Below are 57,671 nucleotides of genomic sequence, written 5' to 3'. Positions count from 1 at the left end.
CTTTTCAATTCCATCCAGCTGCGATACATTAATCTGCTCTCCCGTGTCATTACGGGCTGGCGGTAAGATATACTTCAGTGTAACATCGAGCATATCCCTGGCTGTCATGGTGTTTGCAATTTCCGCTTCGATCGTCAGGTATGATAACCTCAGCCCGGCGAGTGGGTTCCATCCCTAGTTTGGGCATATGTTCTCCTTGCTTGTTTTATTTATACTGAACAGTCGGAATAAATAAAATGTACTTAATGATTTAGCATTTTGTCAAACCCTGGGGGGGATCATGAGTTAACTATTCAGCTGGACATATAGAAAGAGACCGCAATCCCAAGGAATGCGGTCTCTTTCCTAAGCCTGCGGTCATTGATCAATTATTTTTTTATCGCATGGAGATAATGAATCGTCTCAAAAGCAGACAAATAATCCGTCCGGTGACTGAAGAAACGGTCATTGATCTCAGCCGGTGATAGATGCTCGTAGATTAGTAAGCCTGCGCTCTCCAGCAGCTTCTCCATTTCCGCATACGCGAAGCCTGATTTCATAGGCTCTCCGGCTACCGAAGCCATTTTCACCATATTTTCTACTCTATTAGAACTCCCTTTTTCTTCAAACAGTCTGTCGTCTGCATAATCAAGGACTATTGAGCTGCCTGACGGGACGTTGGCAAATAAATGATGGATCAGGTTCGAAATTTCCTCTTTCGTTAAATAATAAGAAACTCCCAAGAGACTAAAGAACGTTTTTGTGCTGTCAAATCCCGCCTCTATCAGATGCTGATAAGAAAACTGTTTAGTAAAATCCATAGGAACAAAATGAAGATTAATAGGGATCGTTAAATTAGCTTCTTCCAACCTCTTCCTCTTCAACTCCTGTGTAGCCGGATGATCCAGTTCGAAGATTTCCACTTTGTTTTCCAATTCTGGATGCCGGAAACAAAAGGTATCTAGCCCGGCTCCAAGGATAACATACTGTTTTAATCCGAGTATCGCTTCATTCAGGAATACTTGTTCACAGTATGCTGCCCGTGCTAAAGGCGTTGGAGAAAGCTGGACTTGTGTAATCCATTTTAAAATTTCATCCGGGTCCTCTTGATATTTTTGAGCAATCTCCTGGTTAAAAAAGGATATGCCTTGGATCATATTCTCGCTGATGTCTGCAAATTCTTTGGCCGTAATTAAATCTTTGGCAATAAAATCATCGAAAATTTTGGGTGTGTCATATTTACTATGATAGGCTCGACCAAATGCTGAGATTAAGGAAGTTACACTGGACTCATTTGTCTTCATACAATCACCCTCCGCATAAACAAAAATAAGACTCCCCCTGGCCAGGAGAATCTTATTATAAACGTTAAATTCGGATATGTAAATTATAGCATAAATAAATTATTTTGTCAATGATAAATTTGATCATCCAAGTTTTAAGTTCAATCTATCTAGCAAATTTGATTATTGATAAAGAATATCACTAAATACGGCAACAATGCCCATGTATAACTCCGTAAGTATAGTACTATCTGAATCCTTGTTATGAGCAGCTTGACTTACACCTGTTGTGTAAAGGTAGAACAATTGATACGCCAAAGGTTTAGATATTTCATGTCTTCCTTTAGTGAATTTTCTTAGTGCCTCTAAAAAACCCAGTAGCTCTCTTATACTTTCTTCCGGCAACTCCCTATTCGTTCTTATATACAGAAGAATATTTAATATGAGAGTTGATATTTCCTTTTCTAATTGAATTTCATCACTCATAGAATCCACCCCACTTTCCAGTCATTTCAGCCGCGTACTCTTCCTCCATTGGTACATACACATTATCTAGGCATAGAATATATTAAAAATCCCTTATCGATTTGTGCGTATGTTTATACTGATTACTTGTCCTATATTTCCAATAATACCCTTTACAAAACACTTTGCAGGAACTGGAATCAACTCACCTCCGTTCAGCGTGGATTTGATCATTCTTTGTTTTGCCAAGTCATAAACAGTCACAAGAAAACCGTTCAGGAAAACCGCGGATCTACTGCCGTCATCACTCCAATGAATTTCAATAGCCTCACTATCTAATTGGAGATGGCCAGAATAACTGAATAAAACATCATTACACTGCTGTACCAAAGTAATCTCGTTCTCAACTGAAGACAATACAGTCCTCACTTCGGAACGGGTGTCTTCGACCTCGATAGCCCATTTCTCACCAGGAGACATCTCCATCTTAAGTATTCGTCCAGGTAAAACCGATGTATTCAAATCCATCCTCATATTGGACACTATAATGTTCATCAAAATTTCCATGGCGTTTATAGCTCTGTCGTTTACAAATATCTCATTGTTCTCTATCCTGATCCTTATAGACCCGGTTACTTGTGCATCTCCACTCAAGGAGTAACCTTTGGGCCCAAAGACCTTTTGAACCAAATAAACCAGCCATTCCACAATATTTACCGTTTGTTCACTGGAGGTCCATATGATTTGCTTACGATCTTTGGTTGGTTTCCAATGCAACCAGAGGTCCGGTTGACAACTGGGCGGAGCATTATAATCAACAACGGATGGATCTACGCTCTGTCCAGACTCTGGAAAATCTAATGGATTATAATAAAATTCGCCGTCAACCCCCATATCTTTATCTGGAACCATACTAGAAAGTATCTTGACATCTCTTTTCATTCTTCTTGTTTTTGCAAGGCCTTCCACTAAATGATAGGTCTCTTCATCCAGTTGCCGGTCAACGTTTATAGCTATCTTCACCATACTTCCCCTCCCATTCGAATAGAACAGCACCCTGAATTCATTTGTGGTTATAAAAAATTCAATGTACTGAAATATTTCGTCCTACGCCTACTGCTTTGTTTTGAATTTGGTGCAATAGACTGCTAAGGCTCTATTCACAGTCAAGGAATTCTGAGTAATTTGGCAAAAATGAACATTACACTAAAACTTCAAATGTAATCTGTCTACAATAAAAACTAAATATATTATTTTCATATTCATCAACTTGTTTCATGTACTCCTCGTAGGCTTCCTGAATTTTCTGCCTACATATACGTTCCCATAATTCTTTGAATTCAACTTCCATATTTTCATCTTTGTCAACAGGGAACATTTCGCCTCCTAATCCAATCCATGCTTTTGAGTCGGGTACTACCCCAAATTCTCCTGAGTAAGCAAGTTCATGCGGAGCATACGTATAACTAACATTCGGACAATTCTCAGATAAACAATGATATCCAGGGTTACCTATTCTATCTTTTCAACACAAAGAAGGTCGAGAAGTATTGTTTTCACAATATACTTCTAAAAGAACATGCCTAAGTTTCATTGAAACACCTCAATTATAATAATCATTGTGGGCTGTTATAACTTCTACCCCAGTTCATTCGGCACTGGGTGGGGGAAAAGAAAGACCTTGAGAATTGTCGCCCCAAGGTCGGTTATTATAGTAGTTCTATTTCGATATCAAATTACTTGCCCCTTAATGCTTCAAAAAATGCTTTTCCACAGTTCATAGGTTCAGTAATGCAATTATAGGGCAGAGAGTACATTTCGTAAAACCTCCGCTTTTTTTGCTCAAACGCTTTCTGACTCCTTCTTATTTGAAAGTCGTTTGTTAAGTCTATTTCCTCTTTCAGGCGCATATCAATAGTTTTCATTCGTAGCTGCTCATTCAAAACCTTGCAAATAAATACAGCCACTTCAAATGTTTCTTCATTGCTAGTTACCGCAAAACGTACCGAAATTTCCTCTATACCTTCCTTTTCAACTAATCCGGCGTTTATTTCGATCTCAACAATAGTTTTAACATCTGAATAAACATAATAACATTCCGCCTTTTTCCTTACTGTTATATCGGGTGGCACATATGCTCGAATCCCTTTTATAGATAAAATAGCTTCAACTGCTTTGGAAAAAGGGGTTCTTTTCCCTCCCACATAGTCAACAATATCATCTTCAATAGTAACTTGGGAGTCATGTGGAACTAATAACAAGTTGTATGATTCTAAACCCATTACAATCACCTTCCGTAATAATAATCATTAAGCAACTGATCTGGAGTTTTCTTATAAATGTCTCTGAGTTGCTGCTCTGTTAACATTTTAACTGGTACATTCTCAATGCCTGCTTGCCTTGCAGCTTTAGCCCTATGATGTCCATTTACAATAAAGTTTTTACCATTCATTTGATATATCTCTATTGGGTCGCCAACCCATCCGTTCTTTTTCATATTCTCAGTAATGTCTTTTAGATTCTTCTTTGATATTGCATCGCCCGTTCCCTCTAAATCCCAGACTCTCATTACATCACAACCAGTATTATGAACCCAAATCCCCAAATCACTTACAAAATAGGTATGGAAATTAGCAACCGTAAAGTTGTATACCTTAACTGGGTTATCATGCTTGACTATCTTGATATTGTCAATCATTAAGATATTTCCGTTGCTTTGCTGTAGCTTATCCCCAGCCTGCAAGTCAGCCGCAAGCACCCAACCTTTTCCTTCAACCCAGAAAGGATGATTGTCGGTTGTCTCAATGACCTGGTTGCCTATTGTAAGTTCATAGATGATTTCCTTGTCATTTCGATACAGATGTTTGACTTCCTTATAAGCCTGCTCTCCACTCTCTTCATCCTTGGAAAGAACCTTATCTCCGACCTCAATGTCTTCGATATTTTTCTCCCCTTCGTCTGTTTGAACCTTAGTACCCGCTACAAAGCAATTACATCCAGATGAAGATTTGCTCTTCGTCTTATTCTGGTTGCCTACACTGCCACGCATACTGACGTTTGTAGCAAATCCCATCGCCATAGCTGCGACATACTCTGCCTCTACTGATTCATAATACGCTCGTATTAACTCTTCTCTCGCCCAGCCTGCATTACCGGCACTGTTCGTGTAGGCACTTGTTCCCGTTAACAATCCATATAAGTAATTGTACTGGTTTTTCTTCATGAAAGAAGCAAAGTTGTAGTGATTCCATATGAAATCCTTGTACACCTGATAATTCTTATTGGTTGTACTGAATTTAGATTTCACCCTAGCTTCATCCACTATGATTCTTAGCTGCTTGACATTATAGGGTTCCCATGCCATATTCCCGCTAGGATCTGTATACCTCAACGGATTATTCTCCACATACGTATACAAATTAAAACTCAGCGGATCATCCAGTTCCCCTTCATACGTATCCTCACTAATAAACCGGCCAATACGAGAGTCAAAATCCCGCGCCTGCGCATGGGAATAGCTGCTGTAGTAATCATAGCCCAGGCTGGTGTAGCCGAACAAGTTGTCTGGACCGGACCAGTTCAGGTCGAATTTCTCCGGGTTTTCGGCTACGCCGAATTCGTCGTAACGGTACCGTGTTGACACGCTGCCGTCCTGGCCTTCCAGGCCAATCACGCTGCCCTGTGCATCACTCAGATAATAGAGTGTCTTCGGCGCTGTAGCCGCCGCTCCTGCACCACTGGCTCCATCAGCCGGTTCCCAATCGTTGCTCTCGTCTCCGCTGACCAAATAACTCATGCTGATCCGTTCTTCACCGGCTCCGTAGACGTAGGACTGCTTCCAGTTCTGGCCGTCAGCTCCGGTTGCCATAAGAGGCTGTGGAATGCTCATGGTGATGTCATTGGTAAAATAAATATCAATCTGCCGCTTCTTGTATTGCGGCTCCCAGCCATCCCGGTTCCCGGCAGGATTGCTTGAGAGATAGGCATCCTGAATTGCACCGTCACCAATGGTGGTCCGCATGGAGACCCGGTTCCCGTCACCGTCATACTTGTATGTGGTGATATCGCCGTACGCGTTGGTATTCCCGATCAGCCGGTTCGATGCATCCCAGCAGTTGCTCTCCAGCACCTGAGGGCCTGCAGCCTGTGCAACCTTCAGCAGCGCGTCAGGATTCAGGACTTTATCTGCCCCATATACCTCTTCCGTGACACCAGATTCAAGCTCTGCTTCCGGAAGACCGGATAATGAAGCTCCTTCAGCATCGGTTGGAATCGTTCCTACTGGACTTGAAGATGGAGTTGGAATCGATGACAGCGGATCTAACAGCTCCGACAATGCATCTGTATTGGTAACTGCATTTGCATTTGTATTTACGTCTGCGTCTAAGTCTGTGTTCCCGCCTGCTTCCAATCCTTTTACTTCCTTATCCGAATAGACACTTTCCGGCACTGTAACCTTCTGCGCATTGGCCTTCGCCGTGAACAAGCTCAAAACCGTTTCGCTGTCGATCCCGCTGACTTCCAGCAAATTGCCGCGCTTATCGTAGGCGTAGTCCTTGTAGTCGCTGCCTTTTTCGTAATGGGTCAGCTTGTTGGCCGCATCGTAGGTGTAGCTCTCCAAGGTGGCAATTCCGGATTCAGTTGTTTCTTTGCCCAGACGATTGCCTACGGTGTCGTAGGAATAGACGACTTTGGAACCATTCTGCTTCTGCACTTCAACCAGTTGGTTCAGCGCATCGTACGCATAATCCGAGATGTCTGCCGGTCGCTGTGTGCCGGCCGGATTATCCTCATCGCTGCCGCCTTCCTGGCGTTCTGTGCGTATTTTGTTCCCTGCCGGATCGTAGACATAGGTCAGCTGCTCCAAAAGCGCGCCGCCCGGTGCCTGATGCTTCATCTCCAGCAGTTGTCCAACCCCGTCATAGGTATAAGTGCTTTGACCGTTGTTCGGCAGCAGCTTCTCCGTCAGCCGGCCGCCTGCATCGTACTGATAGCTGGTCGTCTGGTTCTGCGCATCCGTTACCTGCTTGATGCGGCCCAGCTTATCGTACGCATAGTTGACCACTGAGTTATCCGGATAGATCACTCTGCTGCGCTGTCCGGTTGCGGTCCATTCATAACGCACGTTATTGCCGTCCGGATCAATGACCGACGTTGGCCGGTTAAGTGCGTCATAGGTATATCTTGTGTTTCCGGTACTGTCCGTCATCATCTCACGGCGTCCCGCGAGGTCATATTTGTAATTTACAGTAAGATCGTTACCGTACTTAATCTGCTCCACTTGATTGCCTTTATTATAAGCATACACGGTTGTATTATTGTCCGGTTCAGTAACCTTCTGCAGGTTGCCGTTCTTATCATAAGCAAGGCTGGTCTTCTCCTGCAGCGGATTCACTGATTCAATCACCCGGTTTAGTGCATCGTATTGATAAGAAGTCACTGCTCCCAGGGCATTGGTTTTGTCCAGCAAGTTGCCGGAGGCGTCATAATTGTAATGGGTGGTGCTGCCCTCCGCATTCTTCACATCTGTTAACCGGCCCAGCGGATCATACGTAAAAGCAGTTTCACGCTGATTCGCATCCACGATCTTCTCTACATTGCCTTGAGCATCATAAGCATATGAGGTTTCGTACCCGAGCGCGTTGCGTACCTGTGTACTGCGCCCCAAATCATCGTATTCGTAGGTGGTCTTCTGGCCTGCCGCATCGGTGAACCCGGTCATTAGTCCGCGTGCATTGCGGGTTACGACCGTTTCCTCATTCAGCGGATTGATTGTCCCTGCATCCAGACCTCTGCTGTCGTATTTGGTCTTCCAGATGGAATGATTAGGGTCGATGACGGCAATCTGATTGCCGTTCTTGTCGTACTGGTATTCCGTTACCCCACGTAGCGCATCTGTTACCTTCACCAGTTGTCCCAGTGCATTGTAGTCATAATAGGTGCTATTGCCCAGCGCATCCGTCTCTTTGATGGTATTGCCAGCGGCATCATAACGGTAACTCGTCTTGGCATCGAGCGGATCGGTCACACTCAGCAGTTCATTGCGTTTACTGTAGGTATAGGAGGTGAGGTTACCCTTAGCATCCTTCCGGGTGAGCATATTTCCGTTATCATCGTAGGTATAAGTGCTCTTCCCGCCTTCAGCATCGGTAACTTCCTTTACTTGTCCGATACTGTCGTAGCTGTAAGCCGTTGTCTCACCCGCCTTATCTTTTTGCTCTATCACGCGGCCAAGCGCATCATACGTATTGCTGGTACTATGCTCAAGTCCGTCCTTCGTGCCGCTTAACCGGTATACCTGATAAGAGCTGACGGTCTTTGTCCCGGCTTCATCCGTTTGCTCTTCCACATTGCCATTTGCGTCAAAAGTGACCGTGCTCGTCTGGCCAAGTGCGTCGGTAATGGAAACGGCACGGTCCTTCTTGTCATATTCGACACCTTGCAGCTTGCCCTCGGCATCCGCCACTTGGGTGGTGCGGTGCAGGGTATCACGCTCAATCACTGTCGTATATCCGCTCGGGTCCTTAATTTCCTGTGCGAACCCGGCAGCATCATTGATATATGCTGTGGTATGCCCTTCGGCATCGGTTACGGAGACCGGAACCCCTGCACTGTCTCTGACAATGCTGACAGTGCTGCCGAGGGCATCCGTACTTGTGACAAGATTGCCTGCGGTATCATAATCGTAGGTGGAAGGGTTACCGAGGGCATCGATCTTCTCAACCGCACGGTTCAAGGCGTTATAACGTGTGAGGGTGGAAGTACCATTCTCATCTGTCAGCTGAGTAACATTGCCGCGCTCGTCATATGCCAATTTTTCTTTATTACCGTTAGCATCTGTGATCGCGGTTACCCGGTCACTGCTGTCATAGCTGTATTTAACGATCGAGCCATTCGCCGCTTGCCGCTGAACGACTTGAAAATTATTGTTCCAAACATAAGCAGTATCTTGATGAAGCGCGTTGGTCCACGTTGTTTTATTCGCAGTAGTGGCGATGGAAGAAGCCAATCCGGCAGCACTCACCGTTCTGGCATTCCCGGAATTCACATCACTTGCCCCGCTCTCCGAATAGGTCAAAATGGTCTTGCCTGCTCCCACTCCCGTATGAACAACAGGAGTCTGGTTCGGAGTCATGTCTCCGCCAAGGACGAATAGACCGCCCGTCTGCACATTCAGATTATTGTTAACATTGACGTTGTCACGAACGAACAGATCGCCGCCGGACACGGTTAGATTCGCCGTCTGGTTGTTGGATACGATCCCGCCAACGACCATCTCCTGCGCGATGTTCATTTCCACCCTAGTGTTGATGGACAAGTCTCCGGCAATCCATATCCGCTGCGCATCAATGGTCAGACCGCCGCTGTTATAGGTCAAGCTGCCCGTTTGCAGCGTATCCCCCACAGTTACGGAAGAATCATTGTTGAGATGAATCGTTCCGCCGGACCACAGATTGCCGTACAAACCTTGAACCTTCTGCACATCCAGTGCAAGCTTGGTATTGGCATTAAGTCCCTGCTTCAGAATCAGCGTACCGTACACACGCACGGTAATATCCCGGTTCGTATTCATACCATCCACGATCAGCACCACAGGCTTGTTCGGCGACCCGAATGTTACGCTTTCTTCAAGATTTAAATGACCCGAACTGACAACTGCCGGGGATGTACTGCTGGCCGCAATTGCACTTTGGATGGCAGCAATCCCGCCTGGAGCGGCAACCGCAGAAGTAATGAAGCCATCCCGTTTGTTCTCGATGGCTCCGATGCTGCCCGCCAAATAGTCAGCGATGAGCGGCTTCAGCCCGGCAACCTGCCGGTATGCAGGTGCATGGGCAAGATTATGCATCGTACCGGACAAAATCACTTCATCCGAGTCCGGAATATCCCGTCCGTTTGCAGGATTTATCCCAGTCTCGCCGCCATCAGACACCTCTCCCCGAACTACTGGAGCTACGCGCCCTTCATAGCTGGATGAACTTGTCTGCCCGTAAAAATCGGTAAAGCCGGTCACGCGTTGATGGTCATCATAGGTCACACTCATCGTGGCGGTCCCTTTGGCATCCGTAACACTAAGCACATGGTGCTTGTTATCATAGGTAAGCTTGGTTATAGCTCCATCCACATCAGTAATCGAGGTCAGGTCCCCAGTGGCCGGGTGATAATGAAATGACATTTGGCGGCCGGTTGGATCACTTGCAGTCATCAGCTTTCCTGCTCCGTCGTAGCTTAAGCTCAGAGAAGCCCCGGCTGTACTGACCGTTGCCAGCTTCGTACCCTGATAAGCAAAAGTGATCTTATTCCCGTTCAAATCCGTAATGGACTGCAGCAGCCCCTCTGCATTGAACCGGTAGAGATCGCCTTGAGGTGATGATAGAGTATACGCCCCTGCTGACGGAGCACTCAGCGTCCAGTCCGTGCCGCGCGGTTTCAGATACTCTCCTCCCGACAAAGGTACGTACTCAAAACGCGAGCCATCCGGGCTCATCACTTCTACCTTGCCGTCTTCTACCGCAGTCAGCTTCCATTCATAGCTGTGATGCCACCCTAATCCACTTACACCTGTAAAAGGGTCACGGCTTAAATAGTTCAGGCCGAATTGCAGCGGCATCAACGCCTGCAGCGAGATTGAATCACTGGAGTAGACAAAATCTCCCCGGGCCGGATCAACCGGTGCCTGTCCGGACGGGTTCACAATCCGCAGCCGATCCTGAAGGGCCGCTTCCGTAAACTGCGGCAGATCCCCGCTGTTTATAGCCCGGCTGGTTTGCGGATTGGCCAAAAGAATGGAGGTCAGGCCGCTGATTGCTCCCGCAGAGGTTGCAGACTGATTCAATACTGCAATGTCCTGAGCCTTCTCCTGCATGGCCTGAACAGTATCCAGCTTATAATAATAGGCTGCCAGCGCCTCCCAGCTGAGTGAAAAAGCAGGCATAGGCGCACGCAGCACTGCGAGCGGCTCCGAAACTCCAGAGTACTTACCTTCCTCTTTCGCTCTTGCCGTGATATGCACGGCTTTGCCCAGCGTTAGCCCGATCTGTTCACTCCATTGTCCTGCGCTGTTGGCAGCAATATTAGAGTACAGCCGTTTTTCCCCACTGGACGGATAATAAAGTTCCACTTCCAGCTGGGCCCCTGGTTCAGCAGTTCCTGAAACCACAGATTGTCCTGCAGCAGCAGGTTTGATCTGCAAAGCTGCCGGAGGAGGCAATTCATCGCCCCCAAGGATTTCAAAGCTGGCGATCTGCCCGTAGTACACGCCAACACCGTTATACTCGGCAGGGGAGATACAGATGTTGTAACGCCCTTCATCCAGCGGTACACCGCCGATTTTCCCGTCCCATTCATACTCATGAACGATATATTGGCCGTTCAGCTTCGTTGGATATTCACCGCTCTTAATCAGATCCCCGAGGAGCGGGGACGATCCGTCCCGCTGCGGAGTACAGAGGCTGATATTCGTTTTATGATACTCCTGACCGTTGTCGGCCGCGTTGAAGCTAAAGGAGATTTTAACCGATTTTCCCGATTCCGGGTTAAGTTCACTGGGTTCAATCCGCATATTGGTAGCTGCATAGGCCGGAGAGATGAGCTTATCCAGACCTGGAAGGATGGGAATATAAGAAATGACCAACAGCAAAGCAAGCATGAGGTTAAAACGCGCCTTCAAGCTGCCGCCGCGCCACTTCCTTTTGAGCGCTCCGAATTTCATGATTTGATCTCCTATCCGTTGTAAGTTAGAGTAATTTCAGCTCAGCCAGCAGCTTGTACATCACGACCGCTGCTTCTGCTCTCGTTGATGAATCTTTAGGCTTCAAAAGCTGTCCGTTACCCTGCACCAGCTTCTTGCCTACCGCCGCAGCTACGGAATCCCTTGCCCAACTGCTAACGCTGCCGTTGTCCTTATATCCGCCCAATTCAGCTGCAAGCTTGGCAGATTCTGCAGCAGAAGCCCGGCTGCCGATAGTGCTGTCTATTGCCCGCATCAGCATCACCATCATCTGTTCACGGGTCAGCGGATCATTACCGTGAAAAAGTCCACCTTCTCCCGTTACGATTCCTGCCGCTGCAGCTGCTTCCACATAAGGGTAGGACCAGTTCGCAGCTGAAACATCACGGAAAGCCGGCGTCTCCGGCCGCTGCGGCTGCAATCCAAGAGTTGCTGCCAGCAGCTTGGTGAATTCAGCCCGGGTCAGGATCCCTTTTGGCGCATAAGCCGTTCCGTTCATCCCGTTTACAATCCCCCTAGCCCCCAGCACCTCTACTGCTTGCTGCGCCCAGTGGCCTGACATATCTGTGAATTCAGCTCCGCGTAGCATTACCGCATATAGTCCAGAAGCTGTAATTCTGGATTGAACAACGGCGTCTTCCGCCGCAGTCACTCCGCCAATATAGTTCCATATGCCTTTTGCCGGATCGTTGCTATAGATTCCAAGCTTCTCACGGCCTGTCGTCCAAGGCGCTTCCTTCGGGTACCTTACCGTCAGCTTGGCCGGCATCAGGAACGGAGCACTCGCTTGCACCTGCCACGCAGAACCTGCCTTCAGCAGCTTTTTGCCGGTTGCGTCGAGCAGTACTTCTTTCTCCAGCTCAGCTTGGGCCAAGCTTACAGTGGTATTGTCAGGGAAGGTTCCTGCTGAAATCTCCAGCCGTGCCCAGCCATTCAGTACAGACAAAGTACCTCCAGCACTTCCGATAACCTGACTGTCCTTGGCTCCGGTTACTACAGGGGTCTTCACTTCCGGGGTTGAACCCGGGTTCGGATCTGCGCCTGGATTTGGAACTGCACCTGGATTTGAGGTTGTCCCTGGAGTTGGAGTCGTTCCTGGGGTTGGGGTTACCGCTGGACTTGGAGTGGCTCCCGGACTCGGAGGGGTTGATCCTTCCTTCAGGTCAATCGACTCTATGTAGTCATCCTTCTTGCTGTAAAGCAGCTTATCCCCGGTAATGCCGATCAGCTTCGTTCCGGGCTCTATTGCTGGCAGTGATTTCACTGCATATGTAGAAAGGTTCACTTGCTGCAATGTGGCAGCACCGTCCCTCTCCTCTTGAAAAACTGCCTGCCCTTCACCTATCGACATGAAGGCATACTGGGTTCCTCCAGGCTTCATCTCGGTGAGATCCACAGGCAGAGCAGTCAGATCCTTGATATTCAGAATCACATATTTGCTCTCGGAAGACCCATTTTTTTGCTTAAACAGCACATCGCTGCCGTTAAAAACAAACCAGTCCACATAGCTTGCTCCGCCCAGACTAACAAGTGCACGCGTAGCTCCGCTTTTCAAATGGAGCAGACTGAGCCCCCCGTCACGGGCATTCTTATACACCACATTGCCGCCGGCCAGCACCGGGAAACGTCCTTCGCCAAGGTCGGCTTCAACACCCGTAGCCAGATCATGATAGATCATGCTGCCGTAATTTTTGCGCTCGTACCAGACTACACCGGCTCCATCCGTAGTCGGATTGCCATATGTGCCAGACTGTTTGTTAAGCTTTCTTCGGGTACCCGTCTCAAGATCGGCAGTGTAAATATCCCAGTTCAGTGAAGACTCCTGCTCTGTTCCTTTGTCGGCCCACACTGCAACGTTGCCGCTCACATAAGGCGCATCCTTGGCGGATGAACCCGATGTAAGAACAGTGCTGGCACCACTGGCCTGATTCATCGCGTGAACCTGCTTCACCCCATCGGCCCCTGCTTCCAGCCATACGATCCGGTTACCGGATACGTTATAGTCCGTTCTACCCGGATCGGTCCCGGCAGCCAAAACCTGCTTCATGCTAAGGCCGCCGCTAATCAGGCCCACAAGCAAACTCACCGCCACTGCGGAAACAACCATCCGCGAAAACTTCCCTTTCCTAATAAACCTCATTTACTTCTCTCCCCTAGCGCTATTTGTAGGCACGCCAAAAAACCAAGTGCCTTGAGCGGCCCGGCTGTCTTAACATCCTCCTTTGGATGAAGTAGACCCGTGGCTTTGCGTCTCCGACTTTCGTACGGATTTGCCTTTGTTTCAAACTCGGTTTTTCTGTCCCGTTATGGGTATACAAGTGTGACTTTAGATGTACAGGACTCTTTCTTTATCGGAATTTATCCCTATAAAATTAATAAGTCCTAGTTCTCCCTTACTTATATATCTTTTCCTTTTTTCGGAAATAGGCTTCGTTCTTCGGCATTTGTAAAGATTTACAACAAATATAGAAACAAAAAAACGGCATCTCTGCCGTTTAATTGTGTTATAGACTCTCAGGATTCGAACCCAGGACCTATATAAAGGATTTCACTAATTACTCCTGCTTTAAATGCTTGGCTGCGGCTGCAGGTGCAAACAGCGAGTTTGCAAGCAGAGCTACCGTTCCTTTATACACTGCGTGCGACGCTGCGACACTTCCCAAATGTCCTCCTATGTGCAGGTGAATCACTCCGTGAAGAGAGGACCAAATCGTACCTACAATAAATTCCGCATTTGAATCACCGGCGATTAGGCCTTGCTCTTGAGCGCTGACAATCACGGACAACAAGCGCCGCATAGCAGTAACAGTGCCTTTCATACTCTGCTCATCCGGTTTGAAATCGGCAAATGCTCCCCCAAACATCAATTTATAGTAGCTGGTGTAGCGCTGGCCAAATTCCCAATACACTTCTGCCAGATTAATTAAATACTGCTGCAGATCCTCTGACTGTGAAGCACTCTCAAATTCGCTCGAGAGTATTTTGCAGCCCTCCAGATATAATTGCTGGGCTAAACCTTCTTTATTAGCAAACAGACTATAGATGATCTTGGTCGAGCAACCCATCTTCTGAGCTACTTTTCGCACGGTGACAGCTTCCGGCCCTTCTTCCTGAAGAATAAAGGCTGCTGCATCAACTACGAGTTGACGAAGACTAGCTGTGTTCTGTAAGCGGGCTTCCTGGTAGGTTGTCAGCTTTCTATTGCTTGCGTCAGCAAAATTATTAGGTTCATTCAACTTAATCGCCTTCTTTATTTATGTTGTTATTCTCGGGAAACGCAGTTTCCAATCATATACCACGCATTCTATACAGTCGATTCCACAAAGTCAATCATACATACACATATCTTCTTGCAAATTTTTAAAAAAGAAGGTTTGACTTTCTCCAGCCAGCGGGTTACTATGATTTCAACAGGAAACAACGTTTCCTAACGAATACATCGTTTTAATAGGAGGAATAATTTTATGAATATTCAAGGAAAATGGTCGCTAGTCACGGGTGCCTCTTCCGGTATTGGCGAACAATTCGCAATACAGCTGGCTAAACAAGGAAGTCATCTGGTTCTCGTAGCCAGATCTAAGAACAAACTCGATGACTTGGCAGCGGAGCTCGAAAGAAGCTATAACATCAAGGTCAAAGTCATAGCTATGGATCTTACGGAAGCAAGTGCACCAAGCGAATTGTTCCAGCAATGCCAGCTGTTGAAACTTGAGATTGAGCTGCTGGTCAATAATGCCGGATTTGCCACTCATGGGAGGTTCGAGCAAATCTCAGGCCAGCGGCAGCATGAGGAGATTATGTTGAATGTTGCTGCCGTCGTAAATATGACTCATTTATTCTTGCCGGATATGCTGCGCAGAAGCTCTGGTACTGTGATCAATGTATCGTCCACCGCAGGATTTCAGCCGCTCCCCTATATGGCTGTGTATGGGGCAACCAAAGCTTTTGTCTTGTCCTTTACAGACGCATTATGGTGGGAGAATCGTGACCGTGGAGTCCAGTTCTTTGCACTTTGCCCCGGTTCTACAGATACAGCTTTCTTCACCGTCGTGGGGACGGAGGATGCTTCAGTCGGGAAGAAAGCAACTCCACAGCAGGTAGTTGAGACTGCGCTGCGCTCACTCGCGAAAAAGAAGATATACACTGTTCCAGGCTCGCAAAATTACCTCGGAGCACAGTTGTCCAGATTCGTTACCCGAAAGCAGAGTCTGCGGATTGTTGGAAACATGCTTGCCCCAAAATAGCGTATAATGAACAAAATAGAAAATTCACAGAAAGGGGGTAGGATACATGATATTGAGCATGAATTGGATTACACTCAGGGTGCGGGATCTGGAGGCATCCCTTAATTTTTATCACAGCATTCTGGGACTTCCGATTGACCGCAGATTCGAAAGCAGAGGAAGACAGATTGTAATGTTAGGCACGGAGGGGCAGCCCAAGATCGAGCTTATTCAGGGAAGCGACCCGGCTCTGAAGCCGGAATGCGGTGTGTCCATTGGGTTCGAGGTGGCGTCACTGGATGAGGCGATAGAGAGTTTCAAAAGCCAGGGTATCCCGGTAGCGCGTGGTCCGATCACGCCGAATCCACGCATATCATTCTTTTATGTACTGGATCCGGACGGTTTCGAGGTACAGATTGCAGCGCACAGCTAAGCCAGTGTTTTCGTCTTTTCACTATGGAGCAGAAGCAATAAAGCTGCACCCCGTCACAAGATTCATAAATTACCCGAAACGGGGCACGGCATTCAGACAAATTTGTTTCAGTGTCCTGCTAGGGTGTTAGTTAACTTTGGTAAACAACCACTTCTGAGCATCACTTCCATTGTCGGTCCATTGCTGGACCAGTGCCCCATCTGCCGTAGAAGATCCGGATACGTCCATGACCAACCCACTCCCTTTGGAAACAAGTTTGAAGTACCCGCCTCCCGCATCCACGATTCTCCACTGCTGGGCATTGGAACCATTATCGTCCCATTGCTGAAGCTGTACACCGGTGGAAGTACTTGAGCTTGGGACATCCAATACTTTTCCGCTATGCATTGCAGTAAGCTTGTAGTATCCATCACCTGTACTTTCTACCTTGAATTTCTGGTTATTGGCAGTGTAATTGGTCCATTGCTGCATTTTCGCTCCACTGGCTGTGGAAACGTCCACTACATCCAGCGCCTTGCCGCTCGCCTTGTTTGTTAAGGTATAAATACTGCCGCTTTCGATATTTGGCGAAGTGGATGCCTGATACACGCGTACATAATCAACCAGCATTTGTGCCGGGAATGGAGTTGAATTGTTGGGACTGCCCGGCCAATTTCCGCCCACGGCAAGATTGAGCAGTATAAAGAATGGCTTCTGGTATTCTTCCGTATTTCCAGTTCCGTTCTCAATATAGAAGGCATTATATTGGTTGCCGTCTACAAACCACTTAATATAATTTGCATCCCACTCAATGCTGTAGACATGGTACTGGGAAAAATCCAGATTGCCGGATACCTGTCCATACTCAGCATGTCCATTGGCATCCCAATGCACTGTGCCATTAACAAAGGCATTATTGTTTACACGTTCCATAATGTCGATTTCCCCGCACTGAGGCCAATGCGCCGAATCGATGTTCGTTCCAAGCATCCAAAATGCCGGCCATATTCCCTGCCCAGAGGGCAATTTGATTCTCGCTTCGATTTTTCCATAGGTAAAACTTTTTAATCCTTGTGTCTTTATCCTTGCAGAGGTGTAATTCTTTCCGCCATAGGATTCTTTGAGTGCAGTAATGACGAGATTCCCCCCGATAACGTTCAAGTTCTGCGCACGGTTGGTGTAGTACTGCAGTTCATTGTTTCCCCCGCCATCGCCGTTAACTTCGGCAGACCAATTGCCAGTATTCAGAGAATTCCCGTCGAATTCGTCGCTCCATACCTGATTCCAGTTAGAAGCTGCATTTGAATGCCCAGCGGGTACTAAAGAAATCAAGAGTGTGAACAGAAGTAATAGAACCAGAACTTTTCCCCTTCTCAACATCATCTTTCCCTCCTCTTAAAATGAAAGTTTTAATAGGACGCAGGAAAACAGACGCTAACAGTCTAACCATGATCAGTCCAGTAAAATCACCTCATTTATTTTCTTTTATTTCAATGCACGGCGCGCGCTCCGCACATTTGAAACCTGAATTAACCAGAGCATAATAAGCGTTCTCCACACTGTATAGGTACCGACGCCTTTGAAGGGGGCCGTCTAATCTGTTCACTTTATTGTTATTCAACCTGTTTCGTATATAAACACCTGATGTCTTCATTACAGTGGTAGTTTCACAGGAAATTATGTAAGCGCAAACATTTTGTATAAACCCATTATAAACCGGTTTCGGTTCATGAATCCACCTATATTTTGTCCAATTTTCAAAAAATTAGTGGATGTGATGTAGGTGCTCGCACAGCTTAGCAGTCTTGATGCTGAGACATCTTCACAACCCGGCGATAATAAACAACAGTGAGCACAGCGAACAGAAAATAGATGAGCGTATATACCGACATGGCAATAGCTGCCGGGAAGGTGAGGTTGGATAAGGACAGCGCAGAAGCCGCTTTTACGGAAAAGATGGAATGCAAAAGCCCGATCGCAAGCGGAATCGCGAATACAAACATCTGCTTGCGGACAATGCCGCCCATGATCTCACGCTCCCCGAATCCGAGCTGCCACAGAATCGTATAGCTATCCCTCTCCTGTTCTGCCTCTGTCATTTGCTTGAAATACAGAATACTGCCCGTGGAAATCAGGAAGATCAGGCCGAGAAAACCTGCTATAAAAATGATCAGCCCGAATTTTCGGAGCGCCCCTTTATAAAAGCTATCGAAATCGGGATTGCCTCCCTCTTCCTTGACATATTTCGCATAGATGCCAGCTGCGGCTGCACGCTCATTCTTATCCGCAATTTGGTAGGTGTCGATAATAATGGCTTCATATACAGGGGAAGTTGGTAATTGCTCACGAATAGCCTTTATCGAGGCCAGCGGCATCACCAGCTGATGGCCGTGTAAGCTGAAATTCATGGCATAGCGATCATTTCCCCGTGTTAATTGTATGTTGGTGTGAACCCCACTTGCCCCGAAATCAACAGCTTGTGGAAAAGTAACCGGAAACGGCTGCTTGCTTAGCGCCTTCTTGAGGCCGGTGTACCAGACGGCCTCACCCTGTCCTGGGACAATAATGTCTGCACCGCTTGCCTGCAATTGTTCTGCCGCGAGCAACAACAGGCTGCGTCCGTCCCCTTGCCCTTTACCGATCGTGCCAGACAGCCGGACTGCCTCAACCGGTTGATAAGCAAACGCAATTCCTTCCTTCTCCAGCTCAACACGAAATGATTTCGCATCCCGCTCATTATTGGCAAAGATAAAGTCGTAAGGCAGCATTGCTCTAGACTCACTCTCCGCCGAATAGTACAGCGAATAAGAGATGGCTACCATCGTCAGCGTTATCGCAGATAGAATGGTAATCAGGGTGAGCGAGTTCGCATTCCCCTTCATGCGATGCATGATCGGGGCTAGCGACAAACTGTTTTTTAGCCCGAGCTGTCCATCCTTCCCCTTTCGTATCCGGAAGAACAGCCAGCCTATCGTCACACGAAACAGCAAATAGGTCCCAAGTATGGTCGAGGCGAGAATCACAAGCACCTGCTGGAACAGATTCTGGCCGAGGGTTTGGCTGGAGAGCAGATAGCCTGTAACGATCAGTCCAATCCCAAGCAACCCCATCAAAGCGGACAGAACAGTCTTCGGCTCTCCCGGATAATCGCCCTGCTTGTCCGCCTTGAATAGATCGAGTAGCGTTGAGCGGTAAACCTTGAACAGCATTTGTACCATGGTAAGGCCGATAAGCACAGTAAATACGATGACGGTCTGCAAGGCGGCTCCACTCGAGAAAGAGAGGGTTACAACGCTTTCTATACCGATCAGTTTCATCAGAATAAGCATAAAAATCCGCGCCACAAGCGCTCCCCCAACTATTCCGGTCAGGAGCGCCCCCATCCCCAGCAGTGCACTCTCCGTGATGAGCAACCTTGCTACCGCGCTGTGCGTCAGGCCCACCAGCTGATACAGCCCGATTTCCTTGCTGCGGCGTTTCAGAAAAATGCTGTTCGCGTAGATCATGAATACAACTACAATCGTGAGCACCAAAATTCCGGCCACATCAAACACCAAAGTAAATGGAATATCGCCGAATGATGCTGCCATTACCGATGAGTCATTCTGCAATGTGGCAAACACGAAATAAAGGGCTGTACTGAAAATTAGTGCAAAATAATATAAGTAGTAATTTTTAATATTTTTCCGTACACCACGGATAATCAACTCAAACAGTGTCAATATGATCACCCCCGAGCACGGCCTGCACATTCAATATATCTTTGAAGAAAGCTTGCCGTGTCTTGCTGCCACGGTACAATTCGGAATACAGCACTCCGTCCTTCAAAAACACAACTCGGCTGCAATAGCTCGAGGCCACAGGATCATGAGTCACCATCATAATGGTAATATTGTGCTGCCCGTTAAGCTCCTCCAGCATTCCCAATAGAGAGGAGGCCGCCTTCGAATCCAAAGCACCTGTCGGCTCATCCGCAAATACGATGGAGGGCCGGTGGATTAATGCGCGTGCAGCAGACGTCCGTTGCCGCTGCCCCCCGGAAATTTCATTCGGATATTTATGGGCAATCTCCCCGATGCCAAGATCTGCAGCCATGGCCTGAAAATCAGCCTCCACCGCTGCTTTCTTCATCTTATCGAGGGAAAGGGGCAGCAGGATATTCTCTTTTACCGTCAACGTATCAAGTAAGTTGTAATCCTGAAAGATGAAGCCCAGCTTCCTGCGCCGAAAAGCAGACAATTCGCTATTTTTCATAATTGAGACATCCGTATCTTCGACGAGAATTTTCCCTTCCGTCGCTTTATCAATGGTCGCCAACACTTTGATCAAAGTCGACTTCCCCGACCCGGACGGCCCCATGATTCCGACAAACTCACCTTCCACTACACGCAGGTTGATGCCCTTCAGCACCTGCTGAACATTTCCCCTGACACCAAATGATTTACGGACTTCCTGCGCATGCAGTACGGTTCTCAGCCCATTGTTTTGATTCATCTCCATAGCCTCCACTCTGATATAACCTTCATTTTAGAGAAACAGGCCATGCCCGTCGCCCGTATCAGATGACAAACAGGAGGTTCTACGTGACAATATTATCATATTGAAGTCCGGACAGATTCGAACGCATTGATCGCGGTGAAGGTCATCTGAATAGCCGTTCCTGACTGGGACTCAGACTCTACCGTTAACCTAATCCCGATTTTGTCCGCAACAGTTTGAGCTAAATAGAGCCCCAGTCCAGTTGCCGCATTTTGCAGTCTGCCGTTCTCTCCGGTAAAGCCTTTGTCGAAAATACGCGGCAAGTCCTGTGCGGCGATACCCGGTCCTTCATCTCTAATCGTCAGTCTGACAGGCCCATCCTCTATGGCTGTAGTTGACAGTACAATCATTCCGCCCTCCGGGCTATATTTAACCGCATTCGTCAATATTTGCCTGATAATAAAACGGCACCATTTGCGGTCCGTTCTAACTAGGTTCTCTTCGCCTTCAAACTCAACAGCTATATTTTTCTCCATACACCAGGAGCTAAGCTCACGTACTTCCAGTGCAGCAAGCCGCTGAATTCCCGTCTGTTCCAACACATAATCAGCCTCAAGTGTCGGCAAACGCGAAATGTATAATTGCTGGTCGATAAGTAAATGAATCCGCAGCCATTCCGATTCGATTTTACGCATCGCCGGATGGTCTCTGTTGGCATCGATGGTTAATTTCACTGCAGTCAGCGGCGTCTTTACCTCATGCACCCAGGCAGCGATATAATCCTGTTCCATAGATCGGGCAGAATAGCTCTTCGATATTTTATGCCAGTACCAGTGGTCCACTGCCCGTAAGAGCTGGTTCGTCGCTTCCTCCTGATACAAATAAGTTGAAGGCAAGGTTTCAACCCAATCTTCATGGATTCCTTCAGCCAGTTCTGCCAGTGCTCGCGGATACCTCGTTTCTTTACGAAAACGCCACCCAAGGAAAACGATCATCGCCAGAATTAGCAGCAGGTTTAAATAGAGCATCGAATTGCCCCGGATGGAAATGCCATTATCGATCCAGATCAGCAAATCTACAAATAACAATGAGAACAGGAAGAACACAATCCAGCTTTTCCTGTCATACAGATAGCGGAGGAATAAACGTTTCCCGCTCATAACGTACACGCCATATATCCAAGCCCCTTTTTTGTTACAATTGCTTCTTCCAGTTGGAAAAGCGCCAGCTTTTGACGCAGCCGCGTTATGTTCGCTGTCAGCGTATTGTCGTTGACGAAGGTCTCATCATCCCACAGCTTGCGGATCAGATCCTGGCGTAAGATCACTTTATCCTTCTCCTTGACGAGCACCACCAGAATAAAAAATTCGTTCTTGGTCAATAGCACATCCTGCCCATCCTTACGGATCAATCCACGCTTCATATCAATAATGGTGCCGTTCCATTCGATAAGGTCATCAGCTTCCTCTCTGTAAGCATAGGTCCGGCGGAGAACCGCTTGTATTTGCGCGAGCAGCACGTCTATATGAAACGGCTTTTGAATATAATCGTCCGCCCCCATATTCATCGCCATCACCATATCCAGCGGATGATCGCGCGAAGATAGAAAGAGAATCGGCACTTTTGACACTGCCCGAATCTCCCGGCACCAGTGAAAACCATCATACATTGGAAGTTGTATATCTATGATGACCAGCTGGGGCTGCACTTTAATGTAGGTGCTCATCACATCATCAAACCGCTCCGGTCCCGTGACATGAAACGACCACTGCTCCAATCGTTCCTTTAAGGAAGAAAAAATGGCCTCATCATCTTCGATAATAAATATATTAAAATCCATATCGGCGAGCTCCCTTCCGGCTGTTGCTCCTTCATCATACCATTCCGCGCTTCCATACAAAAAGGGGAGGCAAATGAATCGCCCCCCACTGTAATGAACTTATTGCGGAAGCAGCATCGTGAACAGCAGAGCCGCCAGTTCCTGCTTGTTCAACGCCCGCTGAGAGCCGTAATCGAACATGCCGTTCGATTCGGTCACCTCCGGTCCATGCAGCTTCCAGATGACCGCAGAGCTGACAGCATCGGCAGCCCATTTCGACGTGCCCGGTGCAAGGACAGCCGTGGAATCCGGCATCCTAATTCCCGTTACAGTAAGTAAGCGGTAGACGATAGCCGCAGCTTCTTCGCGAAGAATCGGACGGTCCGGTTCGAACAATCCGCTCCCTGTTCCATTCAGCATACCGGCCTCGACAGCGGCTTGAATAGCCTTTCGGTAGGGAGAATTTTCAGTATCCTTGAATACAGACGGATTTGATGATTCAGGGATGCTCCATATCGCGTTAAAAATATGGATGAACGCTCCACGGGTGACCGTTTGCGTAGGCTCAAATGGCTGTGACAAATCATCCGTTAAGAACCCCAGTGACTTTAAGCTAAGAATGTAGCTGGCATACGGATGATCGGCCGCTACATCCGGGAATTCGGCTGGATCCTCCGGTATTTTGGCTGCATAGCTGAATAAATTAGAGTATTTCATATAGAGGATACGGCCCTCGGCATCCGCCTTGAAGGCTAGAGGATTCCCCTCCTCATCAACGAACAGCAGCTCACCGGTCTGCTTCAACTGGTGACGGCTAAGCATATCGCTCACCCTTAGGGTGCCATCTCCTGCCACTTCGACTTTGGTCAGTAGTTTAATCCGCAAATCGGAGTACAGGCCTTCAAACTTGGCAAGGTCTTCCGCCGACTGTACCTTGAATCCCTTCGCTTCATACGGCGATTTGCCACTCGCATAATAATGATTCATAAAAGCGGTAAACAGATCATTACGCAAATCTTGATTCGTATTGTAAGAAACGAAAACACCCGTTTTACGGTCAGGCAGAATCCACAGCAGCGAACTATAGCCCAGAATATCGCCACCTTTGGAGATCACAGCTTCACCCTTCGTTTTGGCCGGAAGAACAGGCGATTCAAAGCCATATGTCATATCCGGCAAATCCGGATGGATGGCCATCTGGTAAGCTGACATCGCCTTCACCGATTCAGGTGACAGGATAACCGTGCCGTCCGACGCACGGCCATCATTCAGAAAAGCTTTCATAAACAATGCCATATCGGAGGCGGTCGATAACATGCTGCCCTCCGGCCATTCACCCGGCGAAAACCCATACACCGGAATAGCATTGCCCTCCGCATCATAAGAAGTGACGAGCCGGCGGGTCAAATCTTTGGTCATGCTAAAGCTGCTTGAAGTCATACCGAGCGGCTTAAACAGATGTTTTTGCACATAACTCCCGAAGGATTCTCCACTTACCTTCTGCACAATGTATCCCTGCAGCCTGGAAGCAAAATTATCGTACATATAGGACGTTCCCGGCTTGCGAACAACAGGTGGGAACACATCGTAGATGCTTTCTTTTAATGAAATAGGTTTCTGGGAAGGGTCAAATAAATAGCTGGCATCCGTAGGTTCGCGAACTTCAAAACCGGTCGTATGCGTCAACAGATGCTCTATCGTTACCGGTGTATCGAAGGGATTTGTTACTTTATAACCATCCAGGTACTTTTCAATGTTGTCCTGAAGCGAAATTTTCCCTTGATCGACAAGTTGCATAATGGCTGCGGCTGTAAATACTTTAGAAACGGAGCCTATCCGGAAGGTACCCAGGCTGGCATCAACCCGTGCCTTCGACGTTTTATCAGCTACGCCATAACCTTTGGAGACAAGCACTTTCCCGTCTTGAACGACAGAGACCGCAGCCGATCCGGCTTTTTGCTTGATGGCATCCTGGGCAAAAAATGCGTCAAGAAACGCCTCAACCTCCTTCGCATCACGGGGCCCGTTCTTTAAATCTCCCGGGGCAGCGCTGCTGAGTGCGGCAACTTGTTGGACCGAGGCTAAATGATCTGATGGCTCAGACGGCTGAGCATACGCGCTTGCTTCAACGGCAAGAGTCAGCATCAGCAGAGCGGCCAGCATGCCGGACTTGCGGCGGGTTTTGTTATTCTTATTCTTATTCTTACTCAACGAAAATCCTCTCCTTGCTTTCCTTAAATTTGGGCTTAACCCAAGTCAGATCGAACAGGCAGTTTCAACCAACACATTTATTGTATGGTTAAGCGCAAACCCTGTCGTTCGATCCAGGTGATAAGCAGGAGGGGGTTTGTTACATTGTTGTCACTTTGGGAATCACTTTCTAGTTTTCTTGGAACATATCCTTGGCCACCTGTATTGCAGATGCGGCACGCGGCCACCCCGCGTAAAAAGCGAGATGTGTTATCGCTTCGATCAATTCTTCCTCGGATAGACCATTCTCCCGGGCCAGACGGATATGAAAGGGCAACTGCTCGGTAAGTCCACCAGCGACTAGCGCCGATACCGTTAGGAGACTGCGTTCCCGAAGCGATAATTGCTCTCTCCGCCATACCTCCTCGAAGAGCACTTCTTCTGAATAGCGGGCAAACGCTGGGGCAATCTCCCCAAAGGTTTCAAGGGCTTTCGATGCAATTTTACGATGCTTCATTCCAATCCCCTCCTTTCCTTCTATGGATGTTCAATCATTTGTGCGATGCCATTGCCAAACGTCCAGTCCTCAAATTCCGTATCGACCAGCACGACGAAGACGTCTTCTTTCCTGATGTGGAGGGTGTTCGACAAAAGTTGAGCCAACTTGCTGTAAAAACTCTTTTTTTGCTCTGTGCTTCTTCCGGATTTGAGCGTGATTTGAATAAAAAGCAGTCCATCCGTTCGCTCTATATTCAAGTAATTTGGACTATAGTAAAACTCACTTGCTTTGTGTGCATGGAATACTTGAAAAAAATCATCTTCCGGTACGTTAAAATGCTCAACTAGAGCACTCATGATATCACGGCTAATATTGGGTAATTGCTCTGCATCGTATTTATTTTCCAAGTAACTTACCCTGACGAATGGCATGTTCCTTCACTCCTTTAGCGATTTATCCTTATTGTACTCCCATCACTTATTCTGTATAATTGAATTAAATGATACAAAAATTCAATTTTTCCGATGGAGATATAGACTATGGACTTAAAGGAACTCACTACATTTCAGACTATCCTTCAAGAAGGAAACTTCTCCAAAGCCGCCGCAAAACTGAACTACGCACAATCTACGATTACGAACCAGGTTCAGCGGCTGGAGAAGGAACTGGGTATCAAGCTTTTCAAACGAGGCTGGGATTCAGAGCTTACCGCTGCCGGGCAAATATTTTCAACAGAGATCGACAAGCTGATTCAACATTGGAACTATGTAGCAGAACAGGCCAAAGCTTTGCAAAAAGAGGAGATCGGCACTCTCAGTATCGGAGGGCTGGAATCGTTAACAGAGCAAGTACTGCCAAACTCGCTGAAGCGGTTCCGCGACTATAAGCCCAATGTATCCTGCCACTTCGTAATCGGGAACACAACCACCCTGTCCCGTTCACTGCTTCAGAATGTATTGGACTTTGCCCTATGCGGAGAGCCTGCCGAGGCGGCTTCGTTTCACTTTGAGCCACTGTACAACGAGCATATCTCTTTCATCGCAGTGCACAACCACCCTTTGGCCGGGAGAGACGAAATCCCTTTTGAAGAATTACTGGGTTATCCAATCATATCCGGGGGAACTACCTGTTTATATTATTCGCGGTTATCGAAGCAATTTTCCCGTTACACTGAAACTCCTTTTCTGTATACAGTAAGTCAAATCTCAGCCATTGCGGGGTTCGTCCAGCAAATCCCTTCCTCCATAGGAGCCGTTCTCGATTCTACGCCATTACCGCCAAATGTTGTGAGAATCCAAGTTGAACTGAAGGATTCCGCCATTCCGGTCGGCCTGCTGCAAGCACGCAATGATGAATATATATCCTCATCCAAGAAACTTTTGATGCAATATATAAAAGAAGAGCTGGAGCTTGATCGACGCCGAAATTAAACGCAAAAAAACACGCCGTATTTGGCGTGTTTGGTTTGCTTGTCCGATTAGAGCAAGTGCTTTGGAGTCGCTTTGTATTCCCTGGTCCAAAGGATGCGGTCTATCTCTGCCTGTAATACCTTAAAGCCGCCGCCCTTAAAAGCGGCTATTGCCTAGAGAGTCGTGTTGACGCACGGCTCTCTTTGCATTGTACGTCTTTTCTATCCAAACAGCAGAAAAAACGGCATCTCTGCCGTTTTTTCTGTGATGGACTCTCAGGGACTCGAACCCTGGACCAATTGATTAAGAGTCAACTGCTCTACCAACTGAGCTAAGAGTCCAAATAGATGTCTAATTATTCGAATTCCACTAGACTGGTATCTTTCAAAAAAAGAAATCATCTTCAAAAGACGCTTTAATATCATATAACTTTATATTGCTTATGTCAAGAAAATCATTACTCGAGTTCTTTCATTATTTTAGAACTACCTGTTTTTGCGGGACAACACATAGTAGACCGGCAGTCCGGCCAGCGTAATGCCGATACCCACAAGAGAACGCAGCGGATCACTGACAATTGTGCTGGCCAGAATATAGATCCCGCCTGCCACCCCTAGAATAGGGGTAACCGGGTAGAGTGGCACACGGTAGCGTCCTTTCTCCGGCGGCAGTTTTTTACGCAAGATGAACACACCAAACACACCCATTGTAAAGAAAATCCACAACACGAACACCAGTAAATCCGTCAGCGTATTAAAGGTTCCCGAGAAAATATAGATGACCGCCAGCACACTTTGAAAAATGAGCGCATTGGCTGGAGTCTGGAACTTGGGATGGATGCTTCGGAGTACCCGGGAAAAAGGAATCTGATTCTTCTCCCCCATTGCCTGAGGTACCCGCGCCGCGGTCATTAAATACCCATTCAGCGCACCAAGTACAGACACGATAATCCCCGCGGTAATGAAAGCCCCGCCGCCGCTGCCAAACAAAGCCTCTGCTGCATCAGCCCCAGGAGTCTGGGAAGAAATGATCTGGTCGTAAGGCAGCGCCTTGAAAATTGCAATATTGAACAACACATAAACGGCGATCACGAACATCACACCAATGGAGATGACCTTCGGCAGGGTCTTGGCCGGATCTTTGATTTCTCCTGCCATATTGGTCACGCTGATCCAACCGTCATAGGCCCATAATGTGCCCAGAACCGCCGCCCCAAAGCCTGCACCAGTCGCAGTAGCTCCAATCCCTCCAAAGCCGGGAGCCAAATCCGAGAATAAACCTACTCCTACGATACCTGCAACCGGAATCAGCTTCCCAACAGTCGCAACCGTCTGAATAATACCGCCGAATTTGGTCGCAATGACGTTCATGAGGAGAATGAATGCCAGAATGGACACCGCCAGCAGCTTCTGCTGCCATTGATTGAGCGGCAAAAAGTAGCCGGAGTATGTGGCAAACGCTATCGCCAGCGCCGCAACGGAGGCCGGATAGGAGATTACAGCCTGCACCCAACCCAGCAAATAGCCGAATACCCCGCCGTACAATTCACCTAGATAAGTATAGAGTCCTCCTGACTTAGGAATGGCGGCTGCGATTTCCGCCACGCTCAGCGCCGAAGCCAGCGTAATGATTCCTCCAATCCCCCAGGCCAAAATACTCATCCATGGCGTACCGGCATGATTCAGCACAATACCCGGCTTCAGAAAAATCCCCGATCCGATGATCATCCCCACCACAATGGCCAGAGCTTCAATGAATGTTACATTTTTTGTTAGCGGCTTCGTATTCATTGTGAAATTAAAAGTCCTTCCTGTCACGAAATTATAGATCTCCCGGTTGTATTATATGTATTGGGGAAAATTACGTATATATAGTTTACGACATAACAGCAAAAAACACATCCCGAAACCACGATGTGTGTAATAATGTTCTCTCTTGACACTCTATATGAAAACGCTTATATTGGACATATTATCAATACGTTATATAACGTTATGCATGTTGTTTATTAGATATCTGTGTAGAAAGGTTGATCTTTATGAAAGTTGTTGCAGTTGGATATAGCTGTATGGATGTTTATGACAATCTGGATAAGAGCTACCCTACAGGCAATGGTGTTGATTTTGCTATCAATATTAAAAAACAGGGAATCCCCGCCGCTGTTGTGAGCGCTGTGGGAAATGATTCTTATGGGGTACAGATGGCGGAGAGGCTGAAGATAAGCGGAATTGATACTACTCACCTCCGGGTGGATAAGGGCTCAACGGCACAAATTCATATGCAGTTGATTGATAACGACAGAGTCCACGGTAATTCTATTGATGGAGTTATGGCCAATTATTATTTGACAGATGACGATTTTGACTTTATTAAGCAGCATGATTACATTCATACAGATTACTTCGGACGTATTTATGGCTTACTGGCACAATTCAGACAAGCGGGCTGTAAGATCGCTTTTGATTTCTCTACATTTTTGGAGGATAAGGATTTTGAATTGATTATCCCGAATGTGGATTATGCTTTATTCTCATACCCGCAGCGAGATTCGTGGATTGAAGACAAAATGAAGTGGGCCTGTGATCAAGGAGTACAAATCGTAGTAGCTACTTTTGGAGAGTTTGGAAGCTTGGCGTACGATGGTAAACAGTTCTATTCGGGAAGCATTATAAAAGTAGAAAATATTGTAAATACAGTGGGAGCCGGGGATTCCTTTTTTGCCGGATTTATGGCTGGGGTGATCAAGGGTTTTCCGATAAAAAGCTGCTTGCAAGAGGGTGCAAAGCTGTCCGCTGAGATTATTCAAAAATTCGAACCCTATTAATTTACAAAGCTGAGGATATTGGAGGAGGAGAAAAAATGATTATTGATGCACATGTACATCCGATTTATTTTGATACGATTTGCGGGGATGATTCCGCCCTGAAATTCCGTTCTGAGCAGTTTGGTACCTATAAGCAGTCACCTTACAGTTATGAGGAAATTATAGCTGAAATGATTTATGGTAAGATCGACCGTTCCATTCTGCTTCCACTTGATTTAACAACACAAAGTGGCGGCTGTATTGTAAGTAATGAGGAGATCAAGAAGATCACAGATCTTCATCCCGATTCATTTATTGGATTTGCCAGTGTAGATCCGTATCGGAAGGATGCGGTGGAGGTTTTGGACAATGCCTTTGCCAATCTGAAGCTAAGCGGGCTAAAGCTGAATCCTTCCAAGCAGCGGTTTTATCCTGATGATAAGCTATTGTGGCCGATCTATGAGAAATGTAGAGAATACGATAAACCGATCATGTTTCATGCCGGCTTGAGTTGGGAGCCTAATGCGCTAGCCAAGTATGCTAACCCGATTCATTATGAGCAGGTAGCAGTGGAATTCCCGGAGCTGAGAATGTGCCTCGCACATTTTGCATGGCCATGGGTTAGAGAAATGATGATGCTGTTGATAAAATATCCTAATGTCTACACAGATACCTCAATGCTGTATATGGATTCCTTTAATGATTTTATGGAGCGTATTTTTATGAAGGAAATGGAACCGCAGACCCTTGAACGCAATTTTGCCAAGCAAGTGATGTTTGGTTCAAATACCCCGAGGTTTCGTGCGTTTAAATTAAAAAAAGCTATAGAAAATCTACCGTTTAGTGAACAGGTAAAGACGAACATTTTTGGGGGAAATGCACTTGCATTTCTAGGGGAGGAGAAATAAGCTTATGAACAAATTAGTTTCAATCTCATGTATGTCGAAGCAAGCGGTTCAAATGATAAATATTACGGAAGAAGTACACAAAATCGTTGCGGAATCAGGAATTACGAATGGCCTGGTCGCAGTAATTACGGCTCATACTACCACAGGAATTACAATCAATGAACCGCTGGAGTGTGTAGAAACAGATATATTACAACGGCTGGAGAAGCTCGTTCCTGATGATGATAAATATATTCACGCTCATTTTCTTCCAACCTATGGAGCCACAAGCAATAACTCGCCAGGTCATTTGAAATCGATGCTGCTGGGAAATAGCTGTATGTTTCCAATTCAGGGATCTAGAATTGTGTGTGGTTCTGCTCAACATATCTATCTTGTGGAGTGTGACGGTCCGCAGACTCGTAAAGTATACGTTCAAATGATGGGTGAGTAACTGGAAGATACTATACCGTTTCTAATAACGGATACGCTAACAACAATGCATCATCAACGGAGCTATTTTGTAAGCAGTCTTATCTGCTTGTGAAATAGCTCCGTTTTTACGCAACGATGATAATAGCTTAATACCAAAGGTCTAAATATTTGCTTATTTTTTAAGTAATTGTGTGCTAGTATATTCTGAGAAAACATCACCAGTCTCCATATCTATTCTGCAAAATTTGAGGGGGCTTCCTAACAATGCATGAGAAGAAGGTTTCTTGGCTAGAGCTTTTTTACGATTTGTTATTTGTAGCTGCTGTTTCCAAAGCTACCCATGTATTGCTACATGTCGAGCATAACAGTATTTCCGTTGAACATCTGGTGAAATTCATTCTGATTTTCGTTCCGATTTGGTGGGCTTGGGTAGGGCAATCCGTATACATCAACCGATTCGGCCGTGACAGCAATGCGCAGCGGCTCTTTATGATCGTGCAGCTGTTTTTTGTTTTGATCATGACCGCCAGTCTTGATGTGGACTTTGATGCAAATTATTTGCCTTTTTTTGTCGGATATATCGGTTTAAGGAGCTTAACCGCCGTCCAGTATGTGCTCTCTTCGCGGACAGAGGCTGCACATAAGCAGAAAACAGCCCGTTTCTTAGGAGCCTCCTTTGGGCTGGGGATCGTTATCTCCTGCGTTTCCCTCTTTTTCGACTCCTCAGTACGGTATTTGTTTCTATATGCAGGCATTGCTGTGGACATTATTGTACCTCTGCTCGGACGAAAGATTTTGGTCAAGACGCCTATTCATACTGCGCATTTATTAGAACGATTTGCTTTGTTTACCCTGATTCTGCTTGGTGAGTCGGTAGTCAGCATGCTGTCTGTCCTGCAATCCTATAAATTCACAGGATCTTCTGTTTTATTTGCAGCCCTGGCTTTTCTATTAGTGATCGCCATCTGGTGGCAATACTTCGAGAATGTGGAGAAGCACGTAGACAAATCGAAACAAACGGCAGGACAGAGCCTCATATACGGGCACTTGTTTATTTATTTTTCACTCAGTATGATTGCCGCTTCCATACAACTTCTCTTTATAGATCAATTGGAATACGTATTTATGCTTTGTTTTGCCTTCGGCTCTGTGCTGATCTATTATATTTCCGTGATGTTCATACTCTTTCAGTACAAATTCAATCATCTTAGACCCAGCTTCACCGTTGTTACTCTGTTAACCGGCATTCTTTGTGCCCTGTTTACCCTGGACCTATTTATAGCGGCTTCTCCACATCTTATAGTGGGCGAGTTGATGTTGTTCTTCATCATATTTGCCAAGGCAACGGCTTGAAATAGGTTATCTGTGTCCCTTTACAGATTATGAGATGCCCATGAACCGGATAAGCGCAAATGGCTTTTGTCATCCTCAAGACCAAATACATTCACATCGGATTGTTTTTGGATTCGCTCTACTGTAGTTCTTAAAGTTTCATGCAACAAAGCCTACATGGACCCCAGACCAGCGGTTTTTACAGGCCCGGCCGCAAGCATCCGAACCAGTTGCTCTGCCATATACCCCGCAGAATATTTCATATCGTTATTGACCCACCATTCGATAGCAGCCATATAAAGCGACGTAATTAATTCGAGGAACAGATCCTTGGAGATTAGGATCTGTTCCTGAAAACTCTTGTCCAGCTTTTCCTTTAACGTATTTTCCATTCGCCTGCGGATTCTGATCATTTCATTATCGCTCATTACAACTTTTACAAGCTGTGCGTCTTTTGCTACAACGCTTAATATGGTTTGTATCGTATCCACAAAACTGGAGTATTCCAATTTCCCGCCTTTGACATGAGCCTCCGGAGCCACCAGCGTCATTAGCTCTGCAATTAACTCATTCACCATCTGATCAAGCAGTTCGTACTTGTCGGTATAATGGTGGTAAAAAGTCGAACGGTTGATCATTGCTTGCTCGGCAATATCATTGACCGTGATATTCTTAAATCCTTTTTTTTCTATGAGGGTTACCAGCGCATCTCTGATCAGCCTGCGTGTTTTCAGCACCCTCAGATCTTTTTCATAAGACATTTTAACACCGCCTGTCTCGTAATTCTGTGTCAAGCAACAAAAGAGATCCGTCTGTTGAATAAGCAACGAAACCGCATTATCCAGTGATTGTGGCAGAGGTTCGGGTTCATTATAGTGAGTGTATGATAAAAAAAAACAAAAGGAAAGGAGCATTACAGATGATGAACAAATGGTCTACCCGCGATTTTCCCGTAGGACTTTATGACCTCCACCCGAATGTCAGCATCAATTTTCAAATGAACCGGTTTTATAATTGGACAAATGACGAAGACATGCTTCGCGAAATGCGTGAGGCCGCGCGCAGTATCCATTCATATGAGGAGCTTGTCCATTCCTTTATCCAACTCGGCAATCAGGCTTTGGAACAAGATAAAAAGCTTAAAGCGGCGTATTATTTCCGGGGAGGGGAGTTCTACCTGCCAGAGGGAAATCCGAAGAAACAGCAATTGCGCAAGCAATTCATTGCGTTGTCAACTGCCCATTACGGGATAGCCAAGGAGCAACACCACCTCATTCCTTACGAGAACAAGTTTCTGTCAGCTTACCATATCTCTGCGGACAATCCCAAGAGAACAGTTGTCTTTTTTGGAGGATTCGACAGTTATGTGGAGGAGCTTCTTTTGATGGTTATGATTTTTAAAGGTGCCGGATTTGATGTCGTTTGTTTCGACGGACCCGGACAAGGAGCAGCCTTAGAGGATTACGGGTTACCGTTTACCCATGAATGGGAAAGACCGGTGAGTGCGGTTCTTGATTTTTTTAGCCTGGACAATGTTACTCTGATTGGTATGTCCTTGGGGGGATTTCTGGCAGTGCGGGCTGCGGCGTTTGAGAAGCGAGTAAAACATGTTATTGCGTATGACGTTCTGACGAATTTTTTTGAAGTATTTATGCAGCAAGTTGAACCAGAAACCAGGGAAAAGCTTCAAACGCTGTTGGCGGATGGGCAGAATGAGCAAGTCAATACGGCGTTACAACAAATGGCGGGCAAAAGCCTGATGATTGAGTGGGGCTTGATGCAGGGGATGCATATCACCAGCAGCCAAACACCGGCAGAATTCATGAGAAAAACCATGCTGTATAACACGAAGGATATTTCCTCCTTGCTCACACAAGATGTTCTTCTTTTGGCAGGACAGGAGGATCATTATGTTCCTCTCAAACAGCTAAACGAACAAATCACGAGTTTGACCCATGTCCGTTCGCTTACTGCCCGCATGTTCACAGCAAAGGAACACGCGTCCAATCACTGTCAAATTGGCAATTTAGGCTTGGCGGCTGATGTGATGCTTCAATGGATCGGGCAATTCTAATCGACGGATGAAGCCTTTTCTCTTAACATGTTGTATTCAAATTATATACTCACCCGCATCCAGCATGAAGAATTTCGCTTTGGATTTTCTAGCCACAAGCTCCATGAGCGTAGGCCCTTCGTCTAGGGCAATCCGTATACATCAACCGATTCGGCCGTGACAGCAATGCGCAACTCCACATCTTATATTAGGCGAGTTAATGTTGTTCTTCATCATATTTGCCAAAGCAACGGCTTGAAATAGGTTATCACCTAAGCGGCGGTTGAGCGAAAGCAGCCGGTATCTCTGCATCCATATTGCTGTATAGAAATGTTCAATCTGAACGGTTATTAATAGCGATATTCTTATACAGATTATGAAATAGGGACTCGGAGCAAATCTCCTCCAGTGAAAAACCGTTTTTCCCCTGCTCTCGCATGTTCTCTGCAAATTTGGCTACCGTATTCAGGGCTCTTGTGCTCTGCACCGGGTAATGACCAACCGAGCTCTCAGCTGACAGCATCACGGCATCGCTCCCGTCCATTACGGCCTGAGAGACATCTGTTACCTCTGCGCGCGTCGGAACCGGATGATCGATCATGGATTGCAGCATTTGAGTGGCCGTAATTACATAGGTCTTCGACAGGCTGCACTCGCGAAGAATCGCTTTCTGAATAAAGGGGATACGTTCAAAAGGCAGCTCCACCCCAAGATCTCCGCGCGCAATCATGATTCCCTCGGACGCCTCCATGATGGATGGAAAGTTACGCACCGCATGAATAGTTTCGATTTTAGAAATAAGGCCAGGTTGACTATATTTCCCCAGTGAAGCTACAAACTCTCGAATTTCCTCCAAATGCGACGCCTCACGGATGAAGGAGCACGCAATCCAATCCACATGATGCTCCAGCAGAAACTGAAGATCCCGTTTGTCTTTTTCCGTAATGGCCGGCAAGTGAAGTACCGTTCCTGGAAGATTAACGCCTTTTCGGCTGCCGATCATTCCACCGACTATAACCCGTGTAGTGATCCTGGACGGATGTTTATCCGTCACCTTAAGCTTGACTTCCCCGTCATTGATTAAAATAGTTGACCCTAGTAAAATATCTTCCATTACACCAGGATTATCGAGCGCTGCGCGTTCCCGGCTTCCCGGTTCATCAGACTGGTCAAAGATAAACGTTTGACCCTCATCTAAGCGAATCGCGTCCCCTTTTATGCTCTTCAGACGGATTTTCGGTCCCTGCAAGTCACCCATTATCCGTACGGGCTGTCCCGATTCGGCAGCGGCTGTCTTCAAAGCCTCGATTACCCGCTCATGCTCTTCATGGCTCCCGTGTGACATATTGAGCCGGGCAATCGTCATCCCGCTCAGCAGCAATTCCTTGAGAACAGCAGAAGAAGAACTTGCCGGACCTATCGTGCAGATCAAATCAATACTCATGTGAACACACCTCTCATACTTGATTGGCTTCCCTGTCTTTTCCTTTAGTTTGCATTGTTCGTTTATTCTAACTAAACTATACATGATTGAAACAGTTACCATTCATTTTATGGAAGGGAAGGGGAAACGACCATGAATACGAAACAATTGGACGTGATCCACACGGGAAAGGGCTTCATTGCGGCTTTGGATCAAAGCGGTGGAAGCACGCCTAAAGCACTGCTGCAATACGGTATTCAGGAAGACCGCTATTCCAATGAAGAAGAGATGTTTGAACTGGTTCACGAAATGAGAACACGTATTATCAAGAGCTCAGCGTTTGATTCCAAGCACATTTTGGGTGCTATTCTTTTTGAGAACACGATGGATCGCTTCATTGACGGGCAATTAACCGCCGATTATCTCTGGGAAGAGAAAGGCATCGTGCCTTTTTTGAAAATCGATAAAGGTCTGGATGAACTTGAAAATGGGGTTCAGCTCATGAAGCCTATTCCCGGATTGGATGACCTCCTGAAGCGCGCAGTGCAGAAAAACATCTTCGGGACCAAGATGCGCTCGCTGATTAAGGAAGCAAATCCCGAAGGCATTCAAAAAGTTGTCGAACAGCAGTTCACTATTGCTAAGCAAATTGCAGGTTATGGTCTGGTGCCGATTATCGAACCGGAAGTGGATATCCACAGCGCAGATAAGGGACAAGCTGAGAAGCTATTAAAACATGAGCTCTCCACTCAATTATCCGCCCTTGGCAAAGATGTAAAAGTCATGCTAAAACTGTCCATACCGACTGAGGACAATTTCTACAGCGATTTAATTGAAGACCCGCATGTGGTACGGGTTGTGGCTTTGTCTGGAGGCTATTCCCAAGCTGAAGCCAATGACAAGCTGGCACATAACCATGGACTGATCGCCAGCTTCTCCCGCGCTTTATCGCAAGGGCTCAGCGATCAGCTATCGGACGATGAATTCAATGCTATGCTCGCAAAATCCACACAGGAAATCTACGAAGCCTCCATTACCTAAGGGTAGCTATCACACAAAATAAACCCCGGGCTTTTTGCAGCCCGGGGTTCATTTATATGGCAGAGCTGTGATTTACATAGTTGTTTCGTCGGAGCTTTGGCTCGATTATGATAGGGTAGTACCAATTATATGCTAAGGAGGATTCATGAATAGCATCCAGTATTTATCCCAGTTTAATCTTCTGAATAATCTGTCCACTGAGGACTTAATGGAGATGGAGGAGATGACTTCCATTACAGCAGTCCCGGCGAATAGGTTGATCCAGACACCGTCGACATTTACTGAAGGGTTGTTTTTTGTCAAAAAGGGCAAGATTCGTCTTTATCAGCTGAGCAGCACCGGCAAGCAATTCACGCTCGATATTCTGAGTGAAGGAAATGTTTTTGGGGAAATGGCCGGCATCTCGCTTGGGACAAGAGAGCTTTTTATAGACACGCTGGATGACTGCGATATTTGTCTGATGAACAAAGACCGCTTCGAAGGGTTCCTGCTGAGCCGGCCCCGTTTCATGTTGAACCTGATACAGACGTTAAGCAGCCAATTTAATGATATGGGCAGTCTGATGTTGCAGTTGGCACTTGGGGATTTGCGGTTTAGGCTTGCGCATATTCTGCTGCGTTTGTCCCGCAGGTTTGGCTGTGAAGAGCAGGACGGACTATCCATGATCAACCTGTCCTTATCCCACCAGGAACTCGCCAATATGGTTGGAGCCACCCGGGAGGCAGTAAGCGGCGTCCTGCGGCAATGGAACAGAGACGGCCTGGTCCAGACAGGCTTTAAAACGGTCCGCATCCATCCGGAGCGACTTGAGAAGTTGATATCAGATTGTCATTAAGCTGTAATCTGCATTACATCCTCCATGCGGTTGCTCAGGGTATTTTAAGGAAAGCAACCCATGAGGAGGTCCTTTTTTTGATGAACGAAACGGCTTCACTTCCCGCAGATATCCTTAATCGCAAAGGCGCCAAGAAGGCTGCGGATATTCCGCAAAATGTGTTGGAACGCTTAAATCAAGGTCTTATTGAGAGCGTCAATCTGACAGAATGGCTGGCAGTAGATCACCGGGCGTTATTGTCCATTGTGCTGAACACTTCCGGTCTTTCACATGAAGCAGAGGTAATGCTGCCTGCTTTAAATAAGCTTAAAGAAGACAAGCCGATGAAGATGATTCCGGCCATTGCAGCGCAGTGGCATCGCCTGCTGAGCGAGTTGCCCGAGACCAAGCGAGGCCAATTGTTCGCCATGCTGGCGTCACACCGCTCCGACAGCGTCCGTTGTTGGGCGGCTTATATCGTCGGAGTCACTCCAGATATGGATATTGCCGGCATACTGCAGCATATCCGCCCGTTTGCTGCCGATCCCCATTTTGGAGTGCGTGAGATTGCCTGGATGGCCGTAAGAGCCCATATCTCAGCCAATCTGGAGGCAGCCATCACCCTCTTGGCGAAATGGGTCCGGGACGATGACGCAAATATCCGCAGATTTGCCGTGGAGTCGACACGTCCCCAAGGCGTCTGGGCAAAACATATACAAGCCTTGAAAGAAAACCCGGCACAGGGGCTTCCGCTCCTTGAACCCCTTCGTTCCGATCCGGTCAAATATGTGCAGGACTCGGTGGCCAATTGGCTGAATGACGCCAGCAAAAGCCAGCCGGATTGGGTGCTGCAGCTTTGCTCCGACTGGCTGAAGGCCTCTGACACAAAGGAAACGAAACGTATTACTGAGCGGGCGCAACGGACCCTTACGCGTAAGTAAAGCGGTGACGCAGTTTGCTTTTCTAAAAGACATGATGCTCCTCTTCAAATTTAGTATTTTCCAGGTGTTAAGATAAATGTACTTCGCATTTGCAGATATTCTAATGTTCGAAAATGAGGGATACAAGATGGAACCCATATTAAATCATTCCTGGATTTTGACCGAAACGGAAGCAATAATATTACAGCAAAAGTTATCCTTAAAAGTAATAAAAGAAGATCAATTTGCTGAAATTCGTTATATCGCTGGAGTAGATGTGGCATATAGTGAACAACGTGACTTACTGATTGCCGCAGTAGTCATTTTAGAAGCAAGCTCCTTAGATATAGTAGAATCCGTGGTAGTTGAAGCTTCTGTTCAGTTCCCTTATATTCCAGGGCTGTTTTCATTCAGGGAGCTTCCCCCTTTAGTTAAAGCATTTAAGCAGATAAAGACCTCTCCTCAGCTAGTTGTCTGTGATGGTCAGGGGATTGCCCATCCGAGACGATTTGGTCTGGCAAGTCATTTAGGTGTTCTATTTGATATTCCTACAATTGGTTGTGGAAAAACCAGGTTATTAGGAGAGTATGAAGAACCCAATTTAACAAGAGGCTCAATTTCACCACTGCAAGATCAAGGAGAGATTATCGGAAATGTTCTTAGAACACAGAATAATGTTAAGCCTATCTTCGTCTCCACTGGTCATCGTATTTCATTAGATACCGCTTGTGAATGGGTTCTACATCTATCACCCGATTATCGTTTGCCAGAGACAACACGTCAGTCAGACCAACTTGTTAAAAAGGCTTTGGCAAGTATCGAATAAACTTTTACATCAACAAGTTGCTGATTCGGATAGACAGATCTTCCTTCTCATTTTCTGTTAATTGTTCACCTACATCATTTATATCGAACTGTTCCAGCTCTTTTCTGATTTCTACAAATTGTTCATTTCCCTTAATTTCATATCTAATTAGTAACTCTACAAGCGTAGTTTTAACAACAATATTTTCGCTAAGCGTATTCGTACATTCACGTTCAAAACGCTCCAATACTTTCTCTATCATTTCATTTTTATTTTCCACTTCATTAACAATGATCCCAAAGTAGTTCTTAACTTCTTTCTCCATTTCATGGTAATACCATCTTGTGTAGGGGCTATAATCTACTGGAATATTATCAATTTCATCCAGTACCATATCTCTGCGCTCTAATAGGTCCTTATATTCATCTGGAGTTGTTTCAATTTGAAGCTTATGTAAATCTAAAGAATTTAATACCTCAACTATTCTTTCTTTTGCTTTAATGAATATTTTTGAGTGCGTTAAGCAAATTCTTCCTTCTGAAATATATACAACAGCCTTCTCCATCTCGCCTCTGTTTTGCACACCAAAATATGCATCAGCTGTGCAGGCAATGGCTTCAGCATCGCTCATCCTCTCACTTTTATAATCAAAATATCTTTCATAAAAAGCACCAAATAATGCTTCGTAATTTCGTCTCACCTATCTGTCTCCTTTACCTCAACCCAAATTTCAAGTGGAGTAAGTCTGCCAGGCTAAATTTTGACCTGCAATGCTATGTATTAATCCTCAGGGAATAGATTTGGAAATCTGTCTTGGTCAAGATATTCCTTATTAAAATACACTTCTAACATTTCATAAAAATCAGAACCTATAAAAACTATATACATAAATTCATAGGAACCAGCAAAATAAAATTTATTAGAGTTTGAAATATAAATATCAAGTGTGCTCCTAGGAAAGAAACCTAAAGGTGTCAGCTTCCCACCCATTGTTTCCTCAAACTCTTTTAACTCTTCGAGAGTTACTTCGCCTTCACTTGGATCAAGTATTAAAGATGTATAATAATTCGAGCTTTTAGAGGGCAGCTTTAAATAAATTCCTCCAAATTCCTTCAATAGATTTAGCGCTAAAGGATTGGGCTTAATATTGAATTTTTGATACATGTCCTTATAAAGGGATATATCAATTTCCCTTCCTTCATACCAACCATTTTCCTCGAAGTAATTTTTAATCTTTTCGCTCTTGAACATGTTTACCTCCATAATGCCGTGTTGTGACTGTTATCGGAGCGGGCGGATTTTGGAATCAATCTGGCTGGTACAGTGAATTCACAAACTCACTAAAACTTGAAGATACTATTTTAATGAATTCGGGTCTCAACTCATTGTCCTCTTCGAAATAATCCATATCACAGAAATAAACTATTCCTTGATCCTCCTCATTAACAGCAAGACAAATAAGGCTATCTGCAGGATCTATCCCAATAGGAATAAAGTTAGGAGGGATTATTGCTCCACCATTATATTTTTTATAATAGTCTTCTAGATTACTCTCCGTTTCTTTGCTAAGTGGCAGAAATAACATAATAGACGATGTGAATTTCTGATCCTTTGTTTCAAATCTTCTTCGAACTGTCTTACCTCCATTATGATACATTAAAAAATTTTTATAATCATCTGGCAAGACAAGATTAGACGTTTCTTCAAAAGTTATTAGTTCTTGATGTTGAATTGGTTTAAATGTTGACTCAAATTCTATGTTCACAAAACTCCCCCCACTATTCTCATTCTTCACTAATTACCTTTAACTCTTTACTCTCACATAAATTATGTATAGCTTCATATATATTATCGCCGAATTTCCAAATATAATAATCATTCATAATGCCATATACTTTCCCTGTTTTAGACATAAACATAGTTGCATTCTCGTCATATGCCAATCCGATTACAACTAGCTCTTCTCCTATTATTGTTTCATACCTGCTATAGTGTTTCTTTTCGATGCCTGCCCTTAAAAATTCAGGACCTATCTGAAAGTCATCTGATTCGTCACTAGGCACTGAATACTCTAGTCCACCGAAGTGTTCAAATGCCTCCTTGGCAAGATCAAATACTTCAAACCCTTTTTCCACCAAAAAGTTTATTGTCGAGCTAACCTCTACTTTCCTTTCAGGATACCAGCCAGCATCCTTTAAAATATCAATAGTTCTTTGTGAAAAAGTCATAAGTTAACCTCACTCAATTTCTTGTTTAGGCAAAGTAAGCAATAATTCTTCCTTCGTCTGGATAATCACCATCCCAACCACATGGAAAACCACCAGCCTTATAGATTCTAAAAACTTGTTCATAAAAATTTTCAACCTCACCGTTTATTGCACGATTGATTGCACAGTTTCTCAAGTCCACTACAACAGTTTCAAAAAAATCGCGATAGGGGTCAGTTATTTGACTTCTAAGACCATCCGCTATTAATCCAGTTAATTCATCCAAACCACTAGGTTTTTGGGAAGAAGCTAATTTATATAACTTCCCCTTAACTTTTCCCATTTCAAGTTGTCTTATATCAGACCAAGTATATTCATCTTCACCAAAAACTTCTGTACTGGCTAGCCTTTTTGCCTCTTCATATTGATTAATTGTAACGATATTTTGGGCTCTAGCTGTTTTCGGGAATTCCATAATAGAATTAGAGAATTGAATAACTTCCTCAACTAAATTGCTGTATATTCCGTTCTTCATAACTTATCAAACCACCTTTGCCACAAGTCTATCTTTTCCCGGCGTTATACCTCTTCTGGTTTTCTAAATAAACATAGAGTATCTAGGGTCTAGTGCATCAATCACTGAATCGAATACTTGATACCCCATTGCTTCTAAAAACTTTACTGTCTCGGTTAAATCAGCCTTATTATTCGGGTTCCAGCCTGCTTGTATCAGTATTTCTCTCGTATCGTATGATAAGTTATTCAAATCGCAACATCCTGATAACCTACCTCAATTACTTTTTCATTCAATAAACGAATTCCCACTCCGTTCTCTGCATCCCATGTACAATCAAAAAGTATTCCGATATCTCGGCCTTCATAAATCCCTGCATATGAAACAACAATTCCAACCAAAGTAATCATCTCAAGAAGTTGGCTGGTTGTTTCAACTAAGGGATAATACTCATTAAATTCCATATCATAACCCAGTTCATATCGTTTTTGTTGGTAATAGTCTAAAATGGGTTGCAAGAAGCTTTGCTGTAATTGCTGCCAGTTTTGCATTAATGATTGATACGCCGTATATTGATCTTCATCAAACTTGCCATCTTCTTCACCATCGATCATCAATGCAATCTCAGTTTCTTTTCCAAAAAAATGAATCGTAGTATCCTTAGCCCAAGTATAGTTATACTCAAGTTCACCAAAAATCGGATCGTTTATTGTCATTTTTAAGTCTCCCCTTTTTATTTGCCGCTTATGATGATTCTGTAATCCTTACCTGTAATAATAAACTCGCTATTTAATTCAATGGATACGCCCTCATATTTTCCGCTAACTCTTATAATATCATTTGAATTTCTTTCAATATTGTTTATTTTGTATACTACTTTCTCAACATCCCCCTCCACCTTTGTATCATTACCGAACATTTCACCCAGTGTTGAGTAGTTTGGTTGTCCACCTATAAATATTTCCACCAACCCCACAACTAACTCCTGAAAAGAACTTTCTATAAATTTCACTTTTAACAATTCCCACGAGTTATCCACCATCCAGCTCATATCATTGAAATCATCATCACTATCGTCCAATACCCCAATAACTACAGGCTTTCTATAAAGAAACTTCGCATTAATGCTTTCGTCATTTTTTATAAATATTAAACTCCCTCCAATTTTCTGTGCTAGTTGAACTTTCTAAGACTTTTTATGATCCCATAAATTCTGATACATATAAAAAGGCTCACTCCTAACTCATGATTCAAGTTGGAATAAGCCTTTTAACGTCTGCCAAGTTTGTACGTTGTGTGTTCTGATAGAGGCTATCTTCATCTTGAATCATTCTCTTAATCGTCATCTAAATGAGGGGCAATCGGGTAACCTGACGGATCAAACATATATTCAACACACGCTTTTTCATCAGAAAAAACCAGACTTACCATATCACCCCCGCCATAAGGTGAAGGGGGTACGTTCATATTAATAATCCATGAGTACCCTTCAACATGTTCAAATTTCTCATAAAAAAATATTGACTCACCGTGATTAGGATGGATTACTCCCTCTAAATCATACTCGTCATTATAGCTTTGAGCAATTTGGAGTAATTGGTCAGTGGTTAATTTGGTGTGTATTTCAGGTAATTTATTTCTATCAATTCCTAATATCCAAAAAGAATAACTTGTTGTTCATCAGAAACAACCAAAAGCTCTTCAAAATCCCTAAAGTCTATCTCAACAATCCAAGCGCCGCCCGTCAATGCAAAAAAATCTTCATAATACTGAACAGATTTGTCTATGTCACTGTCAATGGTCGATGGAATGTAGTGTTTGTTATACCCCATGATGTGCTTGTTACGTTCATTGATGTACTCTTGTGCAATATTCAACGCTTGTGATGCAGAAAGTTTTGGACTAATCATCTAAACACCCCCTTTCAAAATTCTACATCAACACCTGTGGTTGTACGATTAAATAGGTGCTTGGCCTATGAGCGTTTGGCTGCATGGGTTAACGTTAGTTTGAAATCTCTATCAATAATTACAAGCTCATTGCTAACATTAACAAGTAAATCGGAATAGTTCTCCTCGATCCTGCATTTAAGTTCATTCATATGAGGCAGTACTTGCATATGTAAATAAATCTCTATGATTATGTGGCTATCAGGATGAAGAAACATTGTAACATTAGTAATGTCGTTTTCCTTCCGATTCACCTGATTAACAGTGTAGATAATCTTATTTTTGTCATCTACCCTCTTTTTTTCAATGCCGAACAGGCTACCTAAATTGATGTAATTGGGATTCCCTTTTCTAAATATCGAGACTAAATCAACCAACAAGCCGTCAAGAGGCTTTTCAAAGAAATCCTTTTGTAATGCTTCCCATTCATGATCCGTAAAGGTAAACCAATTAGGGCTTACCGCTGAAGTATCAATCATCCCAGGTTTTGATTGTTCGTATAAATCTCTTTTTAAACCAACTTCGTCATTATTTGAATACACTATACTTTCCTCCAACTTTGTTAGCTATGGCATCCATTAACGAATTATTTAGCAACCCATTCTTTTTTTTGAAATATATACCTATCTTTTATATACCTACGCTGTAAGAATTCTGTAAAAGTATCTGTAATCTTATAAAAACCATCCTTCTTTTTACTTTCTGAGTAAAAGTGGACAGGTGGATTTTCCCCTTCATCTAATTTAAAGAAGCAAAACATACAACCTTGACTCATCCAAAATACAAAATCGTTTGAAGTAAGTTTAAGAGGTACATTGTTTTCTTCTAACAATTCTGCCCCCCCTTCATTTAACGCTAACAATTCATCCATAAAACATGATTCACCACGCAAAAAAGTATGATCAGTGCCGTTTCCCATTGTTTCAAGAAATTCAATATAAGCCATCGGTAATATTTGATCGCTTATCAGTTTTCTCACATTAATTAAATCTTCGTTTGTACAAGGATTCATAGGAATGTTATCAATTCTAAATTGTGAGACTAACTCATTTAAATATTTCAAAATGTTTCACCCTCATTAGAGTCATTTACTTTTAGCTAAAATAATCATTTACTACTGCAGTTAATTGGTCGTTTCCTAACTCAATGTTAGTCAAATAACAAAGGAAATAATCTTTTACTTCACTTTGATTGAATAAACTCAGATATTGAAATGCAAGTAGTGTAGTATCATCTATTCCATAATTTTTTTCCAACTTTGTTTTTACATATTGAATCGCTTGATTAATGAATCTATTGTCTTTTGTCTTAAAGAGAACATTAAGAACGAATGTAATCTCATCCTCATTCTCTATTTCAAAAATCTCACGCACCTCATTCCCTTCTAATTCTTCTTGAAATAGCTGCTCCTTAACCAAGTTAAATATACTCAAAGCCTCTAATTCATCATTATAATAATCCTCCCAAAAACTTAGATAAGCAAATTGCTTCGGCAATAAAGCTGAGCTATTATTGGGCTTGTTCCACAATATCCAATCAGAGTTCACTTTATCGGATACAACTTTAAATAAAGAGATTGAATAAGGCACAATTTGATTGACATCATTCTCTACTCTGAAAAATTTCTCACCATTTTTACTGGTTTCCACAGAAAAAACTATATATATTTTATTCATTGATAGATTCTCTTTTTTCGCTAAATCCTCTTTAAGGCATACTCTCATTTAGCTTACTCCTATAATATTCAAATCGACATCCAATTCTATTATCCAGAATAGGTCGTTTTCATTTACTCTGTGATTTAACTTTTAAAAAACTTGAGATATTTAGTATTCTTTGGACTTCCAAAACATCTACCTTCTGATTTCCTATTGGCGATGCTGAAAAATTCCTTCGCTGTTTCTAAATCACCTAGGTCGTGTCTGAAAACTAAAGAATCCTATGGTATGATATGAGAAAAACGAATGGAGAAACAAGCATGATTCCAAGACGGTACCAAATAACCGATGAACAGCGGGAACAAATAAAGGACATGTTCCCGCCCTATCAAACAGGAAGACCGTCGAAATTAAGCATTCGTACGATGTTTAACGCCTTTCTTTGGATTGCCCGAAGTGGTGCGGCATGGCGAGACTTGCCGGAAGAACGTTATGGTTCATGGAAAACGGCCTACAGTCGTTTCTGCAGATGGAGAGACTCCGGACTCCTTATCGCCATCTTCCAAGCCCTTCACATCGAACCCGATTTTCAAAACTTGAGCATCGATTCTACATCGGTCAAAGCCCACCAACACAGTGTCGGTGCAAATAAAACGCAGATGGACACGAAGTAAACCAATACATCGGCGTCACTCGTGGCCGCAAGACGACTAAACTTCATGCCGTAGTCGATGGATTAGGCAACCCTCTAGCTTTTCTACTGACGGGTGGCAAGTTTATGATTCTGTTCCAGCGATCGAATTGCTTCAGGAGTTGGATATTACGGGAAGGCACATTCTTGGCGACAAAGCCTATGGCTCAGAAGCGATTCGGAACTGGATTACGACTAAACAGGCCACTTACACCACTCCGCCTAAAACGAATAGTCAACATCCATGGAAGGTCGATTGGTATCGGTACAAAGAACGCCACTTGGTTGAATGCTTTTTCAATAAAATCAAACACTTTCGCCGTGTGGCCACTCGTTACGATAAGTTGGCTAAGTCATTCCTAGCGTTTATATAGCTTCCATTTTTAAATTGACTCAATGATAGTTTTCAGACACGCCCTAAATGACAATGTTAAAAAAGTGGCGTAATGGCCTCCTCCTATGTAGGTGGGCTTAATAGTAGAGCCTTTATTCCGGTCATGAAGATCACGGCATGATTCAAGCGGTTCAGCGGGGTACCCTTACACTAGAGAAGCTGGAAGCTATGACCTTTGGTCGAATTTGGCGGCCTGCTCGGATATGCCCAGTTATAGCAGTAAACGGCATCAACTGCGCGAACTTCGTTAATCGTGGCGGACGAATCCCAGCTCCAATTCATAGCTTTAAGAATTAATTGAAACCTCAAACAGCAAGTCCCTATTTCACTTCACTTAGGAGACTTTCTGTTTTTTTGTGTTAGTTGGTCAGTCGTAGAAAAAACTTTAGCTGAATGAAGAGGCATATCATTTGATATCCCCCTTTATCCATCTTATTGAAATTACATCAAACAGTTTCCTTTTTATTTGAACTGGAACCAAGTTAAATTTGCAACTGTGGTTGAATCTGACTTAACAAAAGTAACATATACCGTATGGGTTCCTACCGCTGTCCCGGCATTAAGCGGGATATTCTTGACGGACCATGTTTGCCATCCGCCTGTGCTTTCTGCCGTCCAATAACCCAGCATAGTGCCTGTAGGGCTGTCTAAGTGGAATTCTATCCTTCCGCCGGAATTAGCAGATGCAACCTTCAAATCAATACTTGTTTTAGCTGTACTACCAAAGTCTACATTTTTAAATGCTATATAGTCGCCATTACTCCCTCCACCAACATCCAGCCCACCATCAGTGCTTGCCTCATAGGATATAACACCTGAACTAAGGTTATAGCCTTCCGCTTCAAATTTCAATGTGTTGAATTTTGGAGCTGCAGCATAGCTGTTAGTATCTGTTATTTTCAATTCTGCCAATGTAGTTGCCGCAACTCCACCGACGCGAACATTGTTTAATGTAACTCCGGAGACAGTAGATGTGTCACTCCAACCCTTCATTACTGAAACTTCACCCAAAGCGCGTAAATTAATATTATTATAGACCACATTTTTTATCGGACCGGTTTTTGCAGAAAGATCAAACCATCTGGAGTGAACACCGGATCTTGGCCAGAAACCTTCTACATCTATATTGTCAAATATGATGTTTTGTGCTGCTGGAGTCCCATAAAGATGACCTACCGCTAAAGCGCGCCAGCATCTGTATACATAAGAGTTTTTAACAACGATGCCATCCTGAAGCTGTTTAACTCCATCTCCAACCTTGAATGCTCCACATCTGCTCCAAGCCAAAGCATCATCCACAACTACATTTGACTGGTTTTCAGGGCTTCCAGGCCAGTTTGCAGCTATATCCGTAGTTGCTACATCCCATGTCTTAAATGAGTATGTGTCATCCTCCGATACTGCTACAGTGTGCTTTATTAGTACATTCTGGCTCTCTTGAATGTCTATTGCATCATTTTCATAATCAAGTTCATTGTTGTTGAAGTGCTTTGTATTCTGGAATGTTACGTTATTAGATCTTGTAACTATTGTAGCCCAGCCACCGCTGTCTCTTATTGTTATGCCGTCAACCGTGAAGTTGCTGCACTGCAAGGGTACAAGAATATTGTTCAAATAATTGTTTGTATTTCTCATATAATGGCCATTGCCGTCAATAGTCCCTCTGCCGTATATCTTAATATTGTTTGCATTTGTTTCGGTATAAATAAACCATGTTCCGTCCTTACCCAGAGAATTCTTATGAAAATGGGTAGTGTAATCGCTTGGATTTCCTGACCCCCTTATAACAGAACCACCCTCCAGATAAACCGAAACATTGCTTTTTAAAACAAGGTTTCCGCACTTATAAACTCCGGCTGGAACGTATACGATACCGCCACCTGCTGCGTTAGCCGCATTTATGGCGTTTTGTATTGCAGTTGTAGCCATAGCGGCACCGGTACTGTCGGCACCGTATTGAGTTTTAACATTGTATATACCTGTACCGGATGAAGCCGGAACATTGGTTTCAAGAGCATCTGCCGCAATAACCAGATCTTTCAGGTTATTGATTTTAACTATAAGATAACCTGGTGATGAAAGTGTAAATGTAAGTGTATTTCCGCTCTTTGTTGCAGTGATTCCCAAAGCTTTGGGAGAAATATTATAGGTATTGATTGTCTCGCTTGCTGTTATTGTGATTGTAGTAGTACCTGAAAAAGAGAAATTACAATAATTATAGTTTACAAATACTTCCGAAGTGTCGATTACCGGTATATTGGTAGAGTCTGCTGTTACCGTGTATTGACTGGTCGTGGTATAGCTCGACGGTAATGGATAGCTTACAATTGTACCCGCCGCTCTTGCTGTCAAAGGAACGACAGCTAAAAGACTGGCGAGCATACAAACAATTAAACTTAATAAGTTTAACTTTTTTAGCATAAATAAACACCTCTTTCATATTTTTAGAAAATACTCTGTCATCAGTGAATAATGATTTCACCAGTGATGCTCTATTACTCTTTTCATAAAGTTGACATATTCCTGTTCAGCTTCGGAAGTGGCAGAGTAATACTAACCTTTTCTGCATCAGCAAAGTTTCCTTTTAAAATACAGCCCCGGTTTTGTTGCACCTTGTGCAGGATTTCTGCGTTGGTCGCTACTACTGAGCTGTATTGTTGCATTTTATGCACAATCTCCCCACGGTCGCTGCTATTGATTTAGCATTGTTGCACTTCATGCACAATCTCCGCGCAAGCCGCTCCAATCATGGCACATGGCCCCACTGTTACTCCGCATTTCCGCCCTCAGCCTGCTTCCAATCTTATCTATGCTCCGGCTCCAGACAGAGCCGGAGCATATCGTCCACAGGGGCCGTTGCCAGACATTCCACCGTATCCGCAGAGCCGTAATAGATCTTGACCTCGCCGTCATCCTCCAGAATCATCCCTCCCGGAAAAATCACATGATTGCGGAAGCCCCCGCCAATCTCATAGTCTGTCTCCGGTGCTAGCAGCGGCTGCCTGCTCATGCCGTTCACCTTGCGGGGGTCCTACAGATCCAGCAGCATAATTCCGGCGGTATAGCGCTTCTTCCAGGTGTCCTCCCAACCTTGCTTGCCACTGGCCGGGTCCACATCCACCGCATGGATGGTGGTCAGCCAGCCCTTATCCGTCCGGACCGGAGGTGCGGCCGGGCCAATCTTGTCATTGGCAAACGGCACCTGCTCGACGGCGAGCAGTAGGCTGGAGTTGCCCCAATGCTTCAGGTCCGGCGACTCGGAGATCCAGGCATCGAAGCGGTCCCGGCCGCCGCGGCTGTATACCGTGAAGGGACGCTCCAGCCGGACATACTTGCCGCCGATCAACTCGGGAAACAGTACCATATTGCGCAGGTCCGGTGTAGACAGACTGAGCACCTCGAAGTGTTCCAGATCATCGGTAACCTCAGAGATGTTATTAGCATACGCTTCATCATTGGTAGTTCCCCCTTATATATCCCTTCTGTATTCGCTTACAACCTGATTATAGACGGATTGGCGCATCCGGATAAGGTGGGTAAGCCCACATTAAGGGCAGATTTCTGCAGCATCTTTATACAGAGAAGGGAGGCCACCTCCGCCCTGCGGACATGCCTCCCCTGCGCATTCTTATTCTTTTCCAAGATAATGCAGTTTGAAGTCGGACGGGGTCATGCCGGTATATTTCTTGAACACCTCGCTGAAATAGCGCCTGTGCTCATACCCGAAATCCTGGGCGATCTCCTGAACCTGCCGGCCGCCGATCAGCATCGCCTTGGCCTTCTCCATCTTCTCATACATCACATACTGCTGAAACGAAATCCCCTGCACCTTCTTGAACAGGTTGGAGAAATACCCCTGGCTGAGGTTAATCTGCTTCGCCACCTGCTCCAGCGACAGCCCCGTATCCAGATGGCTATCGATATAAGCGGCGACCTAGCGGATAATCCGCGTGGACTCCAGGGAACGGGCCTCCGTAACCAGCGCACAGGCCTCCCGGCACAGCCCGGACAGCAGGTCCCGGATATCCTGCAGGGAAGGTCAAAGACTGTACCAGGAGTTGCATAAATTGCTTTAAATCATCAGACGTCATTTTTGGGTAATCTAAAATGATATATTGGAAGAATGTATAGTTTCGATTTAGGATGTAATAGAAAGTCATTAAGCCGAGTGCTATAGCGAAAATGGTTCTTATAATATCTAGGATGTGTCTGAAAACTAAATAACATGGTAAGATTTGAGAGAACGAATGGGGCGTCAAGCATGATTCAAAGACGGTACGAAATAAGCGATGAACAGTGGGAACAAATTAAGGGCATGTTTCCACCCTACAAAACAGGACGTCCGACAAAATTAAGTGAAAGAACCATGTTTAACGCTTTTCTATGGATCGCTCGAAGTGGTGCTGCCTGGCGCGATCTACCGGAGGAACGCTATGGTTCATGGAAAACGGTCTACAGTCGCTTCTGCAAGTGGCGAGATACCGGACTGCTTGTCGCGATCTTCCAAACTCTTCAGGTCGAACCTGACTTTGAAAACTTGAGGATTGATTCTACATCGGTCAAAGCCCATCAACATAGTGCTGGTGCTAAAAAAACGCCCCAGGACACGAAGTGAATCAGCACATCGGCGTCAGTCGTGGTGGAAAGACAACCAAACTTCACGCCGTCGTCGATGGATTAGGAAACCCCCTCGCTTTTCTTCTGACGGGGTGGTCAAGTCTACGATTCCGTTCCAGCGATCGATTTACTTCAGAAGCTTGATATTACAGGAAGTCATATTCTTGGCGACAAAGCTTATGGCTCAGAAGCGATTCGGAATTGGATTACAGCTAAGCAGGCATCCTACACCATCCCGCCTAAAACGAATAGTCAAAACCCATGGAAAGTCGATTGGTACCGCTACAAAGAACGCCACTTAGTGGAGTGCTTTTTCAATAAAATCAATGACTTTCGCCGTGTGGCTACTCGTTACGACAAGTTGGCCAAGTCATTCCTGGCTTTTGTGTACGTAGCTGCCATTTCCAAATTGACTCAATGAAGAGTTTTCAGACACGACCTAGTTCGAAAGCAACTTTACCCAGAAATAAATTCCTTATCACCCGAATCTATGCGATCAAATCCAGTTAAAAATATTTTATCTGCCCACAGTATTGCTTTCTTAAGATCATTTATAATTAAACAAGTAGCAATAACATCCTTCGCCAAATGATAGCTTTCTTCACAATATATCCCCTTTGGGTAGGGTATTAAATTCCAAGCCTCTTCTAACAAAGAAATAGAATCTTCATGATTTCCATTATCAAATTGTTCATTACTTTCATTCACAAGACTTTCAAACTTTTCATTGTTATCATCTTCACTAAAATAAATTTTGTATCCTTCTAACATGTAAGCTCTTAACAGATAGTCCTTAGCTTTAGCAAGCTCCCCACACTCGAACAACCTCTCTCCAAGTCTCAGTAAAATAAATGGATTTGAAATCCCCTCTGGACAGTTTAAAGCATTATAAAAATTACTTTTGGCCATTTCATAGCTATTGTTATGAAAATAAGCGTCGCCTAATGCTGTATAAATCCATGTACTTGTTTCCCAGTTGTGCTTCGGTAACGGAACCAGTTCCAGAGCGGCAGTATAACTCTCGATAGCTTTTGTCCTTTTTCAGTTAAAGCATCTCCCTCTTTACACAATTGTAAAATTTGTTTATATACTTAGTTAATTTCGCACCTGCAGATTGGTTCAAACTATAGTTATCGGAGTTAAGCATCCATTCCCTAACTTCTGGGGACTTTGTACCATACTATCTCCCCGTATTGCTCCACCACGAGACAACGGCAGTTAAATGAGCCATGGCTGCTTGATCTAGAGGACACTATTTTCCATGAATTGCTCGAATTCCTATAAAAAAACAAAAAAACAGGTCAATCATGGTGGTATCTTACCATAATCGACCTGATCATCGTAACGCTATTGTTAAGTTATATGTGTTGTTAGTTGAATGATGAGTTCATTTGGAACTGGGCAGCCCTCATTTTATCACGGGTTATTTCACATCATGTTATCACAGAGGGTGTCTTATAACCGTACATTATACTTTAAGTCCGTAAAAATACTTATGTCCCTTCTCCCAGTTTTTCTTTGAAAGTCCTTCGACATAATTAATAAAACCTTTATAGTTGTCTGCATTTATTACTGTGTAGTAATCGCCTGGCACTTTCTCCCCAGACCAAATCGATAGTAAGGATGGAACTAACTCCATTTCAAGACGCTGTCCGGTATTAGCGGCAATCATAACTCTTTCAATTAATTTTTTTGTTAAATTACCAATAAATGCATTTTTTTGATTATAGTAATACTTTTCCGAGTTACAACTGTTAATGTACTCCAAATAATAATGACCAATCTCTTCCACGGTTGCACCATCACCTAAATGCTCTTCAAATTCAATAAAAGCATCTATAGAATCCCTTATAATGATCGACGTATCATTAATTTCATCCCAATCTTCAAGTAATGCTAATAGATATGGAACTGCTTCGAGAGAAAGCGTTGTAACTGCCGCTGACGCAAATGTATGAACCACATCTTCTGTAGCATTTTCTAAAAACAGAAGATTGTTCGAGTCTCTTAAATCTTCATGCGTACAAATTGAGCAAAAAATCCGAATGCAAAGATTTAATACTGCTTCATCTTCAGAATGATTTAACAAGTGAATTAAGAGTGTTTTTTGCGTAAAATCTCCTAACTTGAAAAGCTCCACGAGTTGGAGTATAATATCTTGTTCCGTCTTTGAACGTAAAATGCTTTCTTTAATATCCTAAATATTGGAATTTGATATTTCACCGTACCAACTGCTATTCATAAGGTGCGTATAGTTTTCCATTTTCCACCACCCTTTTATTTTTTCCTTCATCCAGTATCCATCTGCCATTTTAACACTTTATTTTTTTTGAAAACAGCAACTTCAGTATATCTGAGAATTTACCAAAGTGTATGATTCCATTTTCATCCGAGTCAATACTTCGACATTTTTTTTACCATCACCATTTTCATGGTGAAAAAACAATTAAAGCTAGGGCACTACATACTTCTCCCCTTTTTTTCAGCAGCATTTCCCCCCGATTATACTGCATAAGCCTACACTAACCTGAGAATCTGTCCGTCCAGAATGATGTACCCCTGCTACTCACGTACTCCCGGGCTTGCTGACAGTTATCATAAATTCCATCAATTAGCTCGTATAATGCGCGGGCCTGTGCTATGGACCGTAACTTCTTTTCTGCTTTCTGCACTGGTTGCTGTTTCTTCAATTCTGCTGTCACAACCTATACACGTTTTGCCATTCGTTTCATCCTCCTTTGATTTCGGGTATGTAAAAAAGCTCATTCCTACTCATGGTTCAAGTGGGAAAGAGCTTTGGAGTGTTATTGCGGCCCACCCGAAATGTCGTGGAAACAATCCTTTATATTTTAGGCAAAAATAAATTAGAACTTACAATACTCTACCAGATACTCACACGCTGCTCTGGCGCTACATACATCATATCTTTTTCTGTAATTCCATAGGCATCATAAAAATCTTTAAAGCTGGCAACTGTGCGATTCACACGAATCTTGTTAGCGGAATGTGTGTCATTGCTAGAAAGATAAGCTAACACTTCCTTAGTCATTGTTGTACGCCATATCGTTGCATACCCTTCAAAGTAAGCTTTGTAATCAGCATTTTTCGTTTGAGACAATACTTGCAAGGAGGCGGCCATACCACCAAGATCAGCAATATTTTCGCTCACAGTTAAGCTACCGTTATTATATACACCAGGAATGACTTCCAGTCCGTTATAATAAGCAATCACTTGCTCCGTTTTTTCTTGGAACTTCTTATAGTCCTCAGGTGTCCACCAGTTTACAGCATTTCCATTTTCATCATAGGAAGAGCCGAGATTATCAAATGCATGGCTGATTTCATGAGCAATTACCATACCAATTGCACCTAAATTTGTTTCGTGCTTCGCATTAATATCATAGAATGGTGCTTGAAGAATACCTGCTGGGAATACAATTTCATTATTGAGTGCGTTGTAATAGGCGTTAACATTGTAGACACTCATTTGCCATTTACTTTTATCCACAGGTTGACCCAATGTTGCTACTTCTGTTTTCCATGATGCTTTGCGAATAGCTACAAAGTTATCAAATAATGTTCCACCCTCTTTAATGGATACGATGGATACGTCTTTAAATCTGTCATCCCATTTATCAGGATAACCGATCTTGTAGGTCATTTTATCTAGCTTCAGCATAGCTTTAGCTTTAGTGGTTTCAGACATCCAGTCTAGCGCCTTAATACGCTCCTTGTACACCGCAATAAATTCCTTCACCATTTTTTCCACGTCTTGCTTCGCTTCAGCTGTAAAATGGCGTTTTGCAAACATTTGACCTAAGTAATCACTCATTACACTTTGTGTTAATTGAATTGCAATTTCATCTTGTGTTTTTTGACCTTGAATACCAAATAGATTAGCTTGGAAATCCAACGACGCTTGTTGCAACTCTTCACTTAATACGCTGCTGGAATTAATAAGCCAAATCGCTTGCATGTAGTTTCTAAAATCTTCCACGTGCTCATCAGTCATTAATTGTGAAAGCTTATTGGCTTGCCCCTTGTCCATTACAATTAATTTATCCACGGAACCAAGCTGTAGCTGCTTCAAATAATCAGCCATATCCAGTGAAGGGAACAGCGCAGCAAAGTCTTGGATCGTATATGGATTATAATATTTATTTACATCATTCTGGTCTTGAATGTCCATCGTTGCTGCTGCTATTTGCTTCTCAAACTCATACAGTGAGTTTGCCTTCTTCTCGGCAACTTCCTTGCTGTCACCAGCAAGTTGGTATAACTTGCTCAAATACGAGACATACCCTTGTTTTGCTTGAGCATTGTTAGAAACATAACTCGTCTTGTCTAAAATCAAACCTACACCTGCATAATATAATGCATTAGTGTCACTTTTTTTAGCATCTGCCATGATACCAAATGATAAAATTGAGCCAAAGCCGAGTTCTTTCTCCATCTTCAAGCCTACATTCATTAGCTCCTTGATTGTAGAAGCTTGATTCAAGGATGCAATATAAGGTGCAATTGGCGTAATTCCCAAAGCATTACGATGCTTCATATCTTGTGCATTCGTATAAAAGTCTGCAATTTTCTGTTCTACTGATCCTTTAGCATGTGTGTCCTTCACAACTTCTTGCAGCATATCTTTAATTCGTTCTTGATTTTGTTTGTCCAATTCGTTAAATGCACCATTGGTCATTTCTCCAGCATCAATGGTAGATGCATTCAGCCACTTTTTATTTACAAACTCATAATAATCATCACGAGGGTTTGTCCCCTTTAACGCTACCATTCTTTTAACTAGTGCAGTTAATTGTTCAAGTGTAACTTGATCCTTAGCTCCAAGTTTGCCATCCGAATAACCATTAACGATACCAGTCGCAGCAATTGTAGTCATCTCATCTTGTGCCCACACCGGGATGTCACTAAAGGAAGACGCTGTATTTAAGCTGCGCGAATCGTTTCCCTGCGGCTTCGGTAGGTCTGAGAATGCTCTACTTAGCATAATTAATGCTTCGGTACGTGAGACATACTCACCACCTTTGGTTTTGCCTTGAGCATCCCCCTTCAAAATGTCTTCTTTCTTCAAGCCAGGGTTATAATCATCTGCAACATTTAATAAATAAGTAACAACCTCTTCTCGTGTCATTGCTGCTTTCTCATCCTTAGCTAGTGCATGCGGCGCTAGTGAAGTAAGTATCAAGGATGAAGACAACAAAAATGCTAATAATTTCTTCAAAGCTTCCCCTCCTCGGATAAAATAAAATTCTAAATTGGTATTATTTTCACATACCATTTTGTTATTACGTGATGTTCGTTCTGAAGTTTCACTTTGCTATATGTCAGCATTAATTTACATATTTGGGTTAATCAACAGGCCTGGGCTGGTAACTATATTGCTTCGCTAAACTACTTTCTAATTAAATGATGGCGCTAATATATCCAAAAAACCACATCTCTAAACTGCTTTCTCATATATCTAATAAATGTTTAAGGTGGTATTTAAGTGCAACTGCTTCCCACTGTAACTTTGGAGTTATTTTACTTTCTATAAGGTACTTCAATCCTCTAGTTGATTGGATTTTTCCGAGCGCTACCAACGCATGAACTGAAATACTATTTAATTCATACTGCTGGAGAACCAATAAATCATCTTCTATCCCACGAAGTAAGTCTTCAGAAAATTGGGATATCCAATAGGAAGCCGTCATTGAAGCGTCCGTTGAATAATCATCCAGCGCAAATTCCACCAATACATCTAGTAGTAACTTGTCATCAAGTCTCTCTTCGAAATATGTTTTGGCCTTCTGTATACCATGTGTTGAATCGATCAATAATTCTCTTATCACATTTTTTTTATGCATGAATGTCCTTCCCTACCTCATATCCTAATCTCTTAATAGTCTGCACTGCATTCTTCTTCAAGGGTAATATGTACATACAAAGAAAATCAAGGAATTATTGTAGGAGTATAACATGAGTTAAGTGTGTTATCTCCTCAAATGAAGTTATACCTTCACTCAATCCTTCAGTATTTTCTGCTCCAATTATTATGATCTCACTTACTCGTCTATATCTTATAAATCTCCGAGGTAGGCCTACTATTTTAACAGAGGTCGATTAGAACTTTTCACCGTCTAGCATAAATATCATTATCCCGAAAAAAACAGGCCAATCATGGGGGTATCTGACCATAATCAACCTGTTCAATGCAACGAAATATCGCTATTTGGGTTATAAAAATAAAGCCTTTAATGTGCTTACAATCAAAATAACGAAATCTTTATACAGGTATTACATGTGTTAGATGTGTTATTGGTTGAATGATGGGTTCATTCGGCACTGGATAGCCCCCACAGATAAATCATTCTTACTCTCTTCTATTAAAATAAGAAACCATATCTTCTTTTGTTTTAATATCAGTATTCAGTATGTGTCCAAAGAAGTCCTCCGCAATATTCTTATTCTGTGGATTAATACTATAAAAACGGTCTAAGAAGTGAATTATTAATTCGTCATCCACATTTTCAATCGGTGCGGGTAAGTACCTTGCGCCTTCAATAATATATGCTTGTTTGTTCACAAAAGAGACGGCATCAACAATACAATCCCATTTCGCTTCATTTTCTTCAATTTCATCCAT

The 57,671-nt window shown here is 44.1% G+C and carries 49 protein-coding genes, 1 tRNA gene, 6 pseudogenes and 1 riboswitch (2 of these 57 running past the window's edge); of the genes and pseudogenes, 15 read left to right on the top strand and 41 right to left on the bottom strand.

Going from position 1 to position 57,671, the window contains the following annotated elements:
• The 9 genes and pseudogenes from NST99_RS11055 to NST99_RS11015 all read right to left on the bottom strand — a co-directional run.
• Positions 1–138: pseudogene (locus NST99_RS11055) on the bottom strand (TetR/AcrR family transcriptional regulator); its annotated part reaches 308 nt to the left of the window's first position; the annotation flags it as partial.
• Positions 139–368: 230 nt separating this feature from the next.
• Complete coding sequence (locus NST99_RS11050) at positions 369–1,283, bottom strand: class I SAM-dependent methyltransferase (protein ID WP_341091615.1); 915 nt, start codon at positions 1,281–1,283, stop codon at positions 369–371.
• 162 nt (positions 1,284–1,445) lie between these two features.
• The gene (locus tag NST99_RS11045; protein ID WP_341091613.1) at positions 1,446–1,748 is read right to left on the bottom strand and encodes a hypothetical protein; all 303 of its coding nucleotides are present in this window, start codon (positions 1,746–1,748) and stop codon (positions 1,446–1,448) included.
• A gap of 93 nt (positions 1,749–1,841) precedes the next feature.
• Positions 1,842–2,753, bottom strand: coding sequence for a hypothetical protein (locus tag NST99_RS11040; RefSeq protein WP_341091610.1), 912 nt, complete (start codon positions 2,751–2,753; stop codon positions 1,842–1,844).
• A 175-nt stretch (positions 2,754–2,928) separates the two neighbouring features.
• Complete coding sequence (locus NST99_RS11035) at positions 2,929–3,105, bottom strand: hypothetical protein (protein ID WP_341091609.1); 177 nt, start codon at positions 3,103–3,105, stop codon at positions 2,929–2,931.
• Positions 3,106–3,463: 358 nt separating this feature from the next.
• On the bottom strand, positions 3,464–4,009 hold the full coding sequence (locus NST99_RS11030) for a hypothetical protein (protein WP_038589198.1): 546 nt from the start codon (positions 4,007–4,009) through the stop codon (positions 3,464–3,466).
• Between the two features lie 5 nt (positions 4,010–4,014).
• Positions 4,015–11,439: a polymorphic toxin-type HINT domain-containing protein gene (locus NST99_RS11025; RefSeq protein WP_341091607.1), complete on the bottom strand. Its 7,425-nt coding sequence runs from the start codon at positions 11,437–11,439 to the stop codon at positions 4,015–4,017.
• 25 nt (positions 11,440–11,464) lie between these two features.
• On the bottom strand, positions 11,465–13,597 hold the full coding sequence (locus tag NST99_RS11020; protein WP_341091606.1) for an S-layer homology domain-containing protein: 2,133 nt from the start codon (positions 13,595–13,597) through the stop codon (positions 11,465–11,467).
• Positions 13,598–13,648: 51 nt separating this feature from the next.
• A riboswitch (cyclic di-GMP riboswitch) is annotated at positions 13,649–13,742 on the bottom strand.
• A gap of 270 nt (positions 13,743–14,012) precedes the next feature.
• A complete protein-coding gene (locus NST99_RS11015; protein WP_341091605.1) occupies positions 14,013–14,693 on the bottom strand; it encodes a TetR/AcrR family transcriptional regulator in 681 nt (226 codons plus the stop codon).
• Between the two features lie 228 nt (positions 14,694–14,921).
• Between NST99_RS11015 and NST99_RS11010 the strand changes: the two genes are divergently transcribed.
• Positions 14,922–15,701, top strand: coding sequence for an SDR family NAD(P)-dependent oxidoreductase (locus NST99_RS11010; protein ID WP_038589173.1), 780 nt, complete (start codon positions 14,922–14,924; stop codon positions 15,699–15,701).
• 46 nt (positions 15,702–15,747) lie between these two features.
• Positions 15,748–16,113 carry a VOC family protein gene (locus NST99_RS11005; RefSeq protein ID WP_083675605.1) on the top strand — a complete coding sequence of 122 codons (366 nt, stop codon included), beginning with the start codon at positions 15,748–15,750 and terminating at the stop codon, positions 16,111–16,113.
• Between the two features lie 126 nt (positions 16,114–16,239).
• On the opposite strand, the gene NST99_RS11000 is transcribed toward NST99_RS11005, so the two are convergent.
• The 8 genes from NST99_RS11000 to NST99_RS10965 form a co-directional block, all read right to left on the bottom strand.
• Positions 16,240–17,472, bottom strand: coding sequence for an RICIN domain-containing protein (locus NST99_RS11000; RefSeq protein WP_341091603.1), 1,233 nt, complete (start codon positions 17,470–17,472; stop codon positions 16,240–16,242).
• A 416-nt stretch (positions 17,473–17,888) separates the two neighbouring features.
• Positions 17,889–19,814: an ABC transporter permease gene (locus NST99_RS10995; protein WP_341091602.1), complete on the bottom strand. Its 1,926-nt coding sequence runs from the start codon at positions 19,812–19,814 to the stop codon at positions 17,889–17,891.
• Positions 19,801–20,586 (bottom strand): ABC transporter ATP-binding protein, encoded by a 786-nt coding sequence (locus tag NST99_RS10990; RefSeq protein WP_341091600.1) that lies wholly within the window; start codon positions 20,584–20,586, stop codon positions 19,801–19,803. The genes NST99_RS10995 and NST99_RS10990 overlap by 14 nt, the downstream gene beginning before the upstream one ends.
• Before the next feature lie 101 nt (positions 20,587–20,687).
• A complete protein-coding gene (locus NST99_RS10985) occupies positions 20,688–21,731 on the bottom strand; it encodes a sensor histidine kinase (protein WP_341091597.1) in 1,044 nt (347 codons plus the stop codon).
• On the bottom strand, positions 21,728–22,411 hold the full coding sequence (locus NST99_RS10980; RefSeq protein WP_341091595.1) for a response regulator transcription factor: 684 nt from the start codon (positions 22,409–22,411) through the stop codon (positions 21,728–21,730). The genes NST99_RS10985 and NST99_RS10980 overlap by 4 nt, the downstream gene beginning before the upstream one ends.
• A gap of 99 nt (positions 22,412–22,510) precedes the next feature.
• Complete coding sequence (locus NST99_RS10975) at positions 22,511–24,601, bottom strand: serine hydrolase (protein WP_341091593.1); 2,091 nt, start codon at positions 24,599–24,601, stop codon at positions 22,511–22,513.
• A gap of 169 nt (positions 24,602–24,770) precedes the next feature.
• The gene (locus NST99_RS10970; RefSeq protein WP_341091591.1) at positions 24,771–25,097 is read right to left on the bottom strand and encodes a carboxymuconolactone decarboxylase family protein; all 327 of its coding nucleotides are present in this window, start codon (positions 25,095–25,097) and stop codon (positions 24,771–24,773) included.
• 20 nt (positions 25,098–25,117) lie between these two features.
• Complete coding sequence (locus tag NST99_RS10965; protein ID WP_341091589.1) at positions 25,118–25,510, bottom strand: tautomerase family protein; 393 nt, start codon at positions 25,508–25,510, stop codon at positions 25,118–25,120.
• A 108-nt stretch (positions 25,511–25,618) separates the two neighbouring features.
• On the opposite strand from NST99_RS10965, the gene NST99_RS10960 reads away from it, so the two are divergent.
• A complete protein-coding gene (locus tag NST99_RS10960; protein ID WP_341091587.1) occupies positions 25,619–26,509 on the top strand; it encodes a LysR family transcriptional regulator in 891 nt (296 codons plus the stop codon).
• 247 nt (positions 26,510–26,756) lie between these two features.
• Here the strand turns inward: NST99_RS10960 and NST99_RS10955 are convergent.
• A tRNA-Lys gene (locus NST99_RS10955) sits at positions 26,757–26,829 on the bottom strand.
• Between the two features lie 144 nt (positions 26,830–26,973).
• Positions 26,974–28,305 carry an APC family permease gene (locus NST99_RS10950; RefSeq protein WP_341091585.1) on the bottom strand — a complete coding sequence of 444 codons (1,332 nt, stop codon included), beginning with the start codon at positions 28,303–28,305 and terminating at the stop codon, positions 26,974–26,976.
• A gap of 221 nt (positions 28,306–28,526) precedes the next feature.
• Between NST99_RS10950 and frlD the strand changes: the two genes are divergently transcribed.
• From frlD to NST99_RS10930, 4 genes are all read left to right on the top strand, one after another.
• Positions 28,527–29,312, top strand: coding sequence for a fructoselysine 6-kinase (frlD, locus tag NST99_RS10945; protein ID WP_341091583.1), 786 nt, complete (start codon positions 28,527–28,529; stop codon positions 29,310–29,312).
• A 35-nt stretch (positions 29,313–29,347) separates the two neighbouring features.
• Positions 29,348–30,199: an amidohydrolase family protein gene (locus NST99_RS10940; RefSeq protein WP_341091581.1), complete on the top strand. Its 852-nt coding sequence runs from the start codon at positions 29,348–29,350 to the stop codon at positions 30,197–30,199.
• A 4-nt stretch (positions 30,200–30,203) separates the two neighbouring features.
• Positions 30,204–30,632, top strand: a complete 429-nt coding sequence (locus NST99_RS10935; protein ID WP_341091580.1) for a secondary thiamine-phosphate synthase enzyme YjbQ — start codon at positions 30,204–30,206, stop codon at positions 30,630–30,632.
• A 245-nt stretch (positions 30,633–30,877) separates the two neighbouring features.
• Complete coding sequence (locus NST99_RS10930) at positions 30,878–31,966, top strand: low temperature requirement protein A (RefSeq protein ID WP_341091578.1); 1,089 nt, start codon at positions 30,878–30,880, stop codon at positions 31,964–31,966.
• A gap of 152 nt (positions 31,967–32,118) precedes the next feature.
• Here NST99_RS10930 and NST99_RS10925 read toward each other — a convergent pair whose 3' ends face one another.
• Positions 32,119–32,706, bottom strand: a complete 588-nt coding sequence (locus tag NST99_RS10925) for a TetR/AcrR family transcriptional regulator (protein ID WP_341091576.1) — start codon at positions 32,704–32,706, stop codon at positions 32,119–32,121.
• Positions 32,707–32,828: 122 nt separating this feature from the next.
• Here NST99_RS10925 and NST99_RS10920 point away from each other — a divergent pair, with 122 nt between their 5' ends.
• A complete protein-coding gene (locus NST99_RS10920) occupies positions 32,829–34,019 on the top strand; it encodes an alpha/beta hydrolase (RefSeq protein ID WP_341091575.1) in 1,191 nt (396 codons plus the stop codon).
• 313 nt (positions 34,020–34,332) lie between these two features.
• On the opposite strand, the gene pyk is transcribed toward NST99_RS10920, so the two are convergent.
• Positions 34,333–35,442, bottom strand: a complete 1,110-nt coding sequence (gene pyk / locus NST99_RS10915; RefSeq protein WP_341091573.1) for a pyruvate kinase — start codon at positions 35,440–35,442, stop codon at positions 34,333–34,335.
• Positions 35,443–35,574: 132 nt separating this feature from the next.
• Here pyk and NST99_RS10910 point away from each other — a divergent pair, with 132 nt between their 5' ends.
• From NST99_RS10910 to nfi, 4 genes are all read left to right on the top strand, one after another.
• The gene (locus tag NST99_RS10910) at positions 35,575–36,462 is read left to right on the top strand and encodes a fructose bisphosphate aldolase (RefSeq protein ID WP_341091571.1); all 888 of its coding nucleotides are present in this window, start codon (positions 35,575–35,577) and stop codon (positions 36,460–36,462) included.
• Positions 36,463–36,607: 145 nt separating this feature from the next.
• Complete coding sequence (locus tag NST99_RS10905; RefSeq protein WP_341091569.1) at positions 36,608–37,297, top strand: Crp/Fnr family transcriptional regulator; 690 nt, start codon at positions 36,608–36,610, stop codon at positions 37,295–37,297.
• Positions 37,298–37,377: 80 nt separating this feature from the next.
• The gene (locus tag NST99_RS10900; RefSeq protein WP_341097615.1) at positions 37,378–38,217 is read left to right on the top strand and encodes a DNA alkylation repair protein; all 840 of its coding nucleotides are present in this window, start codon (positions 37,378–37,380) and stop codon (positions 38,215–38,217) included.
• A gap of 127 nt (positions 38,218–38,344) precedes the next feature.
• Complete coding sequence (gene nfi, locus NST99_RS10895; RefSeq protein WP_341091566.1) at positions 38,345–39,022, top strand: deoxyribonuclease V; 678 nt, start codon at positions 38,345–38,347, stop codon at positions 39,020–39,022.
• 4 nt (positions 39,023–39,026) lie between these two features.
• Here the strand turns inward: nfi and NST99_RS10890 are convergent, their stop codons facing one another.
• The 11 genes from NST99_RS10890 to NST99_RS10840 form a co-directional block, all read right to left on the bottom strand.
• Complete coding sequence (locus NST99_RS10890) at positions 39,027–39,701, bottom strand: Imm3 family immunity protein (RefSeq protein ID WP_341091565.1); 675 nt, start codon at positions 39,699–39,701, stop codon at positions 39,027–39,029.
• An 80-nt stretch (positions 39,702–39,781) separates the two neighbouring features.
• Complete coding sequence (locus tag NST99_RS10885; protein ID WP_341091564.1) at positions 39,782–40,252, bottom strand: SUKH-3 domain-containing protein; 471 nt, start codon at positions 40,250–40,252, stop codon at positions 39,782–39,784.
• 55 nt (positions 40,253–40,307) lie between these two features.
• Positions 40,308–40,766 carry an SMI1/KNR4 family protein gene (locus NST99_RS10880; RefSeq protein ID WP_341091562.1) on the bottom strand — a complete coding sequence of 153 codons (459 nt, stop codon included), beginning with the start codon at positions 40,764–40,766 and terminating at the stop codon, positions 40,308–40,310.
• 19 nt (positions 40,767–40,785) lie between these two features.
• The gene (locus NST99_RS10875; protein WP_341091561.1) at positions 40,786–41,229 is read right to left on the bottom strand and encodes an SUKH-3 domain-containing protein; all 444 of its coding nucleotides are present in this window, start codon (positions 41,227–41,229) and stop codon (positions 40,786–40,788) included.
• Positions 41,230–41,254: 25 nt separating this feature from the next.
• Complete coding sequence (locus NST99_RS10870; RefSeq protein WP_341091560.1) at positions 41,255–41,743, bottom strand: hypothetical protein; 489 nt, start codon at positions 41,741–41,743, stop codon at positions 41,255–41,257.
• 227 nt (positions 41,744–41,970) lie between these two features.
• Positions 41,971–42,438, bottom strand: coding sequence for a DUF6985 domain-containing protein (locus NST99_RS10865; protein WP_341091559.1), 468 nt, complete (start codon positions 42,436–42,438; stop codon positions 41,971–41,973).
• A 17-nt stretch (positions 42,439–42,455) separates the two neighbouring features.
• The gene (locus NST99_RS10860) at positions 42,456–42,803 is read right to left on the bottom strand and encodes a hypothetical protein (RefSeq protein ID WP_341091558.1); all 348 of its coding nucleotides are present in this window, start codon (positions 42,801–42,803) and stop codon (positions 42,456–42,458) included.
• A 568-nt stretch (positions 42,804–43,371) separates the two neighbouring features.
• Positions 43,372–43,632: a hypothetical protein gene (locus tag NST99_RS10855; protein ID WP_341091556.1), complete on the bottom strand. Its 261-nt coding sequence runs from the start codon at positions 43,630–43,632 to the stop codon at positions 43,372–43,374.
• 65 nt (positions 43,633–43,697) lie between these two features.
• Positions 43,698–44,213, bottom strand: coding sequence for a hypothetical protein (locus tag NST99_RS10850; RefSeq protein WP_341091554.1), 516 nt, complete (start codon positions 44,211–44,213; stop codon positions 43,698–43,700).
• A 44-nt stretch (positions 44,214–44,257) separates the two neighbouring features.
• Positions 44,258–44,734, bottom strand: coding sequence for an SMI1/KNR4 family protein (locus NST99_RS10845; RefSeq protein WP_341091552.1), 477 nt, complete (start codon positions 44,732–44,734; stop codon positions 44,258–44,260).
• Positions 44,735–44,765: 31 nt separating this feature from the next.
• Positions 44,766–45,395, bottom strand: a complete 630-nt coding sequence (locus tag NST99_RS10840) for a hypothetical protein (RefSeq protein ID WP_341091551.1) — start codon at positions 45,393–45,395, stop codon at positions 44,766–44,768.
• Between the two features lie 254 nt (positions 45,396–45,649).
• On the opposite strand from NST99_RS10840, the pseudogene NST99_RS10835 reads away from it, so the two are divergent.
• A pseudogene (locus NST99_RS10835) lies at positions 45,650–46,394 on the top strand (IS5 family transposase).
• A gap of 482 nt (positions 46,395–46,876) precedes the next feature.
• On the opposite strand, the gene NST99_RS10825 reads toward NST99_RS10835, so the two are convergent.
• The 3 genes and pseudogenes from NST99_RS10825 to NST99_RS10815 all read right to left on the bottom strand — a co-directional run bounded on the left by NST99_RS10825 (position 46,877) and on the right by NST99_RS10815 (position 50,324).
• Complete coding sequence (locus tag NST99_RS10825) at positions 46,877–48,835, bottom strand: carbohydrate-binding protein (protein ID WP_341091549.1); 1,959 nt, start codon at positions 48,833–48,835, stop codon at positions 46,877–46,879.
• A gap of 382 nt (positions 48,836–49,217) precedes the next feature.
• A pseudogene (locus tag NST99_RS10820) lies at positions 49,218–49,838 on the bottom strand (glycoside hydrolase family 130 protein); the annotation flags it as partial.
• 204 nt (positions 49,839–50,042) lie between these two features.
• On the bottom strand, positions 50,043–50,324 hold the full coding sequence (locus NST99_RS10815) for a helix-turn-helix transcriptional regulator (RefSeq protein ID WP_341097614.1): 282 nt from the start codon (positions 50,322–50,324) through the stop codon (positions 50,043–50,045).
• 351 nt (positions 50,325–50,675) lie between these two features.
• Here NST99_RS10815 and NST99_RS33700 point away from each other — a divergent pair, with 351 nt between their 5' ends.
• Positions 50,676–51,029, top strand: coding sequence for an IS5 family transposase (locus NST99_RS33700; RefSeq protein WP_445744961.1), 354 nt, complete (start codon positions 50,676–50,678; stop codon positions 51,027–51,029).
• Between the two features lie 108 nt (positions 51,030–51,137).
• Positions 51,138–51,452, top strand: a pseudogene (locus NST99_RS33695) (transposase); the annotation flags it as partial.
• A gap of 16 nt (positions 51,453–51,468) precedes the next feature.
• Here NST99_RS33695 and NST99_RS10805 read toward each other — a convergent pair.
• The 6 genes and pseudogenes from NST99_RS10805 to NST99_RS10780 form a co-directional block, all read right to left on the bottom strand.
• Positions 51,469–51,739, bottom strand: a pseudogene (locus NST99_RS10805) (hypothetical protein); the annotation flags it as partial.
• Positions 51,731–52,110 (bottom strand): annotated as a pseudogene (locus tag NST99_RS10800) (tetratricopeptide repeat protein); the annotation flags it as partial. The pseudogenes NST99_RS10805 and NST99_RS10800, both read right to left, overlap by 9 nt.
• A gap of 389 nt (positions 52,111–52,499) precedes the next feature.
• Positions 52,500–53,225, bottom strand: a complete 726-nt coding sequence (gene imm47 / locus NST99_RS10795; RefSeq protein WP_341097613.1) for an Imm47 family immunity protein — start codon at positions 53,223–53,225, stop codon at positions 52,500–52,502.
• A gap of 687 nt (positions 53,226–53,912) precedes the next feature.
• Positions 53,913–56,267 (bottom strand): M13-type metalloendopeptidase, encoded by a 2,355-nt coding sequence (locus NST99_RS10790; protein WP_341091547.1) that lies wholly within the window; start codon positions 56,265–56,267, stop codon positions 53,913–53,915.
• Positions 56,268–56,499: 232 nt separating this feature from the next.
• Entirely contained in the window at positions 56,500–56,892 is a 393-nt protein-coding gene (locus tag NST99_RS10785; RefSeq protein WP_341091544.1) for a hypothetical protein, read from the bottom strand.
• 506 nt (positions 56,893–57,398) lie between these two features.
• Positions 57,399–57,671, bottom strand: partial view of an Imm6 family immunity protein gene (locus tag NST99_RS10780; protein ID WP_341091543.1) — the 3' portion only. Its footprint extends 225 nt past the window's final position; only the last 273 of its 498 coding nucleotides appear in the window; its start codon lies off the right edge, out of view; its stop codon occupies positions 57,399–57,401.

This window comes from Paenibacillus sp. FSL L8-0470, from assembly GCF_038008625.1.
GTDB lineage: Bacteria > Bacillota > Bacilli > Paenibacillales > Paenibacillaceae > Paenibacillus_AQ.
This window is presented reverse-complemented; position numbering and strand designations above follow the sequence as displayed.

What these genes read in the sequence shown, in the direction of transcription:
- NST99_RS10970 (WP_341091591.1), bottom strand. Translation starts at nt 25,097, where the DNA reads ATGAAGCATCGTAAAATTGCATCGAAAGCCCTTGAAACCTTTGGGGAG.
- NST99_RS11020 (WP_341091606.1), bottom strand. Translation starts at nt 13,597, where the DNA reads ATGAGGTTTATTAGGAAAGGGAAGTTTTCGCGGATGGTTGTTTCCGCA.
- NST99_RS11005 (WP_083675605.1), top strand. Translation starts at nt 15,748, where the DNA reads ATGATATTGAGCATGAATTGGATTACACTCAGGGTGCGGGATCTGGAG.
- NST99_RS10925 (WP_341091576.1), bottom strand. Translation starts at nt 32,706, where the DNA reads ATGTCTTATGAAAAAGATCTGAGGGTGCTGAAAACACGCAGGCTGATC.
- NST99_RS10980 (WP_341091595.1), bottom strand. Translation starts at nt 22,411, where the DNA reads ATGGATTTTAATATATTTATTATCGAAGATGATGAGGCCATTTTTTCT.
- NST99_RS11040 (WP_341091610.1), bottom strand. Translation starts at nt 2,753, where the DNA reads ATGGTGAAGATAGCTATAAACGTTGACCGGCAACTGGATGAAGAGACC.
- NST99_RS10875 (WP_341091561.1), bottom strand. Translation starts at nt 41,229, where the DNA reads ATGACTTTTTCACAAAGAACTATTGATATTTTAAAGGATGCTGGCTGG.
- NST99_RS11000 (WP_341091603.1), bottom strand. Translation starts at nt 17,472, where the DNA reads ATGTTGAGAAGGGGAAAAGTTCTGGTTCTATTACTTCTGTTCACACTC.
- NST99_RS10785 (WP_341091544.1), bottom strand. Translation starts at nt 56,892, where the DNA reads ATGCATAAAAAAAATGTGATAAGAGAATTATTGATCGATTCAACACAT.
- NST99_RS10990 (WP_341091600.1), bottom strand. Translation starts at nt 20,586, where the DNA reads ATGAATCAAAACAATGGGCTGAGAACCGTACTGCATGCGCAGGAAGTC.
- NST99_RS10840 (WP_341091551.1), bottom strand. Translation starts at nt 45,395, where the DNA reads ATGAGAGTATGCCTTAAAGAGGATTTAGCGAAAAAAGAGAATCTATCA.
- NST99_RS11035 (WP_341091609.1), bottom strand. Translation starts at nt 3,105, where the DNA reads ATGTTCCCTGTTGACAAAGATGAAAATATGGAAGTTGAATTCAAAGAA.
- NST99_RS10935 (WP_341091580.1), top strand. Translation starts at nt 30,204, where the DNA reads ATGAACAAATTAGTTTCAATCTCATGTATGTCGAAGCAAGCGGTTCAA.
- NST99_RS10965 (WP_341091589.1), bottom strand. Translation starts at nt 25,510, where the DNA reads ATGCCATTCGTCAGGGTAAGTTACTTGGAAAATAAATACGATGCAGAG.
- NST99_RS10900 (WP_341097615.1), top strand. Translation starts at nt 37,378, where the DNA reads ATGAACGAAACGGCTTCACTTCCCGCAGATATCCTTAATCGCAAAGGC.
- NST99_RS10855 (WP_341091556.1), bottom strand. Translation starts at nt 43,632, where the DNA reads ATGATTAGTCCAAAACTTTCTGCATCACAAGCGTTGAATATTGCACAA.
- NST99_RS10825 (WP_341091549.1), bottom strand. Translation starts at nt 48,835, where the DNA reads ATGCTAAAAAAGTTAAACTTATTAAGTTTAATTGTTTGTATGCTCGCC.
- NST99_RS11010 (WP_038589173.1), top strand. Translation starts at nt 14,922, where the DNA reads ATGAATATTCAAGGAAAATGGTCGCTAGTCACGGGTGCCTCTTCCGGT.
- frlD (WP_341091583.1), top strand. Translation starts at nt 28,527, where the DNA reads ATGAAAGTTGTTGCAGTTGGATATAGCTGTATGGATGTTTATGACAAT.
- NST99_RS33700 (WP_445744961.1), top strand. Translation starts at nt 50,676, where the DNA reads ATGATTCAAAGACGGTACGAAATAAGCGATGAACAGTGGGAACAAATT.
- NST99_RS11025 (WP_341091607.1), bottom strand. Translation starts at nt 11,439, where the DNA reads ATGAAATTCGGAGCGCTCAAAAGGAAGTGGCGCGGCGGCAGCTTGAAG.
- NST99_RS10960 (WP_341091587.1), top strand. Translation starts at nt 25,619, where the DNA reads ATGGACTTAAAGGAACTCACTACATTTCAGACTATCCTTCAAGAAGGA.
- NST99_RS11030 (WP_038589198.1), bottom strand. Translation starts at nt 4,009, where the DNA reads ATGGGTTTAGAATCATACAACTTGTTATTAGTTCCACATGACTCCCAA.
- NST99_RS10910 (WP_341091571.1), top strand. Translation starts at nt 35,575, where the DNA reads ATGAATACGAAACAATTGGACGTGATCCACACGGGAAAGGGCTTCATT.
- NST99_RS10920 (WP_341091575.1), top strand. Translation starts at nt 32,829, where the DNA reads ATGATAAAAAAAAACAAAAGGAAAGGAGCATTACAGATGATGAACAAA.
- pyk (WP_341091573.1), bottom strand. Translation starts at nt 35,442, where the DNA reads ATGAGTATTGATTTGATCTGCACGATAGGTCCGGCAAGTTCTTCTTCT.
- NST99_RS10930 (WP_341091578.1), top strand. Translation starts at nt 30,878, where the DNA reads ATGCATGAGAAGAAGGTTTCTTGGCTAGAGCTTTTTTACGATTTGTTA.
- nfi (WP_341091566.1), top strand. Translation starts at nt 38,345, where the DNA reads ATGGAACCCATATTAAATCATTCCTGGATTTTGACCGAAACGGAAGCA.
- NST99_RS11050 (WP_341091615.1), bottom strand. Translation starts at nt 1,283, where the DNA reads ATGAAGACAAATGAGTCCAGTGTAACTTCCTTAATCTCAGCATTTGGT.
- NST99_RS10905 (WP_341091569.1), top strand. Translation starts at nt 36,608, where the DNA reads ATGAATAGCATCCAGTATTTATCCCAGTTTAATCTTCTGAATAATCTG.
- NST99_RS10940 (WP_341091581.1), top strand. Translation starts at nt 29,348, where the DNA reads ATGATTATTGATGCACATGTACATCCGATTTATTTTGATACGATTTGC.
- NST99_RS10870 (WP_341091560.1), bottom strand. Translation starts at nt 41,743, where the DNA reads ATGAAGAACGGAATATACAGCAATTTAGTTGAGGAAGTTATTCAATTC.
- NST99_RS10985 (WP_341091597.1), bottom strand. Translation starts at nt 21,731, where the DNA reads ATGAGCGGGAAACGTTTATTCCTCCGCTATCTGTATGACAGGAAAAGC.
- NST99_RS10885 (WP_341091564.1), bottom strand. Translation starts at nt 40,252, where the DNA reads ATGTTCAAGAGCGAAAAGATTAAAAATTACTTCGAGGAAAATGGTTGG.
- NST99_RS10865 (WP_341091559.1), bottom strand. Translation starts at nt 42,438, where the DNA reads ATGACAATAAACGATCCGATTTTTGGTGAACTTGAGTATAACTATACT.
- NST99_RS11045 (WP_341091613.1), bottom strand. Translation starts at nt 1,748, where the DNA reads ATGAGTGATGAAATTCAATTAGAAAAGGAAATATCAACTCTCATATTA.